Source organism: Coprococcus intestinihominis (assembly GCF_040096555.1).
Taxonomy (GTDB): Bacteria; Bacillota; Clostridia; order Lachnospirales; family Lachnospiraceae; genus Coprococcus_A; species Coprococcus_A intestinihominis.
Window position 1 is genome coordinate 1 of sequence record NZ_JBBMEK010000001.1, and the last position, 42,882, is coordinate 42,882.

General features: G+C 43.2%; 41 protein-coding genes and 2 pseudogenes. 31 read left to right on the top strand and 12 right to left on the bottom strand.

Features of this window, described 5'->3' with window-relative positions:
• Positions 1–336: pseudogene (locus WMO25_RS00005) on the top strand (hypothetical protein); the annotation flags it as partial.
• Between the two features lie 10 nt (positions 337–346).
• On the opposite strand, the gene WMO25_RS00010 reads toward WMO25_RS00005, so the two are convergent.
• From WMO25_RS00010 to WMO25_RS00030, 5 genes and pseudogenes are all read right to left on the bottom strand, one after another.
• The gene (locus WMO25_RS00010) at positions 347–742 is read right to left on the bottom strand and encodes a helix-turn-helix domain-containing protein (protein ID WP_349083153.1); all 396 of its coding nucleotides are present in this window, start codon (positions 740–742) and stop codon (positions 347–349) included.
• Between the two features lie 211 nt (positions 743–953).
• Positions 954–2,348, bottom strand: a complete 1,395-nt coding sequence (locus WMO25_RS00015) for an MATE family efflux transporter (RefSeq protein WP_349083156.1) — start codon at positions 2,346–2,348, stop codon at positions 954–956.
• Between the two features lie 24 nt (positions 2,349–2,372).
• A pseudogene (locus tag WMO25_RS00020) lies at positions 2,373–3,102 on the bottom strand (THUMP domain-containing class I SAM-dependent RNA methyltransferase); the annotation flags it as partial.
• 306 nt (positions 3,103–3,408) lie between these two features.
• Positions 3,409–5,448, bottom strand: coding sequence for a rubrerythrin (rbr, locus tag WMO25_RS00025; protein ID WP_349083159.1), 2,040 nt, complete (start codon positions 5,446–5,448; stop codon positions 3,409–3,411).
• A gap of 206 nt (positions 5,449–5,654) precedes the next feature.
• Positions 5,655–5,807 carry a hypothetical protein gene (locus tag WMO25_RS00030; protein WP_349083161.1) on the bottom strand — a complete coding sequence of 51 codons (153 nt, stop codon included), beginning with the start codon at positions 5,805–5,807 and terminating at the stop codon, positions 5,655–5,657.
• Positions 5,808–5,892: 85 nt separating this feature from the next.
• Here WMO25_RS00030 and WMO25_RS00035 point away from each other — a divergent pair, with 85 nt between their 5' ends.
• The 6 genes from WMO25_RS00035 to WMO25_RS00060 all read left to right on the top strand — a co-directional run bounded on the left by WMO25_RS00035 (position 5,893) and on the right by WMO25_RS00060 (position 11,491).
• Positions 5,893–6,360, top strand: coding sequence for a hypothetical protein (locus WMO25_RS00035; RefSeq protein WP_349083164.1), 468 nt, complete (start codon positions 5,893–5,895; stop codon positions 6,358–6,360).
• Positions 6,361–6,368: 8 nt separating this feature from the next.
• Complete coding sequence (locus WMO25_RS00040) at positions 6,369–6,659, top strand: GNAT family protein (RefSeq protein ID WP_349083217.1); 291 nt, start codon at positions 6,369–6,371, stop codon at positions 6,657–6,659.
• A 71-nt stretch (positions 6,660–6,730) separates the two neighbouring features.
• The gene (locus WMO25_RS00045; RefSeq protein ID WP_349083167.1) at positions 6,731–8,071 is read left to right on the top strand and encodes a TrkH family potassium uptake protein; all 1,341 of its coding nucleotides are present in this window, start codon (positions 6,731–6,733) and stop codon (positions 8,069–8,071) included.
• 13 nt (positions 8,072–8,084) lie between these two features.
• Complete coding sequence (locus WMO25_RS00050) at positions 8,085–8,732, top strand: potassium channel family protein (RefSeq protein WP_349083169.1); 648 nt, start codon at positions 8,085–8,087, stop codon at positions 8,730–8,732.
• 82 nt (positions 8,733–8,814) lie between these two features.
• Positions 8,815–10,797 (top strand): DUF4118 domain-containing protein, encoded by a 1,983-nt coding sequence (locus tag WMO25_RS00055; protein WP_349083172.1) that lies wholly within the window; start codon positions 8,815–8,817, stop codon positions 10,795–10,797.
• Entirely contained in the window at positions 10,790–11,491 is a 702-nt protein-coding gene (locus tag WMO25_RS00060) for a response regulator (RefSeq protein ID WP_349083174.1), read from the top strand. The genes WMO25_RS00055 and WMO25_RS00060 overlap by 8 nt, the downstream gene beginning before the upstream one ends.
• Positions 11,492–11,670: 179 nt before the next feature.
• Here the strand turns inward: WMO25_RS00060 and WMO25_RS00065 are convergent, their stop codons facing one another.
• Entirely contained in the window at positions 11,671–11,964 is a 294-nt protein-coding gene (locus WMO25_RS00065; RefSeq protein WP_349083176.1) for a PAS domain-containing protein, read from the bottom strand.
• Complete coding sequence (locus WMO25_RS00070) at positions 11,943–12,737, bottom strand: CHASE domain-containing protein (RefSeq protein WP_349083179.1); 795 nt, start codon at positions 12,735–12,737, stop codon at positions 11,943–11,945. The genes WMO25_RS00065 and WMO25_RS00070 overlap by 22 nt, the downstream gene beginning before the upstream one ends.
• A 341-nt stretch (positions 12,738–13,078) precedes the next feature.
• Between WMO25_RS00070 and mraZ the strand changes: the two genes are divergently transcribed.
• From mraZ to sigE, 11 genes are all read left to right on the top strand, one after another.
• On the top strand, positions 13,079–13,522 hold the full coding sequence (mraZ, locus tag WMO25_RS00075; RefSeq protein WP_015514541.1) for a division/cell wall cluster transcriptional repressor MraZ: 444 nt from the start codon (positions 13,079–13,081) through the stop codon (positions 13,520–13,522).
• Positions 13,523–13,531: 9 nt separating this feature from the next.
• A complete protein-coding gene (gene rsmH / locus WMO25_RS00080) occupies positions 13,532–14,473 on the top strand; it encodes a 16S rRNA (cytosine(1402)-N(4))-methyltransferase RsmH (RefSeq protein ID WP_349083182.1) in 942 nt (313 codons plus the stop codon).
• A 60-nt stretch (positions 14,474–14,533) separates the two neighbouring features.
• Complete coding sequence (locus WMO25_RS00085; RefSeq protein WP_215689950.1) at positions 14,534–15,034, top strand: septum formation initiator family protein; 501 nt, start codon at positions 14,534–14,536, stop codon at positions 15,032–15,034.
• Between the two features lie 29 nt (positions 15,035–15,063).
• On the top strand, positions 15,064–16,992 hold the full coding sequence (locus WMO25_RS00090; RefSeq protein WP_349083184.1) for a peptidoglycan D,D-transpeptidase FtsI family protein: 1,929 nt from the start codon (positions 15,064–15,066) through the stop codon (positions 16,990–16,992).
• Positions 16,993–17,052: 60 nt separating this feature from the next.
• Positions 17,053–18,792 carry a peptidoglycan D,D-transpeptidase FtsI family protein gene (locus tag WMO25_RS00095; protein ID WP_349083187.1) on the top strand — a complete coding sequence of 580 codons (1,740 nt, stop codon included), beginning with the start codon at positions 17,053–17,055 and terminating at the stop codon, positions 18,790–18,792.
• Positions 18,785–19,876 carry an FtsW/RodA/SpoVE family cell cycle protein gene (locus WMO25_RS00100; protein ID WP_349083189.1) on the top strand — a complete coding sequence of 364 codons (1,092 nt, stop codon included), beginning with the start codon at positions 18,785–18,787 and terminating at the stop codon, positions 19,874–19,876. Before WMO25_RS00095 ends, WMO25_RS00100 begins: the two co-directional genes overlap by 8 nt.
• Before the next feature lie 43 nt (positions 19,877–19,919).
• Positions 19,920–21,203, top strand: coding sequence for a UDP-N-acetylglucosamine 1-carboxyvinyltransferase (murA, locus tag WMO25_RS00105; protein ID WP_349083191.1), 1,284 nt, complete (start codon positions 19,920–19,922; stop codon positions 21,201–21,203).
• On the top strand, positions 21,204–21,977 hold the full coding sequence (locus WMO25_RS00110) for a cell division protein FtsQ/DivIB (RefSeq protein WP_215689945.1): 774 nt from the start codon (positions 21,204–21,206) through the stop codon (positions 21,975–21,977). It abuts the gene before it with no gap.
• A gap of 83 nt (positions 21,978–22,060) precedes the next feature.
• Positions 22,061–23,206 carry a cell division protein FtsZ gene (gene ftsZ / locus WMO25_RS00115; RefSeq protein ID WP_215689944.1) on the top strand — a complete coding sequence of 382 codons (1,146 nt, stop codon included), beginning with the start codon at positions 22,061–22,063 and terminating at the stop codon, positions 23,204–23,206.
• Between the two features lie 286 nt (positions 23,207–23,492).
• Positions 23,493–23,915, top strand: coding sequence for a sigma-E processing peptidase SpoIIGA (locus tag WMO25_RS00120; protein ID WP_117528639.1), 423 nt, complete (start codon positions 23,493–23,495; stop codon positions 23,913–23,915).
• A 47-nt stretch (positions 23,916–23,962) separates the two neighbouring features.
• Entirely contained in the window at positions 23,963–24,700 is a 738-nt protein-coding gene (gene sigE, locus WMO25_RS00125) for an RNA polymerase sporulation sigma factor SigE (protein ID WP_015514534.1), read from the top strand.
• Between the two features lie 323 nt (positions 24,701–25,023).
• Here sigE and nrdR read toward each other — a convergent pair whose 3' ends face one another.
• Together nrdR and WMO25_RS00135 are read right to left on the bottom strand one after the other, a co-directional pair.
• Positions 25,024–25,479 carry a transcriptional regulator NrdR gene (gene nrdR / locus WMO25_RS00130; protein ID WP_015514530.1) on the bottom strand — a complete coding sequence of 152 codons (456 nt, stop codon included), beginning with the start codon at positions 25,477–25,479 and terminating at the stop codon, positions 25,024–25,026.
• 75 nt (positions 25,480–25,554) lie between these two features.
• Positions 25,555–25,815: a YlmC/YmxH family sporulation protein gene (locus WMO25_RS00135; RefSeq protein WP_015514529.1), complete on the bottom strand. Its 261-nt coding sequence runs from the start codon at positions 25,813–25,815 to the stop codon at positions 25,555–25,557.
• 104 nt (positions 25,816–25,919) lie between these two features.
• Between WMO25_RS00135 and hisA the strand changes: the two genes are divergently transcribed.
• The 4 genes from hisA (at position 25,920) to WMO25_RS00150 (ending at position 28,623) form a co-directional block, all read left to right on the top strand.
• Entirely contained in the window at positions 25,920–26,690 is a 771-nt protein-coding gene (gene hisA, locus WMO25_RS00140; RefSeq protein ID WP_253059966.1) for a phosphoribosylformimino-5-aminoimidazole carboxamide ribotide isomerase, read from the top strand.
• Between the two features lie 83 nt (positions 26,691–26,773).
• Entirely contained in the window at positions 26,774–27,553 is a 780-nt protein-coding gene (gene sigG / locus WMO25_RS00145; protein ID WP_015514527.1) for an RNA polymerase sporulation sigma factor SigG, read from the top strand.
• A 93-nt stretch (positions 27,554–27,646) separates the two neighbouring features.
• Positions 27,647–27,808, top strand: coding sequence for an AtuA-related protein (locus WMO25_RS18915; protein ID WP_435384294.1), 162 nt, complete (start codon positions 27,647–27,649; stop codon positions 27,806–27,808).
• Between the two features lie 179 nt (positions 27,809–27,987).
• A complete protein-coding gene (locus tag WMO25_RS00150) occupies positions 27,988–28,623 on the top strand; it encodes a GDSL-type esterase/lipase family protein (RefSeq protein ID WP_349083198.1) in 636 nt (211 codons plus the stop codon).
• Between the two features lie 76 nt (positions 28,624–28,699).
• On the opposite strand, the gene dtd is transcribed toward WMO25_RS00150, so the two are convergent.
• Complete coding sequence (dtd, locus tag WMO25_RS00155; protein ID WP_215689936.1) at positions 28,700–29,149, bottom strand: D-aminoacyl-tRNA deacylase; 450 nt, start codon at positions 29,147–29,149, stop codon at positions 28,700–28,702.
• 220 nt (positions 29,150–29,369) lie between these two features.
• Here dtd and WMO25_RS00160 point away from each other — a divergent pair, with 220 nt between their 5' ends.
• The 7 genes from WMO25_RS00160 (at position 29,370) to tsf (ending at position 37,154) form a co-directional block, all read left to right on the top strand.
• The gene (locus tag WMO25_RS00160; RefSeq protein WP_015514520.1) at positions 29,370–30,452 is read left to right on the top strand and encodes a YifB family Mg chelatase-like AAA ATPase; all 1,083 of its coding nucleotides are present in this window, start codon (positions 29,370–29,372) and stop codon (positions 30,450–30,452) included.
• Positions 30,453–30,519: 67 nt separating this feature from the next.
• Complete coding sequence (locus WMO25_RS00165) at positions 30,520–30,927, top strand: magnesium chelatase subunit ChlI family protein (protein WP_349083220.1); 408 nt, start codon at positions 30,520–30,522, stop codon at positions 30,925–30,927.
• Positions 30,914–31,993, top strand: a complete 1,080-nt coding sequence (gene dprA / locus WMO25_RS00170; protein WP_349083202.1) for a DNA-processing protein DprA — start codon at positions 30,914–30,916, stop codon at positions 31,991–31,993. Before WMO25_RS00165 ends, dprA begins: the two co-directional genes overlap by 14 nt.
• A gap of 17 nt (positions 31,994–32,010) precedes the next feature.
• Entirely contained in the window at positions 32,011–34,089 is a 2,079-nt protein-coding gene (topA, locus tag WMO25_RS00175; protein WP_349083204.1) for a type I DNA topoisomerase, read from the top strand.
• A 294-nt stretch (positions 34,090–34,383) separates the two neighbouring features.
• The gene (gene codY / locus WMO25_RS00180; RefSeq protein ID WP_015514517.1) at positions 34,384–35,148 is read left to right on the top strand and encodes a GTP-sensing pleiotropic transcriptional regulator CodY; all 765 of its coding nucleotides are present in this window, start codon (positions 34,384–34,386) and stop codon (positions 35,146–35,148) included.
• Between the two features lie 206 nt (positions 35,149–35,354).
• Positions 35,355–36,086, top strand: coding sequence for a 30S ribosomal protein S2 (gene rpsB, locus WMO25_RS00185; protein WP_015514516.1), 732 nt, complete (start codon positions 35,355–35,357; stop codon positions 36,084–36,086).
• Positions 36,087–36,215: 129 nt separating this feature from the next.
• On the top strand, positions 36,216–37,154 hold the full coding sequence (gene tsf / locus WMO25_RS00190) for a translation elongation factor Ts (protein WP_015514515.1): 939 nt from the start codon (positions 36,216–36,218) through the stop codon (positions 37,152–37,154).
• 338 nt (positions 37,155–37,492) lie between these two features.
• Here the strand turns inward: tsf and WMO25_RS00195 are convergent, their stop codons facing one another.
• Together WMO25_RS00195 and WMO25_RS00200 are read right to left on the bottom strand one after the other, a co-directional pair.
• Positions 37,493–37,987, bottom strand: coding sequence for a hypothetical protein (locus WMO25_RS00195; protein WP_349083207.1), 495 nt, complete (start codon positions 37,985–37,987; stop codon positions 37,493–37,495).
• Positions 37,988–38,113: 126 nt separating this feature from the next.
• Positions 38,114–38,977: an AraC family transcriptional regulator gene (locus tag WMO25_RS00200; protein WP_349083208.1), complete on the bottom strand. Its 864-nt coding sequence runs from the start codon at positions 38,975–38,977 to the stop codon at positions 38,114–38,116.
• Between the two features lie 200 nt (positions 38,978–39,177).
• Here WMO25_RS00200 and WMO25_RS00205 point away from each other — a divergent pair, with 200 nt between their 5' ends.
• A complete protein-coding gene (locus WMO25_RS00205; protein WP_349083211.1) occupies positions 39,178–42,216 on the top strand; it encodes a glycoside hydrolase family 2 TIM barrel-domain containing protein in 3,039 nt (1,012 codons plus the stop codon).
• A 167-nt stretch (positions 42,217–42,383) separates the two neighbouring features.
• Positions 42,384–42,882, top strand: a 499-nt coding sequence (locus tag WMO25_RS00210; RefSeq protein WP_349083214.1) for an MFS transporter, incomplete at its 3' end; no start/stop codon positions are given.

Genomic DNA, 42,882 nt, shown 5'->3' on the forward strand with positions numbered 1-42,882 from the left:
GATAAGGTGTGTGAATTTTATGAAGATCAGGTAAACAGTGATAATGATGAATATCTGGAAAGCACAGGGTACTCACTGATTGATTTTACAACAAGAGAACTTTATACCCTATCTGATCCGTATCGGGGATATAGTATTCGGGATTATATGATCCGATATGATTATAGAGAACAGGGAGACGGAGAAAAATATATAGATTTGCTGATCTTCTATGCTCCGATCCGGGGGAGAGGAAGGTTAAGAAAAGAGGAAACTATGCAGACAAGGCAGAAAAATAAGGACGTAGGCTTTCACTCCCCTATGTCCTGCTTATTCTATTCCAATTCTACAAACTGAAATTTTCACCTTACTGTGGAAAACCATACAAACTAACATAAATAATCAAAGAAATAACATCAATCAAAACAATTTCTCCAAAAATAATTGCAGCAATCTTCAATCCCTTTTTTGCCTTCTTCTTGTTTTCATCAGTTAAGACTTTTTCCTTTAGTTCGATTGCAATTTCTGACTTAGAGGAAGCTTCTCCTATTTGAGTTGGTACTTTATCCATTACTAGCTCATCCAAAGAAATTTCGAACATATCACTAATAGCAATCAGTTTTTCCATATCAGGTGTCGAGTCCCCCTTCTCCCAACGCGAAACAGCCTTGGCACTTACACCCAAACGTTCCGCCACATACTCCTGAGTCAACCGTTTTCCCTGTCTCAGCTTTCTGAGATTCTTTGTAATTGTTTTATTCATTCTATGCTCTCCTTTTTATCCTTCGCAAATCCGACGCGCCATCAAATTTACTTTTTCCAACATTAAGAAGACTTCTTGCCCTTTATGATACAGGAAACTCTCCAAACAATCCTCCTCTTAATTTAAGGGGAGGACTCCCAAAAACCAAGAGTCCTCCAACACATTTATATTTAGTTCCCGGCAACACTTCCGTAAAGCATTCCATCCATCCTTACGCTTCCCGTACCTTCCGGAACGGATTCCACCGTCCCTTTGCATAGCAAATCAAAAACAGCACAAACAGGAACAGATTGTGCGCAATCATGCATGCCCAGGCTGCCACCAGCCCCAAATCAAAGAAGCCCGTACAAATAAAGGTTCCTACGATGCGCACCAGCCACATGCCGACGATGTTGTATACAAACGGCCGCTTCGTCTCGCCCACGCCCTGCATCATGCCCTCCATAATAATGGAGAAGCCGAAGAACGGTTCCGATACCGCCACCATCCGAAGCACTGTGGTTCCGAGGCGAATGACCTCCTCCGAATCAGAAAAGATACTTACCAGCGCCGGTGCCGCAAAGAATAACGCAGCTCCCGAGAATATCATTAAAGCAATTTCAATCGGGAAGAACATCCGTGCCAGCTCTTTCAGGCGCTTTCCATCGTTGGCTCCATAGGCATTGCCCGCCAAGGTTGCTGCCGCCGTTTGCATACCGTAGCCCGGAATGTAAAAGGCGGATTCCACCGTATTGGCAATGGTATGTGCCGCCGTGGACACATCCCCCAAAGCATTTATCATAGACGCAAATGCCACATAGCCCAGGGATGTCCCGAAGTGCTGCAGCATATTCGGCATGGCCACCCGCAGACAAGGCTTTATAATCTTCATATCCGGCTTTAAGGACTGTCCCTTCGGAGACACCGACGGGTGCCGCCAAAGTACAATCGTAATTAATATACCTCCTACGATATAAGCAATGGCACTGGCCACCGCCGCACCGATCACGCCAAGGTCCGCGCCCCACATGGTAAATGTAAAGGAAAATACCGTAAGCTCTCTGGTGGGATAAATCAGTAAAAAGTTCAATACCACATTGACAAGATTCACCACCACACCGATTTTCATCGGTGATTTCGTATCTCCCGCCGCCCGGAGCACCGTACCGAAAATGGTACTGGCTGTCCGGAATAACATCGGCAAATATAAAATCAGGAAATACTGTCCTGCCAAATCCCGGATTCCTTCATCCACTTGCATCCATTTCGGAATCTGTCCGGACAAGCCTACCGTTATCACCGTAACCACGATACCTACCGCCAGCACGGAAAGCACCGCCTGAGAAGCGGCCCGCTTAGCAGAGTCTTTTTCTCCGGCTCCCAGCGCCTTTGCAATAAACGCCAAAAATCCCACGCCCACTGCAGAGATGGTACTACCCACCAGCCAGTTCAACGTGGTGGTGGCGCCTACCGCTGCCGTAGCCTGGGTTCCCAGACTACCTACCATAGCAGTGTCGATATATTGCACGGCAGTCTGCATGAGCTGCTCTAACATGGTAGGCCATGCCAGCGCCCAAATCACACCGGCCATACCGAAATTGAGCCGGCGTTTTTTACTCTGTTCCATAACTAAATCCTCTTTTAATTAGTCCTACTGCTCCGGCTTTTTCTTCGGCGGGCGCAGTCCCATAAACTGATAGAAATAGGTCTTTAACATACCGTTGTAAATCTTGCGGTTCTTGTCCGCCTGACGACCGAAATACTTCTGGACCTCCTCGTAGGAGGTAATCATGTAACAGGACCAGCTATCTAATCCCGCAAAGGCCTTTCCGAACTCCTGATACAGGCCAGGCAGAGCCCTTTTCTCCTCCAGACGCTCGCCGTACGGCGGGTTCGTAATGACAAAACCGTACTTTTTCGCATGGCTTAACTGACTCACCGGACGTTGCTGGAAATGAATATAATTCAGCACTCCCGCATCCTCCGCGTTCTGGCGTGCCGCCTTTATCATATCACCGTCAATGTCATAGCCCTGAATCTGCATAGACACATCCCGCTTAATCAAATCCTCTGCCTCATTTATCGCATCGTACCAAAGCTTCTTCGGCACAAGATGCGTCCAATCCTCGGACAAAACTCACGATTCATGCCCGGTGCGATATTTGCCCCGATCATGGCCGCCTCAATCGGGATGTTACCGCTGCCGCAGAACGGATCTACTAAAATGCGGTCTTCTCTCCACGGTGTCAACAAAAGAACAGCTTACTCTTTACGGAGTTCGCCTTCGTCACCCAGAACTTACCGTTTTTCGGGATATACCGCTCCCAAGGAAGCGCCTTGGTCTTTTCGAACAACTCCTCAAAAGAGGTTGCCTTAATACGATGCCTTCTATATAAGGCAAAGAGGATAATTTTTCTGTCACTGATTGAATAATATTATATATCATACGAACACACTCCTTTATTTTAGTCTCTGTCCGAGATAAGTATTGGTATGTATAACTGACCTTTTTATTCATTTTGTATGAATGCTCATTGACAAACGAATAGGAGCAAGGTGGGTTTCAACCTTGCTCCTATCGGTCAGTATATGCTATTCAGTTCAACAAATTGGAATATGTCTAACTGTTTTGTAAATTTACATTTTTGTACACTGTAAATAGTCTTTGATCAAATAAATACGGTATCTTAATAGTTCTCTTTTCTTACCTCAAAGTAAGCCTGAGGATGATTACATACAGGGCATTTTTCAGGAGCTTCTGCACTAACTACAAGATGTCCGCAATTGCGACATTCCCACATTGTAATGCCACTCTTCTTAAACACTTCCATAGTTTCAACATTCTTAAGAAGTGCACGATATCTTTCTTCATGAAGTTTTTCAATCGCAGCAACACCTCTGAACTGAGCGGCTAATTCCGGGAAACCTTCTTCTTCCGCTTCATTAGCCATTCTAGCATACATATCTGTCCATTCTGCATTTTCGCCTTCTGCAGCGTGAAGAAGATTTTCTGCGGTATCTCCAAGTTCACCAAGCGCCTTAAACCAGAGTTTTGCATGCTCCTTCTCATTGTCAGCTGTCTGCAGGAATAATGCTGCAATTTGCTCATATCCGGCCTTCTTTGCTACTGAAGCAAAATAAGTGTATTTATTTCTGGCCTGAGATTCCCCTGCGAACGCTTCCCAAAGATTCTTCTCTGTCTTTGTTCCAGCATACTTACTCTTTACAGGCGACTCTTCCACCTTCTTGAAAACAGATGCAGGCTGCTTACATAATGGACACTGCTCCGGTGCTGCCTCTCCTTCATGCACATAACCACAAATACTACATACCCATTTACTCATTTTTATATCTCTTTTTCGATTTAATATTTCACTCTTATCTTCATAAGAAGTGTGTAACATCTTTTCTGCCAATTCACTTAACGGCTTTCCATAAAACTCCTCATAAAGATGAATAATCTCCGGATTCTCATGACTCCGTCTGAGTGTCATCGCCTCATCCCTTGTATAGAGACTTGCAATTCTCGCTTTACGTACCTCGTCCTTATCCTTCATGATATCCTTTGGTTGGCCGCCTCCACCGATACATCCGCCCGGGCAAGTCATAACTTCCACAAAATGATACTGTTTTTCTCCCTGCTTGATGCCCTCAATTACTTTCCCGGCATTGGCTGTACCATATACTACAGCGATATTCACATCTAAATCGCCAACCTTTAAAGTAGCTTCTTTGACGCCTTCATATCCCCTTACAGGTGTAAGGTTGAATAACTGTTCCGGTGATTTTTCTTTTGTAATAAATTCGTAAGCAGTTCTGAGAGCAGCTTCCATAACACCTCCGGTATTGCCGAAAATAATACCAGCTCCAGATGCATCTCCCATAAAATTGTCATATTCACCATCTTCAAGACTGGCAAAATCAATCCCTTCCTCTTTTGCCCACTTTGCAAGCTCTCTGGTCGTGATCACGTAATCCATGTCACGCATCCCCTCTACACCAAGATAATGAGCAGAAGCGTTCATCTCATCTCTGCGAATTTCAAATTTCTTTGCAGTACATGGAGTAAGTGCCACATTTACAATTGATTTTGGATCTATACCCTTCTTCTCAGCAAAATAGGTCTTAATTGTAGGTCCCTGCATTCCGATAGGGCTTTTCGCTGATGAAAGATTCGGAATCATTTCCGGATAATATGTTTCCACATACTTAACCCATGCAGGACAACAACTGGTAAACTGAGGTAAGGGAGCGTTTTTTTTGGTCATTCTCTCAATAAGCTCACTAGCTTCCTCAACAATAGTAAGGTCAGCTGCAAAACAGGTATCAAGGACATAATTTACGCCTAATTTTCTAAGCAACGAAACCATTTTCCCTTGTACAAAGCTGCCATCAGGCATACCGAATTCTTCCCCCAGCGCAGCTCGTACGGATGGTGACGTACTTACAATGACAATCTTTTCCGAATTCTGAACCTCTCTCTTTACATCCAAATATTCATACTTTTCCATAATACTGTCTACAGGACAGACATTTGCACACTGTCCGCAATTTATACACACAGCCTCTCCACAAGTCTGCTCAAATGTATATGTACCATGCACACCTATGGCATTTGTACATACGTCCTTACACATTCCACATTTAATACATTTTTCTTCCAAACGAGTAATACTCGGATTATTTCCCTCGATTGGAACACGCACATGTAAAGGTAAATGATTCATCGTTTATCCTCCTAAAAATATAGATTTGCAACACTATAAACCCGTTTGTAAGCATACAAATATTGTGTTTCCATTATACCGCAACATCTGTATTTAGGTCAAAAGTTTTTGCATTAGCAAAACAAATTCAAAGTTTCTGTTCCCTATAAAATTAATCTATCGGGATTCACCAAATCGCCAAACAACGATTTTTATAATTCTTTTTGTCATTTTGCCAGAAAATTACTCTGTATCTCCATCGGCATATGATAAGCCTGCCCACGTTTCATCAGGCTGTAGAGCTTGAAGCTCATAAGTTCCGGACTGGCATTCAGGCTACTACAGAATCCAAAGTAATTCAGGTCTTCATTTTTTGACATTTCAGCTATGATGTTGTATAAATAAAGTTGACACCTTATTCTCAAAGAATTCATGTATAATAAAGAGAATAAGGAGGGTGTTAGTGTGAGAAAATCAGATTGGGCAAAATGGTTGATTGTGATTCCGGCAATGCTAGGCATTGTGTTGGTAACCTATGTGGATCGTATAACAGATATCTGGGGATTTGGTGCATTTATCTGCCAGCTGATTGCGATTTTAGAATTGGCTTATGGTATGCGAATCGCGATGCTGGCACAGAGTAGAAAGAAGTCCTACCGGTTAACACCGGAAGAACGACATGAGTATGCACAGTATTTATATGAGAAACAATATCAACGTTACCCTGCTGTGGCGAATCAGATGCTTTTGGTTATGGCAAGGATGAGTATACTTCTTGACAATTATGAACGGGCTACACAGGAGCTGGAAGATATTTGTATAGATAAATTTAATCCGGCACAGTTGAAGGTGTATTATTACCTGAAAGTGGTTACAGCAGTAGTGGCAGGAGATACAGAAGGGCTTCAAGAGAGCCAGATGCGTTATGGTTAGAGACAAATCTGAAAGCACATTATTTTATTTCCAATCAATACTGGAAAAGTAATTATGAATTAGTGAAACAAATGATGTCACAATCCGAAGTCTATGTGTTTGAAGTGGATAAAATGGTACAAGGATTTGTAGGACTAAATGATGAATATATCGAAGGTATTTTTGTTTCTGAAGAAATGCAGTCATGTGGCATAGGTAACAGAGCAATTTCTTTTTACCAAAGAGAAGGGTTCATTATTCAATGTGAAGGTTTGGATGAAGCAATCTCCCCATCTTTATTCAATCTTAATACGTCGTAAATGTCCCTTATACGTTCTTAAAATCTCCGGCTGTATAATTATAATATTAATGCTGATAAGGAGTTGCCTTTATGCCAGGAGAGAACATTCGCCGAAAGCGCCGTCTTTCGTCTTTTCAAATTATCATATTGGGTTTTGCCGGAGTCATTCTGCTAGGTGCGCTATTGCTGATGCTGCCGATCTCCACAACAGCCGGGGGCGTAACGCCGTTTAACGAAACACTGTTTACCGCGACCTCTGCCGTATGTGTGACGGGGCTTGTGGTGCAGGATACAGGCAGTTATTGGTCAGCCTTTGGGCAAGCGGTCATTCTGACGCTGATTCAGATTGGAGGACTTGGCGTTGTGACCGTCGCAGCGTCGTTAGCGCTTTTGTCCGGGCGAAAAATATCGTTGATGCAGCGCAGCACCATGCAGGACGCAATTTCAGCACCTCAGGTCGGCGGAATCGTTCGTCTGACACGCTTTATCCTGCGAGGAACGTTTCTGATTGAGCTGCTGGGGGCGCTTGCCATGCTGCCGGTGTTCTGCCGGGACTATGGATGGCGGGGCATCTGGATGGCATTGTTTCATTCCATATCTGCTTTTTGTAACGCCGGGTTTGATATTCTTGGGACAGAGGATAATCTCTATCCATCCCTTACCGGTTATGCTGGCAGTCCAGTAATCAATATCACGATTATGCTGCTGATCGTGATTGGCGGCATTGGATTTCTGACGTGGAATGACATCTGCGAAAACAAGTGGCGGTTTCATCGCTACCGGATGCAGAGCAAGGTGATTCTCGTCACGACAGGTCTTTTAATTCTTCTGCCTGCTGTGTTTTTCTTCTTCTCAGACTTTTCTGCGCTTCCCGCCGGAAACCGGTTGCTGGCATCCTTTTTTCAGTCCGTCACGCCGAGGACAGCGGGCTTCAACACGGTAAATCTATCCGCGATGTCCAGCGCATCGCAGGGCGTGATGATCCTTTTGATGCTCATTGGCGGTTCTCCGGGTTCTACGGCGGGCGGTATGAAAACAACAACGCTGGCGGTTCTGCTTGCCAATGCTGTTGCGACTTTCCGTCAGCGCGATAGTGCCCAATTTTTTGGACGCAGAGTCGATTGCAGCGCCGTTAAAACCGCCGCGACCATTCTGATGATGTACCTTGTGCTGCTTTTTGGCGGCGCTGTTTTTATCAGCGCTTATGAAAACTTGTCGCTTTCCGCATGCCTGTATGAAACAGCTTCGGCGGTTGGAACGGTGGGATTGACACTTGGCATTACACCGCAGCTGCATATTACGTCGCAAATGGTGCTGATCACGCTCATGTATCTGGGCAGAGTCGGCGGTCTTACACTTATTTATGCGGCATTTTCCGGAAAAAAAGCAACCGGTGCAAAGATGCCGAAGGAAAAAATTATGATTGGATAAGGAGTCTTTTCTCATGAAAAACATTCTATTAATTGGCGCAGGCCGTTTTGGACGGCATATCGCAGTACAGCTTTTTCAGCTGGGTCATCAGGTCATGGCGGTTGATAAAAACGAGGAACGAATCAATGATGTGCTGCCTTACGTCACAAACGCGCAAATTGGTGATAGTACAAACGCGGAGTTTCTTCACTCTCTTGGCATTGGAAATTTTGATGTCTGCCTCGTGACCATTGGCGGCAGTTTTCAGAACTCGTTGGAAACGACGTCGCTGTTGAAGGAGCTAGGCGCGAAGTGCGTGGTGTCGCGTGCCGAACGGGATGTGCAGGCGAAGTTTCTGCTTCGCAACGGTGCTGACCATGTAGTCTACCCGGAAAAGCAAGTGGCAAAGTGGGCTGCGATCCGATACAGCTCCAATCATATCTTTGACTACGTAGAAATTGACGACCAGCACGCCATTTTTGAAGTAGAAATTCCGGAAAGGTGGATTGGCAAAAGCGTTGGAGAGCTGGATATTCGCAGAAAGTATGGTATTAACATTCTCGGCATTAAGCGTTCGGGAAAAACAGACGTTTCGATTACACCGGATACGGTGCTGTCTGGGGAAACAACGATTTTAGCGTTGGGCGAATATAAGACGCTGCAAAAGTGTTTCCGGATATGAACGGGCAGTAAATCCGATTGGACGCGGTAGAAACCGTCACATATTGGTGCTATAATATTATTTTAAGAGGGGTGGTGAAAGTGTGCAGAACAAAGGAAGTGAAATGTCAAAAGAGCATATTCTGGTGTGCCTGTCCTCGTCTCCATCCAATGAACGCATTGTACGAATGGCAGAAAAAATGGCGCAGGCATTTTGCGGAAGCCTTACCGCACTCTATGTGCAGACACCCGAAGACGCTGATATGAACGCGGAAGATACCGTTCGATTGCAGGCGAATATGCGTCTGGCGCAGCAACTTGGTGCAGAAATCGTCACAACACACGGAGAAGATGTACCGACGCAGATTGCGGAATATGCGCGGCTCTCCGACGTGACCAAAATCGTAATCGGGCGAAGCGGTTTGAAGCGGCGGCATTTCTGGAGCGAACCGACGCTGACAGAACGGCTCATCGCACTGGCTCCGGAGGTAGACATTCACATTATTCCAGATGCGGAAGTCTACAAAAACTATCGCAGGAACCGGCTGATCGCTATCTGCCCGGCGCTTCCGACCCCCTGGGAACTGCTTCTGACTGTCGGGATTCTGGCGGCTGCAACGATCATTGGATGGGTCTTTCTGCGGCTCGGCTTTGCAGATGCCAATATCATTATGGTTTACCTACTGGGTGTGCTTCTGACCTCCGCCTTTACCAGCGGGTATATCTGCGGTGTGCTGTCCGCTTTTTTGAGCGTCATCCTGTTCAATTATTTTCTGACGGAACCCAGACTGTCCTTGGTTGCCTATGGCAGCAAATATCCCATAACCTTTGCAGTCATGTTTGCAGCGGCGCTTTTGACCGGCACACTTGCCGCAAAGCTTAAAGTCCATGCACAGCTATCCGCACGGGATGCTTATCGCACGAAGCTCTTTTTTGATATGAACAGGCAGCTTCAAAAGGCAGAAACGCCGGAGGAAGTCTATCGGATGACCGCAATGCAGATACAAAAGCTCATGCAGCGGGACGTTTTGATTTGCCCAGCGCAGGGCGGTGCTTTGTTGGATGAAATTATTTACCCGGTTGACGGGCGTAGCCCATACAGCATCTCAGATGCGGATGGGGAGCAAAACGTGATTCAATGGGTCTGGCAAAACCGCAAGCGTGCCGGCGCAACGACGCATAACTTTCCAAAGGCAAAATGGCTGTATCTTGCCATTCGTACCGGGCAGCAGGTTTTCGGCGTTGTCGGGATTCTGATGGATAAGCAAACGCAGCCTGACGCATTTACATCCAGCGTTCTGTTCTCCATTCTCGGAGAGTGCGCTCTGGCGCTGGAAAGCCTGCACAATGCCGCAGAAAAGGAAAAAGCTGCTGTTTTTGCAAAGAACGAACAGCTTCGTGCCAATCTTCTTCGTTCGATTTCTCATGACCTCAGAACCCCGTTGACCTCCATTTCCGGTAATGCAGATACGCTGCTGCACAGCTATAATGCGCTGGATGAGCAAACACGGAAACAGATTTTTACGGATATCTATGATGATGCGCAATGGCTGACTGGTCTGGTTGAGAATTTACTTTCTATTACGAAAATCTCGGACGGCAGCGTAAAGCTGCGCCTTTCTGATCAGGTCGTGGATGACATCGTATCGGAAGCATTCCGGCATATTGACCGAAGATCGACAAAACATCACATCGAGGTAGATTGCGGAGACGTACCGTTGCTAGTGCGGGTGGACGCAGGACTCATCGTGCAGGTACTTATCAATCTGGTGAACAACGCAGTCAAATATACTCCGACTGGATCGAACATCCGGATTACGGCAATCCCGCGAGAAAATATGGCTGAGATATGCGTCAGCGATAACGGTCCCGGTATCTCAGATGAACTAAAAGAACGTGTTTTTGAAATGTTCTTTACTGGGAGTAATCCAATTGGCGACAGCCGCCGAAGTCTTGGGCTTGGACTTACTCTCTGTCAAACCATTATTCATGCACATAATGGCGAAATGACGCTGAAAGACAATTCGCCGCATGGATGCATCTTTTCCTTTACGGTACCACTTAGTGAGGTGAACTTAAATGAATAAGCCGCTTGTTCTTGTTGTAGAAGATGATACCCCGGTGCGCAATTTAATCACGACGACGCTGAAAACTCACGAATACAGATATCTCTCGGCTCAAAACGGCGCAAGTGCCGTGCTGGAGGCGCTGTCGCATAATCCGGATATTGTGCTGCTCGATCTGGGACTCCCGGATATGGACGGTGTGGAGATCATCCGAAAAATCCGTTCGTGGTCGAATATGCCGATCATTGTGATCAGCGCCAGAACGGAGGATTCTGATAAAATCGGGGCGCTGGATGCCGGGGCAGACGATTACCTGACGAAACCCTTTTCTGTGGATGAGCTACTGGCGCGGCTACGGGTGACGCAGCGAAGATTATCGTTGATGAAAGCGGATACGGCGCAGGAAACTCCGATTTTTACGAATGGTGCGCTGAAAATCGACTATGCGGCAGGCTGCGCATATATTGATGGTGCAGAACTGCACTTGACGCCCATCGAATACAAGCTGCTGTGCCTGCTCTCAAAAAATGTGGGTAAGGTTCTGACACACACCTACATTACGCAGCAGATTTGGGGCAGCAGTTGGGAAAATGATATTGCTTCTCTGCGAGTATTCATGGCAACCCTGCGCAAAAAGCTGGAAAACGGGAAAGATGGGCAGCAATACATACAAACGCATATCGGCATCGGTTATCGGATGCTTCGGGTTGAGTGAACAATTCCTGAGCTCAAAATTCAGTACTGAATTTTGAGCTCAGGAATTGTTGATTTGGCACCACCTTTCATTTGCATGGAATGACCACACCATGCAAATGAGCTGACCATCGTGATATCAAAGGAAGCGAGCCGGGCTTTGATAAGTCTCGTCGTCTTCTCTGTTTTTTGCGATTTTTATTATCTTGAGAATTTATCACTGTAACGAATATGCATATCTTCCCAATCCATGAACAATACATAAAATACCTTTCCGTATTGCGGGCTCTCTACAATTCTTCCATGATCAAGCACAGAAAGGTAGGATCCGTCAGCTTTTCGAAGATGGAAGTGAATATAGTCATTTTCATTACCATTGTCAATCTGTTCCCAGATACTTGATTCTATCTGTTGCTGTTCATCTTCCCGAATCAAGTTTCGAAAACTTTTCTTAGTAAATTTGAATAGTTCATCTATATCTTTATATCCAGCCATATGAAAAAATTCATCATTTGCATAAAATAGTTCATCATCTTTCTCCATCCACTTTTAGGAGTTACTTCAAATTTCCATTTTTCATCTCCTATTGTAAATGTATAAGAAACAGGATGATTTGTTTCACCATCTGATTGATAAACCACTTTATAAGTATCACTCCATGGAGCGTCCGTTTTTAAAATTTTATAGTCGTATCCAAAATTTGAAAGTGCATGGAATGAGTCTGAAAAAATGTCCGGAACACGCAGGATAACGATAGTAAATCCCCAGAAATACTCTTGCTCGTTTTTATCTTTCAGGTAGACTGGATTGCGTACCGCAATTCCATAGCTACCCTGTTTCAATTCGAAAGGACCTTGCGTAATGATTGTATGGTTGTCTCTGGCGTAACAGGAAATCTTTCCGCGGTCTTTATCATGGATTAAATCAATCTTACCTGCCTCATTTCCATCAGCCGGATAAATATCTGTAACAACACCATTAGGAGCAAGCTGTATGCATTCAATAGAATCAGACATAAGATTCCCGGCAATCGTTTCAAACTGATGAATCTCACCATTTTCACTGATTAGAATCTGTTCCAAGGCATCCGTGATCTCAATTCCATTTGTAATTTCATTCTTTATGCGTTCGCCATAGGTGGCTACGTTTAATTGTGCTGTTATGTGTCTCTGCTCTTTTTCGTGGGTGTCTGTTATGTATACAATTAAACCAACAAGGCATACGCCCAGTAAAAAAATGATAAGAGGCACAAGTGTTTTCTTTTTCACTTAGTTCACCTCGTTTTATCCATGGGAATTTGTAACTGTTCAGAGCCAAGCAAAATTTCAAAAAACAGGTATAAAATGCTTGCATTTTTAAGACTGTTTTTGAAATTTTATTTGGCGGATACGCCACACCGACGAAATGCGTAGCATTTTGGAGGTTAGCTCTGAACAGTTACAAAAATTTAAAAGTAAATTTGCATTTTACCTATTGATATATTGTGTGGAATAGTCTAAAATAAATAACATAAGTGGTGATTTGTGGTAAATAGTGGTTTTAAGTGGGACTTAATACCTTTATGTTGTGGCAGACATGAAGATTTCCGTAAGACAAAGGTGGACATGGAATGGATGGCTTTATTGGCGAGTATTATCATACAATAGATACAAAGGGCAGAGTGATCATTCCCCAGAAGTACAGAGAAGACCTGGGGGATACATTTATTTTGTCCAAAGGCCTTGACGGTTGTCTTTGGATTCACCCGATGGATGAATGGCGGGAATTTACTGCAAAGTTAAGAGAATTATCTACCATTGATAAAGAGAGCAGACAGTTCAAACGTTTTTTTATGTCAGGAGCAACAGAATGCGAATTTGACAAGCAGGGACGTATTCTTGTACCGGCTTCACTCCGCAAGTATGCAGACCTCCAGAAAGATGTTGTACTGACGGGTATGGATACCCGAATTGAACTCTGGAGTGCAGAGAAGTGGGATGTGGAGAATGACATGGATGATGAGGATATGGAAGCGGTCGCTGCCCATATGGCGAGTCTCGGTGTGAATATATAGGAGGACATTATGACGTTTCAGCATTATTCTGTATTACTGAATGAGACGATTGAACAATTAGATATAAAAGAGAATGGCATCTATGTAGATGGCACTTTAGGCGGAGGCGGTCATGCCAGTGCTGTTTTGCAGCGCCTGGGTGAGACAGGCCGTCTGATCGGTATCGACCAGGATGCAGCAGCAATAGAAGCAGCCGGAGACCGGCTGGCACCATTTGGCGACAAAGTGACCATTGTCCGCAGCAATTATAGTGCAATGCCTCAGGTTCTTGCAGATTTGGGCATTTATGGTGTGGATGGAATCGTACTCGATCTTGGCGTATCCTCTTATCAGCTGGACACTGTTGAGAGAGGATTTACTTACAGAGAAGATACCGTTCTTGATATGCGCATGGATCAGCGTCAGACGAAGACAGCCAGAGACATTGTGAATGATTATACAGAAACAGAATTGTTTCATATGATCAGAGATTATGGCGAAGATAAGTTTGCACGCAATATTGCCAAGCATATCGTTATGACCAGAGAGAAAAAGCCAATCGAGACAACCGGGGAACTCAATGATATTATCCGGGCTGCTATTCCGGCGAAGGTCAGAGCCAAGGGTGGTCATCCATCCAAGAAGACTTATCAGGCAATCCGCATTGAATTGAATCATGAACTGGATGTTTTGAAGAATACGCTGGATCAGATGATCGATCTGTTGAATGATCATGGAAGAATATGTGTGATCACATTTCATTCACTTGAAGATAGAATTGTTAAGAACATTTTCAATACTAATGAACGGCCGTGTACATGCCCGCCGTCTTTTCCTGTATGTGTTTGCGGGAAGAAGTCAAAGGGCAGAGTGATTACCAGAAAACCGATACTTCCAAGTGAAGAAGAACTGGAAGTGAACAGTCGTTCAAAGAGCGCGAAACTCAGAGTTTTTGAAAGAATCAGAGAATAAGAAAACGATCGGATGCGGCAGGCGCAGACGGTCCTGTTAATGAAGAAAGGGTGGCGTTGGATGGCAGAGAAGAGAGCAAACCAATCGATGGCTTATCGAAGAGAGCCCGAACGCTATTATATAGATGGAAATACAGCAAGAAGGCTGAATGAACAGCCTGAAACACCTAAAAGAAGAAATAAAGCTGTACAGTCCAGGCCGAAACAACGGACTGTACAGCATAAGAAGCGTGTATCGGTTTTTGATTTGAAGTATACACTGTTTCTTGTGACATCGGTAGGCATTACCCTGGCTGCCTGTTTTATGTATTTACATTCCAGTTCTGTATTGAAGAAGAATGAACAGGCTGTGACAGCCCTTCAGAGTCAGCTGCAGACCGTCCAGGAACAGAATAATTCACTGAAAGAAAGCCTGAATAAGACCATTGATCTGGATGAGATTTACCAGATTGCAACCGGAAGACTGGGAATGGTCTATGCCGGTGAAGATCAGGTAATTTATTATGACAGCAGCAATAATGATTATATACGACAGTATGAATCTATACCTGGCGGAAAATAAAATAGACATTAAATTTAGGTGATTAATAGATGGCGGATAAAAAAATACGGAAATTTTCAAAGACGAACAGAAGAAGACTGCTCGTTGTATTCTTGTTTGTGCTGATCTGCTTTGTGCTGCTAGTGGTCAGACTTGTGCAGATCAATGTAAAAAACGGTACAGATTACGAGAAGAATGTACTCTCGTTGCTCAACTATGATGGACAGACAATTCCCTATAAACGAGGGGATATTACAGACCGAAACAAAACCGTTCTTGCAACAAGTGAGAAAATCTACAATCTGGTGTTGGATCCGTATGTCATTACGCACAGCAATATCGATAAGGCTTCTGAATACGCCAAAGAAGTTCTGGAAGAATATTTTTCAATCAGCAAGGATGATGTGGATACGATTTTAACGCAACAGTCGGACAGCCGGTATGTCGTTTTGAAGAGGAAAATGACATATGATGAGAAAAAGCCGTATGATGATTTTCTTGCTTCAGAGGATGAGAATGATGCGCAGAAGATCAAGGCTGTTTCATCGGGAATCTGGTTTGAAGAAAGCTATCAGAGAATCTATCCTTTTTCGACGCTGGCCTGTGATCTGATTGGTTTTACAGCTTCTGATAACAGCGGTCTATGGGGAATTGAAAGCTATTATAATGATACATTGTCCGGAACCAATGGAAGAAAGTACGGTTATCTTACGGATAATGTGGATCTCCAGACCGTTACAGAGGAACCACATAATGGCAAGACAGTTGTATCAACCATTGATATCAATATCCAGCGTATTACAGAGAAATATATCAGCCAGTTCATGACAGAAACCGGGGCCAAAAACGTGGCTGCTATTGTTATGAATCCGAATAACGGAGAGGTTCTGGCTATGGCGAGTGCTCCGATATTTGATCTGAATAACCCGAGAGATCTAACAGTGGCCGGTTACACAGAGGATCAGCTGGCGGACATGACGGATGAGGAAATGTCGGATGCCCTTTATACGCTCTGGCGTAACTTCTGTGTGAATGATAGCTATGAGCCGGGTTCAACCGTCAAGACTATGACGGTTTCCTATGCGCTGGATCAGGCACTTGTAGACCCGAACGAACAATTCTACTGTGACGGTGGTCAGACCTACGAGAACGACAGTACTTTTGTTTCCTGCAACAGTGTGCATGGTGAATTAGATCTGACGGGCGGTATTACACATTCCTGCAATGATGTCATGATGCAGCTCAGCGACAGAATCGGCATCACTTCCTTTACGAAGATGCAGAAACTGTTTGGACTTGGGCAGTTGACAGGTATCGATCTTCCGGGAGAAGCAAGCTGTGCCGGTACGATTTATACAGCAGACAATATGGGACCTGTTGAAATGTGGACAAGTTCCTTTGGCCAGGGATACAATGCGACGATGGTACAGGTTGTATCAGCCTTTTGCTCGATTGTTAATGGCGGTTATTATTATAAGCCGCATGTAGTATCTGAGATTGCATCGGATAATGGCAATACGGTGCAGGTTTTTGATAAGACACTGATGCGGACAACTGTTTCAAAGACAACCTCCGAATGGATGAAGAATGCTCTGTATGAGACGGTAGAGAATGGTACAGGTAAGGCAGCACAGGTAGCCGGATACAAGATCGGCGGCAAGACAGGTACAGCAGAGAAGCTTCCTCGAGGCGGCAAAGAACGTCTTGTATCCTTTATTGGCGCAGCACCGATTGATGATCCGCAGCTGGTTGTCTATGTGGTTGTCGATGAGGCCAATGCAGAGGATCAGGGGCAGAGCTCCTTTGCCTCCACAATTGCAAGTAATATATTCTCTGAGGCATTACCATATCTGCAGATCTTCCCGACGGAAGAAGTGACAGAGACAACCAATGAGAACACCTCAGACGGTTCTTATGATGATCAGTTCGATGAAGGTGCGGATAATTCGGATAACGGCACATCAGATGATGATGAATAACAGCTGTTCTAATAGGAATAACGACAACATAATATAATAAAAAATAAAGCGGACGTATGTATGCATATTAAAATCTATCATAGACGAAAGATGCTCATAGTGGCCGCTTTTATTGTGGGTATCGGCCTGGTTTTGATGGGGCGGCTGGCTTATCTGATGATATTTCGGTCGGCGTACTATCAGAGCCAGGCCGATGCACTGCATGAAAGGGAGCGAAGCATCAAGGCGGCACGGGGGCTGATTTATGACAGAAACCAAAGGGTTTTGGCGGACAACAAATCTGTCTGTACAATTTCTGTGATACACAATCAGATCAAAGAACCTGAAAAGATTATCCGTGTTTTATCAGAGGTCTTGTCGCTGGATGAAGCAAAAGTACGGGCACGGGTCGAAAAAGTGTCATCTATTGAACGTATTAAGGCTAATGTTGACAAAGCGCTGGGGGACAAAATCCGTGAATACAAACTGGATGGGGTTATGGTGGATGAAGATTATACCCGTTATTACCCATACAAAACGCTGGCCTCCAAAGTGCTGGGTTTTACGGGCGGCGACAATCAGGGCATTATTGGGTTAGAAGTTCAATATGATGCCTATTTGCAGGGAATAGAGGGGACGATTCTGACAACGACGGATGCAAGAGGCATTGAAGTCGAAAATACATCCGAGGGGCGGGTGGAACCGATTCCCGGAAGTGATCTTTATATCAGTCTGGATTATACGATCCAGAGCTATGTCCAGCAGGTTGCAAAAAGAATCATGGAACAGAAGGAAGCAAAATCCGTCTCTGTTATCTTAATGAATCCGAAAAACGGAGAAATTTTGGCCATGACCAATGAACCGGAATTCAATCTGAATGCGCCTTATTTATTGCCTGAAAATGCCGAAACAGACGCTATACAGGATGCGTTGAACCAGATGTGGCGAAATGGCTGCCTGAACGATACCTATGAACCCGGATCCACCTTCAAGATCATTACCTCTACAGCTGCGTTGGAATCCCACGCGGTTTCACAAAATGACCGTTTTTACTGCCCGGGATATAAGATTGTCGATGACCGGCGGATACGATGTCACAAGATCAGCGGACATGGCTCTGAATCCTTTGTGGAAGGACTGATGAATTCGTGCAATCCTGTTTTTATCGAAACCGGTCTTAGAACTGGCGTTCAGGTAATGTACCAATATTTTGATAGGCTTGGACTTATGGAAAAGAGCGGCATTGATCTCCCGGGAGAGGCAAGTTCGATCATGCATCAGATTGACAATGTGGGGGATGTGGAACTTGCGACGATTTCCTTTGGACAGTCTTTTCAGATCACACCTATTCAAATGCTGCGGGCAGTCAGTGCTGTCATTAATGGCGGCAAACTGATCACACCGCATTTTGGGGTTCGGATCGTGGATGCCAAAGGCAATATGATCCGACTGCACTATAATGAAGAAGCGCATGTCATTGGTTCCGAAGTCTGCGATACAATGAAGGCATTGCTTGAAAAGGTTATTTCGGAAGGTACAGGCAAAAAATGCTTCATTGAGGGATATCGGATTGGCGGCAAAACGGCAACCAGCCAGAAATTGCCCAGAGGATCCGGCAAATATATTGCCTCCTTTATCGGCTTTGCCCCGGCGGATAACCCTGAGATCATAGGCATCGTTCTAATTGACGAGCCGACCGGTGCCTATTATGGAGGAACCGTTGCGGCGCCGGTCATGAGAGAGATTTTTGAGAATGTTCTGCCTTATTACCTGGGGCAATGGCCGGACATAGAAAGTGATTCGGGTGACGGCAATGAATAGAAAAAGATTTGTGGGTGACTGGGCGATGCTCGGCACGGTATTCGGGCTTATTCTGTTTGGGCTGCTGATGATTTACAGTGCCAGCAATTATACAGCCCGGCTGCATATGGGGAATGCTTTTTATTATGTGGAACGACAGATTTTTACCGTACTTCTCGGGACAGCAGCGATGTTTCTGATGATGAAACTGGATTATCACCGATTGCTTAAAATGGCTCTGCCGCTGTATGGTCTTTCGCTTTTGCTGCTGGCGGCGGTTTTTGTTGTGGGGACAGCCAGCCATGGCCAAAAACGCTGGATTTATATTGGTTCTATTGGTTTTCAGCCGTCGGAATTTGCTAAATTTGTACTGATTATTTTCCTGGCATCCATCTGCGGAGCCGCCGGCAGCATGATGAAAAAATGGAAGGGCATACTGCTCGTGTTTTTATGGATGATGCCGGCGGCGGGAATGGTCATGGTGACAAATCTCAGCACGGGAATTATCATTATGGGAATTGCTTTCATTATCATTTTTATAGCCAGCAGGCAATGGCTGCCGTTTTTTGTGCTGATGGGATTAGGTGGTGGATTCATGGGGATATTTTTGAAGCTTGCCTCATACCGGGTAGGAAGGATCGAGGCATGGCTGAATGTTGAAACGCATCCAAAAGGTTATCAGACAAGACAGTCTTTGTATGCCATTGGTTCAGGCGGCCTTTTTGGCCGGGGCTATGGGAAAAGTATTCAAAAACTGGCGTATATACCAGAGGCACATAATGATATGATTTTTTCTGTTATATGCGAGGAATGGGGACTTCTTGGTGCAGGAATTATTGCAGCACTGTTTATTTTTCTGATTTGGCGGTGTCTGATTACGGCTAATTCTGCACCGGATATACCGGGGGCACTGCTGACGATGGGGGTAACAGCACATCTGGGGCTTCAGATGCTGATCAATATTGCTGTCGTGACAAACAGTATTCCAAATACCGGGATCCCACTGCCGTTTATCAGTTACGGCGGAACGTCGCTGATATTTTTGATGTGTGAAATCGGAATTGTACAAAACATTGCACAACAGGGAAAAACATACATATCATAAATTATGACGGGAAGTCACAAACCTGTAATCGTGGAGGCGAGATATGTCACATATAAAGATCCGCGGCGGACACAGTCTACATGGCGAGATTGAAGTTCAGGGCGCCAAAAATGCTGCTCTGCCCATCATTGCTGCCTCTGTTTTGAATAACGGAATGGTTCGTCTTCGCCGCTGCCCACAGATAATGGATGTGCATCATATGCTGCGTATTCTTCAGCAGTCGGGTGCCCGGATTATGTGGGATGACGGAGACGTCTGGGTAAAAACAGATCAGATGGATACAGTTGCCGTTTCTTCTCTGGATGCCGGAAAAATGCGCTCATCGATCATCCTTTTGGGGGCGCTGCTGGGAAGAGGACAGGAAGTTATAATGCCTTATCCCGGCGGCTGTACCATAGGGGCCAGGCCTATAGATTGGCATATTGATGCACTTCGAAAGATGAATGTACAGATCGATCTGAAGGAAAATAAAATTGAATGCAAAACGACAGGATTGAAGGGAAACAGGATTGAACTGCCTTATCCCAGTGTAGGGGTGACAGAAAATATTTTGCTGGCTGCTGTACTTGCAGACGGTGTTACTGAAATTATCCATGCCGCTATGGAACCTGAAATTGCAGATCTGTGCCGTTTCCTGAAAAAATCCGGTGCGTGCATAGAAGGAGAAGGCACAGAGAGGATATGGATCAAAGGGGTAAAAACACTTCATGATACAGAGTACACGATCATGGCTGATCGAATTGCTGCGGGTACCTACATGGCTGCTGCCGCCGCTGTTGGCGGAGAGATTGTTTTAAAGGGAATTCATATTGAAAATGTGCGTGCTGTTGCAGATGTGCTGGTAGAATCAGGATGTGGCTTGATTATTTACAAAGAAAGTATTAAAATAATAGCACCGTCTATGCTCTTGGCTGTTAAAGAAATTGAAACAGAACCTTATCCGGGATTTCCGACGGATATGCAGTCTCAGATGCTGGCATGTCTGTGTCAGGCCAGAGGGGACAGCACCGTGACGGAGCATATATTTGAGAATCGATACAAAGTCGTTCCGGAACTGATAAGAATGGGCGGTAATATTACCGTTGATCAGCGAAGAGCAGTGATTCATGGCCCTTGCCGGATGCATGGTGAAACGGTGGAGGCGAAAGAACTGCGGGGCGGGGCGGCACTTGTCATCGCAGGTCTTGCAGCAGAGGGAGAGACGGTGATTCACGGAAGTGAGCATATTGAACGCGGCTATCAGGATATATGCAGGGATCTTGGGCAATTAGGCGCTGAGATTTGCTGTATAACTGATCATACAGAACGAAGATGGGAGGATAATTGATTGACAGATACAGACAGAGAGATGCAAGAAAGTCAGAGAAGGAAGCGTCCCGGCAAACAAAAGAAAAAGAAGAAAAGCATGAAGGGGTGGCTGGTTCTGATTGTTACTGTCGGCCTTATTCTGGCGGTGGTGTTTGGCTGCAGGATTAAGACTATCCGGATTACAGGGAATGAGCGTGTCAGTGATGAGACGATCCAGACATTGATCCAATATGATAAATGTCAGAACAATTCATTGCTGTTGTGGCTGCTTAACCGCAAAACGGATATATCCTCTGAGCCGTTGTTGAACAGCATTCATGTACAGCTCAGAAATCCACAGACAATTGTTGTACAGGTGAATGAAGAAAAACTGTCGGGATATGTTCAGTCAGAAGATGAATACATTTACGTCAATGACAGCGGCAAAATTGTTTTGAAACAAACAGAGAAGCTTCAGGATGTCCTTCTTTTAAGCGGTATAACAGCTGATACAGCAGAAGTAGGTGAACAACTGGTGTCTGATGATACCGGTGTCTTTGCAGATTTTTTGGATATTGCAGCTATTCTTCGAAGCGAAGCGATTACTGCAGATAGTCTTGGCAAGTCAGATGACGGCGGCTATTATATTGTCATGGGCAAGGTTAAGGTTCTTCTCGGCAAAGATATATATATGGAAGAAAAGATTTCTGAACTGAATGATCTGCTTTCGAAACTGGAAGGTCTGTCCGGGACACTGCACCTTGAGGAGTACGATTCGACAAAAGATTCAATTATTTTTACAAAAGATTCATAAATAAAGGTTGATATTTTTAAAAAAAAATAATATTATATAATGGTATGGTACGATAAAAGGTAAAATATGAAGGAGGAAGAACCTTGCTTGAGATAAAACCAAATGAAAATGAAGCAGCAGCAAAAATTCTTGTAATTGGTGTTGGCGGTGCAGGTAACAATGCTGTCAACCGAATGGTAGATGAAAATATTCTCGGTGTTGAATTCATCGGTGTTAATACAGACCGTCAGGCACTGCAGTTATGTAAGGCACCACAGTTAGTACAGATCGGCGAGAAGCTGACAAAAGGTCTTGGTGCCGGAGCAAAGCCTGAAGTAGGTGCAAAGGCGGCAGAAGAGAGTATGGACGAGCTTACAGAGCTGATCAAAGGCGCTGATATGGTATTCGTTACCTGTGGTATGGGCGGCGGTACAGGTACAGGTGCAGCACCTGTTGTTGCCGGCATTGCCAAAGATCTCGGATGTCTGACAGTCGGTGTTGTTACAAAGCCATTCAGATTTGAGGCAAGACAGCGTATGAACAATGCGATCCAGGGTATTGAAAGACTGAAACAGAATGTTGATACACTGATCGTTATCCCGAATGACAAGCTGCTTGAGATTGTTGACAGAAGAACATCTATGCCTGAAGCGCTGAAGAAGGCAGATGAAGTATTACAGCAGGGCGTTCAGGGTATCACTGATCTGATCAATGTTCCTGGTCTGATCAACCTTGACTTTGCAGATATTTCAACTGTTATGAAAGACAAGGGAATTGCACATATCGGTATTGGTGAAGGCCATGGTGATGATAAAGCACTTGAAGCTGTTAAGCAGGCAATCACGAGCCCTCTGCTTGAGACAACGATTGAAGGCGCAACAGATATCATTATCAATATTTCCGGTGATATCGGTCTGATTGAAGCCAATGAAGCAGCTATGTATGTTGAAGAGCTGGCAGGTGAATCTGCGAATATTATCTTCGGTGCAATGTATGATGATTCTAACCCGGATTCAGCAACAATTACTGTTATTGCAACAGGTCTTGAAGAAGAGAAGAAAGTGGAGACACCACAGAAACCTGGTTATGCAAAGAAACCGCTTTACCAGACAAGCGTTGGCAGCAATACATACAAAGCGCCGACAGGAAGTCCTGTACCACCTTCATTCGTTCAGCAGAATCAGTCTGCGAAGAAACCTGCAGGTACAACAGGCAACATTCAGATTCCTAGCTTCTTACAGAAGAAATAATGAATTGAATATTTGAATTTTAAGGCACATCCGTCAGGGTGTGCCTTTTTGTCTTCAATATTATCATTCTTTTTTATCATCACAAAACTTTGGCGTGATGAATCCGGCAGTTTTAGTCGAAATATTTCAGATGATACGGCCCTGTTTTGACAAATTATTTATGGGACATACGCTATAATAAATCCGTACCAAAAATCAGGAGGAAAGAAATATTTTAAACCGGACTGCCACCTGGGATGAAATATATAGGTACAATGATTTCCTGCAATTCCATTATACGCATTTCATGAATCATCACTTGGCAGGGAAACTGCGTCAACGATGCAGGCGACTTTGCCGTCATAAGCGGAAGACTCTTTACCGTGTACAAATCAAATTGGGACTAAAAACAATAGAAACCATCGGGCTTTATGATACGGGGAACTGTTTGTACGAACCTATCAGAAGAAAGCCGGTCAGCATTATTGGGAAAGAACTGGCTGCACGTCTTTTTGAGGGAGAAATGGAGTGGGACACACGGTTTCGATTGATTCCATACAGCAGTATTGGTGTTGAAAACGGCCTGCTGAGGGGATTTGTCGCGGATGAATTGATTGTATTCGAGGGCCGGTATTTTTTTCAAACGTCGTATCCGGTACTGGCTGTAGCAAAGCAGCCTTTTGGTAAAACGGATGGCTATGAGATCATCTTGCATCCGAATATGGTCTGAGCGCATCAGATAGGTAAAATCATCATAAATCAGGAGGTAATGACGTGATGCGGACAATCAATTATGCGGGATATCGTATGGTGCGGGGATTCAGAAGCATTATTTATAAATCAAACGGAGAAATTCATTATATCAGCGGGACGGATGTACTTCCTGTGCCGTTAGAGGGCGAGGAGGAGAAAAATGCCATTGCTATGTTGGCAACGGAGGCAGAAAGAGAGCACGGACGTAATATTCTGATTGAACATAATCTGCGACTGGTTGTCTATATTGCAAGAAAATTTGATAATACCGGTGCAGGAATGGAAGATTTGATTTCTATTGGAACCATCGGGCTGATCAAAGCCATTAATTCTTATAATCCCGATAAAAATATTAAGCTGGCCACTTATGCGTCAAGATGTATTGAAAATGAGATTTTGATGTATCTGCGGCGCAGCAGCAAACTGAAAATGGAGGTATCCATTGATGAACCGCTGAATGTAGACTGGGACGGCAATGAATTACTTTTGTCTGATATTCTGGGGACGGATGAAAATGTGATCTACAATAAAATGGAGGAGGAAGTTAATTATCATTTGCTGTATAAAGCTCTGGCAAAGCTGTCGCCGAGAGAAAAGACAATCATTCAGCTTCGATTTGGCATACGAACGGCTGACGGTGAAGAAAAAACCCAGAAGGAAGTAGCAGATTTTCTCGGCATTTCCCAATCCTATATCTCAAGGCTGGAGAAAAAGATTATCGGACGCCTGAAAAAAGATATTGTCCGTATGGAAGGAGCCTGAGGTCAGAAAAAGGATTGTAGCTGCAGGACGTTTTGACGGCTGCATCTAAAATGCATCACTCTATCAGGCAGCTTTTGGTGAAGATATGCTGTCGGAGAAAACCTATGAACAGTGTGTGCAGATATGCTGTAGAATTCAAAGGGAGATAAAAAAGAAATAAAAAAAGGAAGCTATTCTAAACCCATTCTGTTATCAAACAGAATGGGTGATGGAATAGCTTCCTTTTTGATTTACGCTAACAACGAGAAAAAGTCTGTGCTGGCACAAGACCTTGGCGACTGTTGCGATAGCGAGTGAAATTCGAAAAATGTGTTTCATCTCGTTTAGTTAGATGAGAGAAGGCTCTTAATCTCATCCATAAATGTATCGATATCTTTAAATTCACGGTAAACGGATGCAAATCGAACATAGGCTACAGGATCCAGATCCTTCAGGTGATCCATGACAAGCTCTCCGATGACCATTGTCGGAATTTCACGGTCCTCTCTGTTGTAAAGAGCCGTTTCAATATCATCCACAATCGCTGTAATCTGAGCGGTTGAAATCGGGCGTTTATGACAGGAACGAACGATGCCGGCTTCGATTTTGGAGCGGTCATAGGGTTCACGATTGTTGTCTTTCTTGATGACGATTAATGGCAGTGTCTCGATTTTCTCGTAAGTTGTAAAACGTTTGCCGCAAACCGGACATTGGCGGCGACGTCGAATAGAAGCATTGTCGTCAGTCGGACGTGAGTCAATAACACGAGTATCTTCTGCACTGCAAAATGGGCACTTCATATATTCTTCCTCCTGTACAAAAGGGAAAACTCCCTGCTACCGTTTATTATAAACAATTGTGAATCACAGGTCAATTTAATTCGTCGGTTTTTGCATACATTTTTCGAGATCAACGTCCACAAGAATGATATCTGCACCAATTTGGCGGATGCATTTCCAACCGATCAGATATTCGGCATCTCGGCCGAAGAAACCGCAGAAACGGGAGGGCCCCGGAAGGATCAGCTGACAGATGACGCCTGTATGAAGATCAAATTCAATATCCAGAACACGACCCAAACGCTGACAGTCCCGGATGTTAATAACTTCTTTTTCGCGGAGTTCACAGATACGCATAAAGCAATTCTCCGATAATGCTATCTCTAAAATATATGATGCGGCTTGAAGAATTATTTTATTTTGGATATAATAAGGCCAAAAGCGTAAATGGAGGCGGAACAATGAAATTCAGACCGTGTATTGATATACATAATGGAAAGGTGAAACAGATTGTAGGCGGCAGTTTAAAGGATGAAATGAACCAGGCCATTGACAATTTTGTTTCAGAACAGGATGCAGCCTGGTATGCCAGGTTATACAGGGAGAAAGGACTGATTGGCGGTCATATTATCCTTTTAAATCCCGAAGGCTCTGAGTACTATGATGCAGACCTTGCTCAGGCCCTGGGAGCACTTGAGGCTTTTCCGGGCGGTCTGATGATCGGCGGCGGCATTCATAGTGATAACGCGATGAAGTTTATTCGCGCCGGCGCTTCACATGTTATTGTCACTTCTTATGTGTTTAAGGAAGGAAAGATTGATTTTGAACATTTAAAAGCAATCCATGAATCCGTTGGCAGAGAACATTTGGTTCTGGATCTGAGCTGTCGCAAAAAGGATGGACTTTATTATATTGTCACAGATCGTTGGCAAAAGTTTACGGAACATGTTGTGAACGAAGAGACACTTAATCTTCTGGCGCCTTACTGCAGTGAATTCCTGATTCATGCAGTGGATGTGGAAGGCAAAGCCTCCGGAATAGAGGAAGAACTTGCATCAATGCTTGGCGTCTGGGATGGCATTCCGATTACTTATGCCGGCGGTGTCGGATCTCTTGATGATGTTGAATTATTAAAAAAACTTGGCAACCGTCGTCTGGATGTGACAATTGGCAGTGCGTTGGATATTTTTGGCGGCACAATTCCTTTTGAGAAGGCGGCAGATATTTCCTGATACAGCATTGCATAAAATGACCTCATCATGCGCATCATTATGTTTGGGATGAATTCTCAATCTAATGATGCGGAGGTATTTGTATGGCTGGATACAAAGTGGAGATTTGCGGTGTCAATACGGCAAAACTGCCGCTCCTGAAAGAAGACGAGAAGGAAATGTTGATGAAGAGGATCAAGAGCCATGATCTGCGGGCCAGAGAGCGTTTTATCAATGGTAATCTCAGGCTGGTTCTCAGTGTTATACAGCGTTTCTCGGGTACCAATGAAAATGTCAATGATCTTTTTCAGGTGGGCTGTATCGGCCTTATAAAAGCAATCGACAACTTCGATTTAACACAAGGTGTACGTTTCAGCACTTATGCTGTACCTATGATCGTTGGAGAAATTCGTCGTTTTCTGCGGGATAACAGTGCTATACGAGTCAGTCGCTCTTTAAGAGATACGGCTTATAAGGCGATATACGCCAGAGAGGCTTTGATTACAAGAAATAATCGTGAACCGACAGTAATGGAAATAGCTGAGGAAACGGGTATTCCGAAGGAAGACATTGTCTTTGCCCTGGATGCCATTCAGAGTCCGATGTCTTTATATGAACCGGTTTATACCGATGGTGGGGATGCGTTGTGTATTATGGATCAGGTCAGCGACAGGAAAAATGGTGAAAACAGCTGGGTTGAGAATCTGGCGCTGAATGATGCAATGAAAAGACTCAGTCATCGGGAGAACAGGATTATCAAAATGCGTTTTTATGAAGGAAAGACCCAGATGGAAGTAGCGGATGAACTGGCCATTTCGCAGGCTCAGATTTCAAGAATAGAAAAATCAGCACTTCAGAATATGCGGACATATCTGAGGGCCTGAATGAATGCTGTATTTCAAATGAGCTTCAGTTTCAGGCAGACTCCCAAAATAAAATACTGGTAACTGTTCAGAGCCAACCTCTTTTTTGAAATTTTGCTTGGCTCTGAACAGTTACAAATTCGCTATGATATTGACAGCCTCTGCGCTATGAATTTTGTGCTTGATAAGACACTTGGCGGTGGTGTTACACGTTCACTGGCCATTGATAAACATGGTAAAGCATTAGGCATGGCCTTAATGGAGATGGAAATTTAGTACAGTTCAATGTAATCACACATTTAAAGCGGGGCTTGAAATTCAGGGCCCGCTTTTAATGATAGCAGGTTATAAAAAATATCTATTTGACTATATCATATCTGGATAGTATGATTAATGCATATCCAAGGAGAAATGACACGTACAATTTAGTGATAAAGGCAAGAGGTGAGATAGATATGAAGCAGATTGTGTGTTTTGGAGATTCTAATACATATGGGTATATTCCCGAAAACGGGGAGAGATATCCCTGGGGTGTACGATGGACCAGCTTGTTGAATGAAAAGCTGGGCTATGGCAAATATCATATTGAAGAGGAAGGACTGTGCGGACGGACAACCATCTTCGAGGATCCGCTGCGGGACAATCGAAATGGCTCCCGTATGCTCCCGGCTTTGCTTGAAACACATCAGCACGCAGATCTGATCATCGTCATGCTGGGAACTAATGACTGCAAGGCAGCCTATGACGCGTCAGCGGAAATGATTGGAAAAGGTATTGAAAAAATTGTCGGGCAAATACGAGGGGGTGCACCTGACAGTAAAATTCTACTCATATCGCCCATCTGGCTGGGAGAGAAAGTCTGGAAACCGGGATATGATCCGGAGTTCTCGGAGAAATCTGTCGCTGTCTCAAAGCATCTGGCAAAAGTTTATCGTCAGATTGCAGAAAAAGAAAATATTGCATTTCTTAATGCGGCTGCATATGCAAAGCCAAGTGCAGCCGATCAGGAACATATGGATCCTGAGAATCATCGATTGCTGGCAGAGGCAATTTATCAAAAAGTAATAGAAATTGAAAGCATCCTCGAATAAAGATGTCTTCCTGCTGCTTATGCATAATGATTCAAAGGCGCTGGGTTCATCATATGTATAACAGTGATGCTGTGAATCAATGTCTCTGCTTGCTGTCGATCGTAATCGTCACAGGACCATCGTTCACCAGTGAAACCATCATATGAGCGCCGAATTCGCCTTCTTCTGTATGTATGCCGCAATCACGGCAGGCTGCAATAAACTTCAGATACATATCCTTGGAAAAATCAGGAGCACCGGCTTCTGTAAAGCTCGGACGGTTGCCTTTCTTCGTGCTGGCAAACAGTGTGAATTGGGAAATAATCAGGAGCTCACCGTCGACATCCTTTAAAGAAAGATTCATCTTGCCTGCTTCATCTTCAAATATTCGCATCTGAGTAATCTTCTTCACAAGATACGCCATGTCTTCTTCTGTATCTTCATCAGCAACACCGAGAAGAACAAGAAAGCCTCTTTCTATGCTTCCGATGGTCTCATTATCAACATCAACACTTGCGCGGGATACGCGCTGTATAACTGCTCGCATAAACAAACCTCCAATAAATGTCTTTTCCTATCAGTAAAAACTGAAAATGAATGTATGATGACATTATACCAGACTTTATCTGATAAATCACCTGTCATTTGTCGACAAAGCTCAAAGTATATTGTGAAAACTGTCGTTAAATGATAATTGCGACGTTTTTGTCTGTCAGATATAATGTGAGTCAGGGGATTGAAGTATTTGCTGCAGGAAAGGTGCAGAAATGTTTAGTAAGACAATCAGTGCAGTCCTGCTGGGAATGAGAAGTGATATGATCACTGTTGAGGCAGATGTCAGCGGCGGACTGCCTTATTTTGAGATGGTAGGCTATTTATCAGCAGAGGTGAAGGAGGCGAAGGAGCGTGTTAGAACAGCTATTCGGAATGCCGGTTTCAAATTGGAGCCGAGACGTATCATTGTGAATCTTTCACCGGCAGATGTACGCAAGTCGGGAACGATCTGTGATCTAGCCATTGCATCGGCTGTTTTGTGTGCTTATGGCTTTATTATGCCGGAAAGTCTGGAACATACCGTATTGATCGGTGAATTGAGTCTGGACGGCAGTGTGCGCCCTGTTAATGGTGTTTTATCTGTTGTTTTGATGGCGAAGAGGATGGGGATGACCAAGTGTATTGTACCTGCAATGAATGCCTTTGAAGGGGCAGCTGTTGATGATATAGAGGTCTATGGTGTACATACATTACAGGAACTCATTGGCTTCCTGGATGGACGTCTGGTTATTGAGCCGGCATATATCGACAGGGATACTTTGCTTGAACGATCAGAAGGGCAGATATCACAGCTGGATTTCAGTGACATTTGCGGGCAGCACACGATGAAGCGAGGACTTGAGATTGCTGCTGCAGGGATGCATCATACGATGCTGATCGGGCCTCCCGGAGCAGGAAAGTCCATGGCTGCAAGACGCCTGCCGACAATTTTGCCGAAGATGACATGGGAAGAATGTCTGGAAGTGTCTGAAATTTACAGTGCTGCAGGATTGCTGAAGCCTGCAGAGGGATTGATCACGACACGGCCTTTCAGAAGTCCGCACCATACGGCTTCTGATGTGGCATTGGCTGGAGGCGGCAGATTGCCAAAGCCTGGGGAGATCAGCCTGGCTCACAGGGGTGTACTGTTTTTGGATGAATTAACAGAATTTAGTTCCGCAGCCATGGAAGTAATGCGTCAGCCCATAGAGACCGGCCATATAATGATCAATCGTTTGCAGGCGATGTGTGTGTTTCCAGCAGGATTTATGCTGGTGGCAGCGATTAATCCATGCCGATGCGGCTATTATCCCTGACGTACGGAAGTGCCATTGTACACCTTTACAGATCAGACGTTATATTGGCAGAATCAGCCAACCACTGATGGATCGGATCGATTTGAATATAGAGGTGCTTCCGGCCAGAATTGAGTCTTTACAGGAAGCTGCGTCAGATGAAGAGCGTTCAGCTCAGATTCTGAAGCGGGTGGAACAAGCCTGGGCCATGCAGGATGCACGTTACAGCGGAACCGTTTATAGATATAATTCACAGCTGCATGACAGGGATGTGGAGAGATATTGTGCGCTTGAAGCAGAAGAACGGATGTTAATGAAGAATATTTATGAACAGTATGATCTGAGTGCACGGACATACCATAAGATTTTGAAGGTTGCACGGACCATTGCAGATCTATCGGGACATTTGAGGATTACGACAGATGATATAAGTGAAGCAGTGTTCTATAAGTGTTTGGATGGGAGGTATTGGGGAAGCGGCAATGGAAAAGGATGAATACTGGCTCTGGCTTGGAACAATTCCCGGTATTGGGAACGTAACAGCGCTTAAGTTGTTAAATGCTTTCGGCGGAGATATCCGAGTATTATATGAAGCTGATAAGAAAACAATCGCCGGTCGTCATATTGTGAGTGAAAAACAGCTTCAGAGTATTATATATAGTAGAAACAGGGACAGAATCTGCCGTGCCTATGCACAGATGAAGGAAAAGGGCATTCAATGCCTTTCCATTGTGGATACACATTATCCTGATATGTTGAAATCACTTCATGATCCGCCCATTGTTTTATATTTTCTTGGAAGCATACCAGCCCCGGAAGAGTGGATGATCGCACTGATCGGAGCCAGACAATGCAGCAGTTACGGCCGACAGGTCAGCAGGATGCTCGCACGCGGTATCGCTGCTTCCGGTCTGACTGTTGTCAGTGGAATGGCCAGGGGCAGTGACAGCGCTGCTCATTGGGGCGCACTGGAAGAAGGCGGACGTACCTTTGCTGTTCTTGGATGCGGTGTTGATGTCTGTTATCCACGGGAGAATATTGATCTCTATACGGAGATCAGCAGAAACGGCGGGATTCTTTCCGAATTTCCTCCGGGGACAAAACCGGAGGGATATCATTTTCCGCGAAGAAATCGTCTGATTGCTGCATTGGCAAAGGGTATTGTAGTCACAGAAGCCAAGCAGAAGAGCGGAACTCTGACTACCGTTGAACATGGTTTGGATCTGGGAAAGGATATTTTTGCTGTTCCGGGTAGGATAGATGATGCTTTAAGTGAAGGATGTAACCAGCTGATTCGGGCCGGTGCCAAGCTGGTGATGCAGCCATCGGACATTCTTGAAGAATTCGGCATTCTGGCCAGGGAATATAAAAAAAATAATATTACGCTTGATAATTCTGAAAAAGTAGTGTATGCTAGCATATGTTTAGTTCCCAGAAGTGCGGATGAGATTGCTGCGCTGACCGGTATGGATGTGCAGTGTATCATTCACTGTCTGGTTAGGATGGAATTGAAGGGAATTATACACAGAGTAGGAAAAAATCAATATGTGTTAAGTATATAGATGTGGAGGAAAAGGCTGTGGCTAAATATTTAGTTATTGTTGAATCCCCGGCCAAGGCGAAGACAATTAATAAGTTTTTGGGTTCAAATTATCATGTTGTAGCCTCTAACGGACACGTAAGAGACTTGCCGAAGAGCCGACTGGGTATCGATGTTGAAGATGATTATGAACCAAAATATATCACGATCAGGGGTAAAGGGGATATATTAGCAATGTTGCGTAAAGAAGCCAAGAAGGCAGATAAGATTTATCTCGCAACTGACCCGGACCGTGAAGGAGAAGCAATATCATGGCATCTGGCAACGGCATTGAAGCTGGATGAAGCACATACCAATCGTATTACATTCAATGAGATCACAAAGAATGCGGTTAAGACGGCTATTAAACATCCTCGTAAGATCGATATGGATCTGGTGGATGCACAGCAGGCGCGCAGAATGCTTGACCGAATGGTCGGTTATCGTATCAGCCCGCTTCTTTGGAGCAAGGTTAAACGCGGTTTAAGTGCGGGGCGTGTTCAGTCAGTTGCGCTTCGTTTGATCTGTGACAGAGAACAGGAGATTGATGCTTTTATTCCGAAGGAATACTGGTCACTGGACGCTGTTTTAAATGTCAGCGGTGAAAAGAAGCCGCTGACGGCCAAGTTCTATGGCAAGAAAAAGGAGAAGATTGAGATTCATTCTCAGGAAGAGCTGAATGCGATCATGGATGCACTCAAGGATGCCGCGTATCAGATCGTGGACATTAAAACCGGTGAGCGAACAAGAAAAGCGCCTGTTCCGTTTACAACAAGTACTTTACAACAGGAGGCTTCCAAGCAGCTGAATTTCTCAACGCAGAAGACGATGCGCCTCGCACAGCAGCTGTATGAAGGTGTCGATATTCAGGGACTGGGAACCGTTGGTCTGATCACATACCTGAGAACAGATTCTATTCGTATCTCAGAAGAAGCTGACAGCAACGCAAGAAACTTCATTGCTGAGAATTATGGCCAGGAATATGTCGCCGCTGCACCTAAGACCACAGAGTCTGGAAAGAAGATCCAGGATGCCCATGAAGCAATCCGTCCGACATATCTTGATCAGCTGCCGGTCAAGGTCAAGGAGTCCCTCAGCAGAGACCAGTTCCGTTTGTATCAGCTTATTTGGAATCGCTTTGTTGCCAGCCGTATGAAAGAGGCTGTCTACGAGACAACCAACATCAAGATAGAAGCGGCAGGATACTTGTTTACGGTATCAACTTCAAGACTTGCTTTTGAAGGTTTTATGTCTGTATATAAACCGGACGATGAAAAGGCTGAGAACAATGTACTGGCCAGAAAGATCAATAAAGACAGTCAGCTGAGTTTCAAGGATTTTGACGCAAAACAGCATTTTACACAGCCGCCGGCACATTACACAGAGGCATCCCTTGTCAAGACAATGGAAGAACTCGGTATTGGCCGACCAAGTACGTATGCGCCAACAATTACAACCATTATTTCTCGAAGATATGTGGCAAAGGAGAACAAGAATCTCTATGTTACAGAATTAGGTGAAGTGGTTAATCGAATGATGGTACAGTCCTTCCCAAGTATTGTGGATGTAAACTTTACAGCCAATCTGGAGTATTTATTGGATAAAGTCGGTGAAGGCGTTGTGAATTACAAGACTGTTATCCGTAATTTCTATCCGGATCTGGATGAAGCAGTTCAGAAGGCTGAAAAAGAGTTGGAAGAGGTTAAGATTGAAGATGAAGTCTCAGATGTCCAGTGCGATCAGTGCGGTCGTATGATGGTCATCAAGTATGGTCCTCACGGTAAGTTCCTGGCATGTCCGGGATTCCCTGAATGCAGAAATACCAAGACGTACTTCGAGAAAATCGGCGTAAGTTGTCCGAAGTGCGGCAAGGATATCGTCATTAAGAAGACGAAGAAAGGCCGCCGTTATTATGGCTGTATGGGCAATCCTGAATGTGACTTTATGACCTGGCAGCGTCCGTCGGATAAGAAGTGTCCTGAATGCGGAAGTGTCCTTTTGCATAAAGGCAATAAGCTTGTATGTATGAATGAAACCTGCGGCTTTGTCATGGCCAATCCAAAGGAAGAAGACCAATAGTCCTTAAGTGATAGAAGAATCTGTCTGATAAGTCTGAAAAGATTTTATGGACAGATTCTTTTTTTGGTTTTTCTTTGTAATGTGACAAAGTGTATTGTCTGTCTTTACCTAAATTTAACATTCAGTTTGCGGAAACGTCTGTGCTTATGTCGTTTTTTATCCTAATTGTAGGTATAATTTTCTTAATTAATAATAAAATTTGAAATTTTCCAACATTCCCCTTGTTATGTTGGAATTTTCATGATAGAATGAGAAAGTAATAATGGGCAATCTTAAAAGAAAGAAGGATTTGATATGAGCGTACAATTGTTAGATAAAACACGTAAAATAAATAAATTACTGCATAACAATAATTCACATATGGTTGTCTTTAACGACATATGCGAAGTGCTCAGTGAAATACTGGAATCCAACATTCTTGTGATCAGTCGTAAAGGCAAAGTACTCGGTATTAAGAATCGACCGGATATTGCAGAACTGCATGAACTGATTGTGGATGCTGTAGGCGGACATATTGATGAAATGCTGAACGAGAGATTATTAAGTGTCCTTTCTACAAAGGAGAATGTCAATTTGCTGACACTTGGCTTTGAGAGCGACGACATCAACACCTATCAGGCTATTATTACCCCGATAGATATTGCAGCTGAGCGTTTGGGTACATTGTTTATTTATCGCAAGGATAAGCCATATGAAATTGATGACATTATATTGAGCGAATATGGCACCACCGTCGTTGGTCTTGAAATGCTTCGTTCCGTCAACGAGGAGAATGCAGAAGAGACAAGAAAGGTTCAGATCGTCAAGTCAGCTATCAGTACACTGTCATTCTCAGAATTAGAGGCTATCACACATATTTTTGAAGAACTGGATGGTAATGAAGGAATTCTTGTTGCCAGTAAGATTGCAGACCGGGTAGGTATTACACGATCCGTTATTGTGAATGCACTTCGTAAGTTCGAAAGCGCCGGAGTAATCGAATCCCGTTCTTCCGGTATGAAGGGAACATACATTAAGGTTTTGAATGATGTGGTTTTTGATGAATTAAAGAAATTATAGGCTTGAGTTGATCGGGTTTAACAGATTTAATTGTAAGAATTACACGAATCAGAAGGAATTTTATGAAAAGGCTTGCCATTGGCAGGCCTTTATGTTATAATGCTACTCGGTAAAAAAAGACACGCAGATTGATTTCGGGAATGGTGCCCACAGGGTTGAACCCGGAGAGGACGTCTGCGGAAGAACAAAACCATGGAGGTATTAAAATGAGCGTTATTTCAATGAAACAGTTACTGGAAGCCGGTGTTCATTTCGGACATCAGACAAGAAGATGGAACCCTAAGATGGCTCCTTATATCTACACAGAGAGAAATGGTATCTATATCATCGATCTTCAGAAATCTGTAGGTATGGTTGACGATGCTTACAATGCAATCAAAGATATCGTTGCAGATGGCGGCACAATTCTTTTTGTTGGTACTAAGAAACAGGCACAGGATGCAATCAAAGCAGAAGCAGAACGTTGTGGTATGTACTATGTTAACCAGAGATGGTTAGGCGGTATGCTGACTAACTTCAAGACAATCGAAAGCAGAATCGCAAGACTCAAAGCAATCGAGAAGATGTCTGAAGACGGTACATTCGAAGTCCTTCCTAAGAAGGAAGTTATCGAACTGAAGAAAGAATGGGAGAAGCTTGAGAAGAACCTTGGCGGTATCAAGGATATGAAGAGAATCCCAGATGCAATCTTCATCGTGGATCCTAAGAAGGAAAGAATCTGTGTACAGGAAGCACACATCCTTGGTATTCCACTGATCGGTATCGCAGATACAAACTGTGACCCAGAAGAACTGGATTACGTTATCCCAGGTAACGATGATGCTATCAGAGCAGTTAAACTGATCGTTTCCAAGATGGCAGATGCTGTTATCGAAGCAAAACAGGGTGCAGATGCTGAAACAACTGAAGCAGAAGCAGCTGAAGCTGATGCAGAATAATTATAGAGACTGATTTGTTCATTGAATAAATAGTTCAGGCTGTCTCGGGGCCGGATAAGCTTTGAGACAGCTTTTTAAACTAAATGATATTATTTTTATATATTATATGAATAACGGAGGAATAGAATCATGGCAATTACCGCAGCAATGGTAAAAGAATTAAGAGAAATGACAGGCGCAGGCATGATGGACTGCAAGAAAGCACTGAACGAAGTAGACGGCGATATGGACAAAGCTGTAGAATTCCTTAGAGAAAAAGGTCTTGCAGCAGCAGCTAAGAAAGCATCCAGAATCGCAGCAGAAGGTATCGTAGCAACACTTGTTTCCGATGACAAGAAATCCGCTGCTATCGTTGAAGTTAATGCTGAAACAGACTTCGTTGCTAAGAATGAAGTATTCCAGTCATACGTTGCACGTGTAGCTGCACAGGTACTGGCTTCCAACAACACAACAATGGAAGCATTCATGGCTGAACCATGGATCGATGATGCTTCTTTCACAGTAGAACAGGAACTTTCCCAGATGGTTGCTAAGATTGGTGAGAAACTGAGCATCAGAAGATTTGAGAAAGTGACAAACGAAAACGGTGTTATCGCTTCTTACATCCACGCAGGCGGTAAGATTGGCGTTCTGGTTAACATGGATACAACAGCATCCGCTGAAGCAGTTGAAGAATGCGGCAAGAATGTTTGTATGCAGGTTGCAGCTCTTAAGCCTCAGTTCACAAACCGTAACGAAGTAAGTGCAGAGCATATCGCACACGAGAAAGAAATCCTTCTTGCTCAGATCATGAACGATCCTAAGGAATCTCAGAAACCAGCTAAGGTTATCGATGGTATCGTAACAGGTCGTATCAACAAAGAATTAAAGGAAATCTGCCTTCTTGATCAGGTTTATGTTAAAGCTGAAGACGGTAAACAGTCCGTTGGCAAATATGTTGAATCTGTAGCTAAAGAAGTTGGTGCACCTATCGCTGTTAAATCTTTCGTACGTTTCGAGACAGGTGAAGGTATGGAAAAACGTGAAGACGATTTTGCAGCTGAGGTTGCTAAACAGGCTGGAATGTAATCCATTCAGCGACTTTACAGAAAAATGTTCTGCTAAACTCAATAAAATCAAGGCTTCTAGCGATTTTATTACTAAAACATGTGTGTTGTGAAAGTATCATAAAGTATCATAATTTATTACCATTTATCACAGTATTTTGCGTCAATCTTGCGTAGGGTTTTGCGTCAGATGACAATCTAGTTCCCTTCGGCTAAGTTTACGCAAAATAACAATTATGGAATGACTTATATACACATATAAGAGACTCTATTATTTAGAGTCTCTTTTTTAGTAAAGAATAAACAATATACAAAAAGTAAAAAAATGGGAGACTCCATAATTGGAATCTCCCATAATTATTATAAATTCTCAACAATATTGTTCCAGTAATTATATCTGCTTGTAACAGACTGTAAACTACGTGTACCACCATTTAAGAGTGCTCTATAACTTTCGTTATCTTTATAGGTGCTAGAGAACTCTTTGATTTTCTCAACAAATTTATCAAAATCTTTTCCTTCTCTACGACATTTAACAGCTGCATATAAGATCATTGGAAGAGATAAGTATAAGTATTTTGTCTTCTCAAGTCTCTCATCCAGCATATCCAATGTATCAACAATCTCGCTACCGAGTTCTTCACTAAGATTGTCACCATAACAAACAACAAACTTATTAAGTGCATCCTGATTAAATGACAGGAAACTATGTTCATCATTTGTATTAAGTAACATCAGTGTTTCCCGGATACCTTCTTCCATTGTTCCGAAATACGAATCTGTAAAACCATAAGACTGTAAATTTTGAAGAAGAACTGATACCATCTCTAATGGCATATGTAATTGCTCTGCCATATATTGCATATCCTTAAGATTTAAATCAAAATCCTCGCCATCATCACGAAGCTTCGCAAAAGGAGTATCATCAGGATATTCCAGCCCTTGTAATGTTTTTATTTAGTTTTTATGACATTATAGATTTCATAACTTATTTCTTATTTTTCGGTATTCTCTTGGCGAATATCCTTTCAGCTTGTGAAAAAGCCGGCTGAAATAAAGCTGGTTATCATATCCGACAATCTTAGAAATCTCATTGATGGAATAAGTTGTTGTTTCAAGTAACATCTGAGCATTGTTGATACGGATTCCCACAATGAATTGCATTGGTGTAGAACCGGTATATTTTTTGAAATTTCGGATAAACCAGCTGACACTCATGCCTCGTGAGGCAGCATAATCATCAATATTGATATTTTGATTGTAGTTTTCACTGAAAAAGGTAACAGCATTATCCATCTCATGATCAAGATATTCATTTTTTAATATATACTCTCTTGTCAGTTCCCGGTGGAAACTAATCAGAAGATGACGTAGCAAAAGGACAAGCATTTCCTCATAATTATCTTGACAGCGTTGGAGCTCGATAATGATACGTTTGAAAATTTGTTCATATTCATTAGATGTACCCACTTGAAAGACACGTTCTTTATCCGGAAACCCATATTGACGTAAGATATTTTTCACATTGCTTCCTGTGAAGTGAATCCAGTATACTTCTGTCTTATCTTCTCCGTAATATTCATATTTCTGAAGTTCTTTCGGTCTGTACAGTACAATGTTGCCGGCTGGAACAATCGTTTCGTTATTTACATTATCAAAATGAAAATGCCCACAACCAGCAGTGATATATATAAGCTGATAATCCAGACGACCCCTTGGACGGTAGGTAGGAAGTTTGGGATGTCTGGAAAGACGGTAAGTACCACAGCTACCTACAATCAGCGGACGACTTTTGTCTTTGAAATCCATATGTGAGTTGTTCAAATAACCGGTGTTCAAATACATAGGACAGCACCTCTTTTCGCACTTTTTATCATTGTATCATTTAGTGCATATTTTGTCTAATCCAATTCATAGACATATTTTGCGGATTAGGATAAGCTATATATAGCATAACTAAGGAACGTAAACAAAAAAGTAAAGTATAAGGTTTGCTTTAGGGAAACAAAGAACAAAAAAGTATATGTATTGGAGGAGAGTTATTTATGATTGTGCCACGTTATTATGAAAATCTAAGCGTACTGCACGAAAACACAATGCCAGCCAGAGCCTATTATATTCCGGCATCCAAAAGAATGGATAACTTGGTGGAACACAGAGAAGAATCAGATCGTATGCAGTTATTGAATGGAACTTGGAAATTCCAGTATTTTAACAGCATCTATGACATTCAGGATTCTTTCTTTGAGAAAAATTATGATACAGAAAATTTTGATGAGATTCAGGTTCCAAGTGTATGGCAGATGGCAGGATATGATACACACCAGTATACAAACATCCGGTATCCGTTTCCGTTTGATCCACCATATGTGCCACAGGATATTCCGTGTGGAGCTTATGTACATAATTTTGAGTACAGCAGAGATGAGAAAGCATCAAAAGCTTTTTTGAACTTTGAAGGAGTAGACAGCTGCTTTTATGTATGGATCAATGGCTTTTACATAGGATACAGCCAGGTTTCACATATGACCAGTGAGTTTGATGTTACCGATGTACTTCAGGATGGAACGAATACAGTGGCAGTGTTGGTAATGAAATGGTGTGATGGTTCCTATTTGGAAGATCAGGACAAATTCCGTATGAGTGGTATTTTCCGGGATGTGTACATTTTGAAACGCCCAAAACAGGCAATCAGTGATTATCATATTAAAACAAGAATTGAGGATATGCTTGCGAAAGTAGAAATTGAAATGAAATTCTACTCTCCCTTAAATGTAAAAATTTCGATTGAAGATAGAAACGGAGCAGTTGTAGCACTAGGAAGTATTGCTGAAGAAGGAACAGCTGTATTAGAAATTGCAAGTCCGGAACTTTGGAATACAGAAAATCCATATCTATATAAACTGATTCTTGAAACAGAGAATGAAGTAATTGTAGATCACATTGCATTAAGAAAGATAGAGATTAAAGATCAGGTCATTTACCTAAATGGACAGAAGATTAAATTCCGTGGTGTCAATCGACATGATTCCGATCCGGTTACTGGATTTACAATCAGTCTGGAACAGCTCACAACCGATCTTACGTTAATGAAGCAGCATAATTTTAATGCGATCCGTTCCAGCCACTATCCGAACGCACCATTTTTCTATGAAATGTGTGACAAGTATGGATTCATGGTGATAGATGAAGCAGATATTGAAGCTCATGGTCCATTTATGATCTACAGAAAAGAAGACACCGATTACAATCGGTTCAAACGATGGAATGAGATGATTGCAGATGATCCGGCATGGGAAGAGGCAATCGTTGATCGCGTAAAACTCATGGTGGAACGTGACAAAAACCGTTTCTGTATTGTTATGTGGTCAATGGGAAATGAGAGTGCTTATGGCTGCAACTTTGAAAAAGCACTGGAATGGACAAAGAATTTTGATCCAGACCGCATCACACAATATGAGAGTGCAAGATACCGTAATTATGATGAAACATATGATTACAGCAATCTGGATGTGTACAGCCGGATGTATCCGGCGCTTTCCGAAATTCAGGAATATCTGGATAAAGATGGAAGCAAACCCTTCCTTTTGGTAGAGTACTGTCACAGTATGGGAAACGGACCTGGAGATTTTGAAGATTACTTCCAGATGATTCAGGATAATGATAAAATGTGCGGCGGCTTTGTCTGGGAATGGTGTGACCATGCGATTGCTCATGGAACTGCTGAGAATGGAAAGACCATATATGCTTATGGGGGCGACCATGGCGAAGAAATTCATGATGGCAACTTCTGTATGGATGGATTAGTATATCCGGACAGAACGGTACATACAGGACTTTTGGAATACAAGAATGTTTATCGCCCGGCAAGAGTTATTTCCTATAACAAAGAAAGTGGAGAACTGGTGCTTCATAACTACATGGATTTTGATGACTTGAAAGATTATGTGAAGATCAGTTATGAACTGACGCAGGACGGGCTTGTAATCAGCAAAGGTAAACTTCCAGAAGTTTCAGCAGCACCACACAGTGAAGGAAAAATAAACCTTAAAATCAATGTGCCAGAGAGTGGAAAATGTTATTTAAAATTTATTTACCATCTGAAAAAGGAATTGCCACTGTTGGATGAAGACCATATTCTTGGATTCGATGAAATTGAGGTAAGCAAAGACGGTGCAAAATGTAAACTTGCTGAGAAATGGCTACAAAAAACAGCAGTGGACTCTGAGTTACAGGTAAATGAAAATGATACACAGATCCATATCAAGGGGCGTGAATTTGCTTATACCATAGACAAACGTACTGCACTCTTTACAGAAATGAAATTCGCAGGGCGGGAATACTTGAACCATCCGATGGAATTAAATATTTGGAGAGCTCCAACAGATAACGATATGTACATCAAGTCTGAATGGAAGAAAGCCCATTATGATAAAGCTTATACAAGAGCTTACACGACAGAGGTCGTGCAGGGAAAGCATGGTGTGAAAATTACAAGCCATGCATCCGTTGTGGCAGAGACAGTACAGAAGATTCTTGATGTGACGATCACATGGAAAATAGAAGCTGCTGGAAAGATTGATGCAGATATTGAAGTAACAAAAGATGATGAATTCCCGGACCTGCCAAGATTTGGTGTGAGGATGTTCCTGGATAAAAAACTTTCAGCTGCACGATACTTTGGAATGGGACCACAGGAAAGCTATTGTGACAAACATCAGGCTGCGAGCCACGGTTTGTACCAGGCAAATGTAGAGGATTTGCATGAGGATTATATTTGCCCACAGGAAAATGGAAGCCATTATGATTGTGAATATGTAGAACTTAACAACAGTCGATATGGAATTGTGGTATCCGCGGAAAATGCCTTCTCATTCAATGCTTCTTATTATACGCAGGAAGAACTTGAGAAGGAAACGCATAATTATGAATTGACAGAATCAGATAGTGTAGTATTTTGCGTTGACTACGCATTAAATGGCATTGGTTCTAATAGTTGTGGTCCAGTTGTATTGGATCAGTACCGATTTGATGATGTATTATTCCGGTTCCAGTTTACGCTGATACCGTATGTAAAGGGATAATAAAGTTTCATGTAACTCGTAAACAAAGAAGGATAGTCTGATTGCAATGTAAAGTCCGGATATACAGAGCAATCAGACAAAAACAGAGAAAAAATTAGAATTAGACATCATATGGTTAGTCATATTGAGATTCTAAGTGCAATGAAGATGAGGAGCAAAGAAATTCGTTGGAAGAAAAAAAGTATTTGAAATGGTATAACAAAATTGGATATGGATCAGGTGATATTGCAGGTAATGTAGTCTATGCTTTCCTGACATCTTTTATGATGGTCTATCTGACGGACTCAGTAGGACTTGCTGCAGGTGTCGTAGGTACCCTGATTGCCGCATCAAAACTATTTGATGGTTTTACGGATATATTTTTTGGATCAATGATTGACAAAACACACAGTAAAATGGGAAAAGCGAAGCCATGGATGCTATACGGATACATTGGTTGTGCCATTACGCTGGTCTGCTGCTTTGCAGTACCAGTCAGCTTTGGAACAACGGCTAAATACGCATGGTTCTTTATTTCTTATACACTGTTAAATGGTGTGTTTTATACAGCAAACAATATTGCTTACTCAGCACTTACGTCACTGATTACAAAGAACAGCAAAGAGCGTGTGCAGATGGGATCTTACCGTTTTATTTTTGCATTTTCAACAAGTCTTCTGATTCAGG

Excerpts from the sequence above, each read along its gene's own strand:
- WMO25_RS00010 (WP_349083153.1), bottom strand. The coding sequence starts at position 742 with ATGAATAAAACAATTACAAAGAATCTCAGAAAGCTGAGACAGGGAAAA.
- hisA (WP_253059966.1), top strand. The coding sequence starts at position 25,920 with ATGAAATTCAGACCGTGTATTGATATACATAATGGAAAGGTGAAACAG.
- WMO25_RS00160 (WP_015514520.1), top strand. The coding sequence starts at position 29,370 with ATGTTTAGTAAGACAATCAGTGCAGTCCTGCTGGGAATGAGAAGTGAT.
- WMO25_RS00200 (WP_349083208.1), bottom strand. The coding sequence starts at position 38,977 with ATGTATTTGAACACCGGTTATTTGAACAACTCACATATGGATTTCAAA.
- rpsB (WP_015514516.1), top strand. The coding sequence starts at position 35,355 with ATGAGCGTTATTTCAATGAAACAGTTACTGGAAGCCGGTGTTCATTTC.
- nrdR (WP_015514530.1), bottom strand. The coding sequence starts at position 25,479 with ATGAAGTGCCCATTTTGCAGTGCAGAAGATACTCGTGTTATTGACTCA.
- dprA (WP_349083202.1), top strand. The coding sequence starts at position 30,914 with ATGGAAAAGGATGAATACTGGCTCTGGCTTGGAACAATTCCCGGTATT.
- WMO25_RS00085 (WP_215689950.1), top strand. The coding sequence starts at position 14,534 with ATGGCAGAGAAGAGAGCAAACCAATCGATGGCTTATCGAAGAGAGCCC.
- WMO25_RS00090 (WP_349083184.1), top strand. The coding sequence starts at position 15,064 with ATGGCGGATAAAAAAATACGGAAATTTTCAAAGACGAACAGAAGAAGA.
- WMO25_RS00150 (WP_349083198.1), top strand. The coding sequence starts at position 27,988 with ATGAAGCAGATTGTGTGTTTTGGAGATTCTAATACATATGGGTATATT.
- WMO25_RS00045 (WP_349083167.1), top strand. The coding sequence starts at position 6,731 with ATGCCAGGAGAGAACATTCGCCGAAAGCGCCGTCTTTCGTCTTTTCAA.
- murA (WP_349083191.1), top strand. The coding sequence starts at position 19,920 with ATGTCACATATAAAGATCCGCGGCGGACACAGTCTACATGGCGAGATT.
- rbr (WP_349083159.1), bottom strand. The coding sequence starts at position 5,448 with ATGAATCATTTACCTTTACATGTGCGTGTTCCAATCGAGGGAAATAAT.
- sigE (WP_015514534.1), top strand. The coding sequence starts at position 23,963 with ATGCGGACAATCAATTATGCGGGATATCGTATGGTGCGGGGATTCAGA.
- sigG (WP_015514527.1), top strand. The coding sequence starts at position 26,774 with ATGGCTGGATACAAAGTGGAGATTTGCGGTGTCAATACGGCAAAACTG.
- WMO25_RS00060 (WP_349083174.1), top strand. The coding sequence starts at position 10,790 with ATGAATAAGCCGCTTGTTCTTGTTGTAGAAGATGATACCCCGGTGCGC.
- WMO25_RS00100 (WP_349083189.1), top strand. The coding sequence starts at position 18,785 with ATGAATAGAAAAAGATTTGTGGGTGACTGGGCGATGCTCGGCACGGTA.
- codY (WP_015514517.1), top strand. The coding sequence starts at position 34,384 with ATGAGCGTACAATTGTTAGATAAAACACGTAAAATAAATAAATTACTG.
- WMO25_RS00165 (WP_349083220.1), top strand. The coding sequence starts at position 30,520 with ATGGATCGGATCGATTTGAATATAGAGGTGCTTCCGGCCAGAATTGAG.
- dtd (WP_215689936.1), bottom strand. The coding sequence starts at position 29,149 with ATGCGAGCAGTTATACAGCGCGTATCCCGCGCAAGTGTTGATGTTGAT.
- WMO25_RS00050 (WP_349083169.1), top strand. The coding sequence starts at position 8,085 with ATGAAAAACATTCTATTAATTGGCGCAGGCCGTTTTGGACGGCATATC.
- mraZ (WP_015514541.1), top strand. The coding sequence starts at position 13,079 with ATGGATGGCTTTATTGGCGAGTATTATCATACAATAGATACAAAGGGC.
- WMO25_RS00065 (WP_349083176.1), bottom strand. The coding sequence starts at position 11,964 with ATGGCTGGATATAAAGATATAGATGAACTATTCAAATTTACTAAGAAA.
- WMO25_RS00195 (WP_349083207.1), bottom strand. The coding sequence starts at position 37,987 with ATGGCAGAGCAATTACATATGCCATTAGAGATGGTATCAGTTCTTCTT.
- WMO25_RS00030 (WP_349083161.1), bottom strand. The coding sequence starts at position 5,807 with ATGTCAAAAAATGAAGACCTGAATTACTTTGGATTCTGTAGTAGCCTG.
- rsmH (WP_349083182.1), top strand. The coding sequence starts at position 13,532 with ATGACGTTTCAGCATTATTCTGTATTACTGAATGAGACGATTGAACAA.
- WMO25_RS00205 (WP_349083211.1), top strand. The coding sequence starts at position 39,178 with ATGATTGTGCCACGTTATTATGAAAATCTAAGCGTACTGCACGAAAAC.
- WMO25_RS00095 (WP_349083187.1), top strand. The coding sequence starts at position 17,053 with ATGCATATTAAAATCTATCATAGACGAAAGATGCTCATAGTGGCCGCT.
- WMO25_RS00015 (WP_349083156.1), bottom strand. The coding sequence starts at position 2,348 with ATGGAACAGAGTAAAAAACGCCGGCTCAATTTCGGTATGGCCGGTGTG.
- tsf (WP_015514515.1), top strand. The coding sequence starts at position 36,216 with ATGGCAATTACCGCAGCAATGGTAAAAGAATTAAGAGAAATGACAGGC.
- WMO25_RS00120 (WP_117528639.1), top strand. The coding sequence starts at position 23,493 with ATGAATCATCACTTGGCAGGGAAACTGCGTCAACGATGCAGGCGACTT.
- WMO25_RS00135 (WP_015514529.1), bottom strand. The coding sequence starts at position 25,815 with ATGCGTATCTGTGAACTCCGCGAAAAAGAAGTTATTAACATCCGGGAC.